Annotated in this window: 45 protein-coding genes and 2 riboswitches (1 of these 47 cut by a window edge); of the genes, 23 read left to right on the top strand and 22 right to left on the bottom strand. The window is 65.3% G+C overall.

Annotation, left to right across the window (positions count from 1 at the left end):
* Window positions 1-3: 3 nt before the first annotated feature.
* Window positions 4-195: a hypothetical protein gene (locus tag FM101_RS15755; RefSeq protein ID WP_086999360.1), complete on the bottom strand. Its 192-nt coding sequence runs from the start codon at window positions 193-195 to the stop codon at window positions 4-6.
* 379 nt (window positions 196-574) lie between these two features.
* Window positions 575-673, top strand: a riboswitch (SAM riboswitch).
* Between the two features lie 8 nt (window positions 674-681).
* On the opposite strand from FM101_RS15755, the gene FM101_RS10465 reads away from it, so the two are divergent.
* The 6 genes from FM101_RS10465 (at window position 682) to FM101_RS15980 (ending at window position 8,325) form a co-directional block, all read left to right on the top strand.
* A complete protein-coding gene (locus FM101_RS10465; RefSeq protein ID WP_086999357.1) occupies window positions 682-1,947 on the top strand; it encodes an acyl-CoA dehydrogenase family protein in 1,266 nt (421 codons plus the stop codon).
* Entirely contained in the window at window positions 1,944-3,353 is a 1,410-nt protein-coding gene (locus tag FM101_RS10460; protein ID WP_086999354.1) for an LLM class flavin-dependent oxidoreductase, read from the top strand. Before FM101_RS10465 ends, FM101_RS10460 begins: the two co-directional genes overlap by 4 nt.
* Before the next feature lie 16 nt (window positions 3,354-3,369).
* Window positions 3,370-3,459: riboswitch (SAM riboswitch) on the top strand.
* Between the two features lie 9 nt (window positions 3,460-3,468).
* Window positions 3,469-4,818 carry an MFS transporter gene (locus tag FM101_RS10455; RefSeq protein WP_086999351.1) on the top strand — a complete coding sequence of 450 codons (1,350 nt, stop codon included), beginning with the start codon at window positions 3,469-3,471 and terminating at the stop codon, window positions 4,816-4,818.
* 8 nt (window positions 4,819-4,826) lie between these two features.
* Window positions 4,827-6,095: an acyl-CoA dehydrogenase family protein gene (locus FM101_RS10450; protein WP_086999348.1), complete on the top strand. Its 1,269-nt coding sequence runs from the start codon at window positions 4,827-4,829 to the stop codon at window positions 6,093-6,095.
* The gene (locus FM101_RS10445; RefSeq protein ID WP_086999345.1) at window positions 6,092-7,504 is read left to right on the top strand and encodes an NtaA/DmoA family FMN-dependent monooxygenase; all 1,413 of its coding nucleotides are present in this window, start codon (window positions 6,092-6,094) and stop codon (window positions 7,502-7,504) included. The genes FM101_RS10450 and FM101_RS10445 overlap by 4 nt, the downstream gene beginning before the upstream one ends.
* A gap of 395 nt (window positions 7,505-7,899) precedes the next feature.
* Window positions 7,900-8,325, top strand: a complete 426-nt coding sequence (locus FM101_RS15980; protein ID WP_241895395.1) for a CoA-binding protein — start codon at window positions 7,900-7,902, stop codon at window positions 8,323-8,325.
* Here FM101_RS15980 and FM101_RS10435 read toward each other — a convergent pair.
* Together FM101_RS10435 and FM101_RS10430 are read right to left on the bottom strand one after the other, a co-directional pair.
* A complete protein-coding gene (locus FM101_RS10435; protein WP_086999340.1) occupies window positions 8,322-9,140 on the bottom strand; it encodes a DUF1206 domain-containing protein in 819 nt (272 codons plus the stop codon). The genes FM101_RS15980 and FM101_RS10435 overlap by 4 nt on opposite strands.
* A gap of 9 nt (window positions 9,141-9,149) precedes the next feature.
* Window positions 9,150-10,388, bottom strand: a complete 1,239-nt coding sequence (locus FM101_RS10430; RefSeq protein ID WP_245806683.1) for an MFS transporter — start codon at window positions 10,386-10,388, stop codon at window positions 9,150-9,152.
* Between the two features lie 112 nt (window positions 10,389-10,500).
* Here FM101_RS10430 and FM101_RS10425 point away from each other — a divergent pair, with 112 nt between their 5' ends.
* Entirely contained in the window at window positions 10,501-11,985 is a 1,485-nt protein-coding gene (locus FM101_RS10425) for a mannitol dehydrogenase family protein (RefSeq protein WP_086999336.1), read from the top strand.
* Between the two features lie 35 nt (window positions 11,986-12,020).
* Here FM101_RS10425 and FM101_RS10420 read toward each other — a convergent pair whose 3' ends face one another.
* Together FM101_RS10420 and FM101_RS10415 are read right to left on the bottom strand one after the other, a co-directional pair.
* Window positions 12,021-13,424 (bottom strand): FGGY family carbohydrate kinase, encoded by a 1,404-nt coding sequence (locus FM101_RS10420; protein ID WP_086999333.1) that lies wholly within the window; start codon window positions 13,422-13,424, stop codon window positions 12,021-12,023.
* A complete protein-coding gene (locus FM101_RS10415; RefSeq protein ID WP_158225932.1) occupies window positions 13,421-14,383 on the bottom strand; it encodes a sugar-binding transcriptional regulator in 963 nt (320 codons plus the stop codon). The genes FM101_RS10420 and FM101_RS10415 overlap by 4 nt, the downstream gene beginning before the upstream one ends.
* 158 nt (window positions 14,384-14,541) lie before the next feature.
* On the opposite strand from FM101_RS10415, the gene FM101_RS10410 reads away from it, so the two are divergent.
* The 5 genes from FM101_RS10410 to FM101_RS10390 all read left to right on the top strand — a co-directional run bounded on the left by FM101_RS10410 (window position 14,542) and on the right by FM101_RS10390 (window position 18,552).
* A complete protein-coding gene (locus FM101_RS10410) occupies window positions 14,542-15,909 on the top strand; it encodes an ABC transporter substrate-binding protein (protein ID WP_241895381.1) in 1,368 nt (455 codons plus the stop codon).
* Window positions 15,910-15,912: 3 nt separating this feature from the next.
* Window positions 15,913-16,869, top strand: coding sequence for a carbohydrate ABC transporter permease (locus FM101_RS10405; RefSeq protein ID WP_086999327.1), 957 nt, complete (start codon window positions 15,913-15,915; stop codon window positions 16,867-16,869).
* Window positions 16,866-17,753, top strand: a complete 888-nt coding sequence (locus FM101_RS10400; RefSeq protein WP_086999324.1) for a carbohydrate ABC transporter permease — start codon at window positions 16,866-16,868, stop codon at window positions 17,751-17,753. Before FM101_RS10405 ends, FM101_RS10400 begins: the two co-directional genes overlap by 4 nt.
* A gap of 76 nt (window positions 17,754-17,829) precedes the next feature.
* Complete coding sequence (locus FM101_RS10395; protein WP_086999322.1) at window positions 17,830-18,219, top strand: MmcQ/YjbR family DNA-binding protein; 390 nt, start codon at window positions 17,830-17,832, stop codon at window positions 18,217-18,219.
* A 9-nt stretch (window positions 18,220-18,228) separates the two neighbouring features.
* Window positions 18,229-18,552 (top strand): putative quinol monooxygenase, encoded by a 324-nt coding sequence (locus FM101_RS10390; RefSeq protein ID WP_086999319.1) that lies wholly within the window; start codon window positions 18,229-18,231, stop codon window positions 18,550-18,552.
* 27 nt (window positions 18,553-18,579) lie between these two features.
* Here the strand turns inward: FM101_RS10390 and FM101_RS10385 are convergent, their stop codons facing one another.
* Complete coding sequence (locus tag FM101_RS10385) at window positions 18,580-19,032, bottom strand: OsmC family protein (protein WP_086999316.1); 453 nt, start codon at window positions 19,030-19,032, stop codon at window positions 18,580-18,582.
* 81 nt (window positions 19,033-19,113) lie between these two features.
* On the opposite strand from FM101_RS10385, the gene FM101_RS10380 reads away from it, so the two are divergent.
* On the top strand, window positions 19,114-19,353 hold the full coding sequence (locus tag FM101_RS10380) for a hypothetical protein (RefSeq protein ID WP_086999313.1): 240 nt from the start codon (window positions 19,114-19,116) through the stop codon (window positions 19,351-19,353).
* Between the two features lie 34 nt (window positions 19,354-19,387).
* Here the strand turns inward: FM101_RS10380 and FM101_RS10375 are convergent, their stop codons facing one another.
* Both FM101_RS10375 and FM101_RS10370 read right to left on the bottom strand, forming a co-directional pair.
* The gene (locus FM101_RS10375; RefSeq protein WP_086999310.1) at window positions 19,388-20,827 is read right to left on the bottom strand and encodes a sodium/glutamate symporter; all 1,440 of its coding nucleotides are present in this window, start codon (window positions 20,825-20,827) and stop codon (window positions 19,388-19,390) included.
* Between the two features lie 239 nt (window positions 20,828-21,066).
* Window positions 21,067-21,429, bottom strand: coding sequence for a VOC family protein (locus FM101_RS10370; RefSeq protein ID WP_086999307.1), 363 nt, complete (start codon window positions 21,427-21,429; stop codon window positions 21,067-21,069).
* A 66-nt stretch (window positions 21,430-21,495) separates the two neighbouring features.
* Here FM101_RS10370 and FM101_RS10365 point away from each other — a divergent pair, with 66 nt between their 5' ends.
* Window positions 21,496-21,963 carry a MepB family protein gene (locus tag FM101_RS10365; RefSeq protein ID WP_086999304.1) on the top strand — a complete coding sequence of 156 codons (468 nt, stop codon included), beginning with the start codon at window positions 21,496-21,498 and terminating at the stop codon, window positions 21,961-21,963.
* Between the two features lie 36 nt (window positions 21,964-21,999).
* Entirely contained in the window at window positions 22,000-23,361 is a 1,362-nt protein-coding gene (locus FM101_RS10360) for an APC family permease (protein ID WP_086999301.1), read from the top strand.
* Between the two features lie 42 nt (window positions 23,362-23,403).
* Here FM101_RS10360 and FM101_RS10355 read toward each other — a convergent pair whose 3' ends face one another.
* Complete coding sequence (locus FM101_RS10355) at window positions 23,404-24,489, bottom strand: exonuclease domain-containing protein (protein WP_179204299.1); 1,086 nt, start codon at window positions 24,487-24,489, stop codon at window positions 23,404-23,406.
* A 177-nt stretch (window positions 24,490-24,666) separates the two neighbouring features.
* On the opposite strand from FM101_RS10355, the gene FM101_RS16125 reads away from it, so the two are divergent.
* Window positions 24,667-26,133, top strand: a complete 1,467-nt coding sequence (locus FM101_RS16125; protein WP_342744381.1) for a DUF1990 family protein — start codon at window positions 24,667-24,669, stop codon at window positions 26,131-26,133.
* Between the two features lie 30 nt (window positions 26,134-26,163).
* On the opposite strand, the gene FM101_RS10345 is transcribed toward FM101_RS16125, so the two are convergent.
* Entirely contained in the window at window positions 26,164-26,949 is a 786-nt protein-coding gene (locus tag FM101_RS10345) for an AmiS/UreI family transporter (RefSeq protein ID WP_086999295.1), read from the bottom strand.
* Window positions 26,950-27,140: 191 nt separating this feature from the next.
* On the opposite strand from FM101_RS10345, the gene FM101_RS10340 reads away from it, so the two are divergent.
* Genes FM101_RS10340 through FM101_RS10330 form a run of 3 tightly spaced genes read left to right on the top strand, consistent with a single transcriptional unit; the run spans window position 27,141 to window position 28,447 of the window.
* Window positions 27,141-27,611: a hypothetical protein gene (locus FM101_RS10340; protein ID WP_086999292.1), complete on the top strand. Its 471-nt coding sequence runs from the start codon at window positions 27,141-27,143 to the stop codon at window positions 27,609-27,611.
* Window positions 27,612-27,617: 6 nt separating this feature from the next.
* A complete protein-coding gene (locus FM101_RS10335; protein ID WP_086999289.1) occupies window positions 27,618-27,923 on the top strand; it encodes a transcriptional regulator in 306 nt (101 codons plus the stop codon).
* Window positions 27,920-28,447, top strand: a complete 528-nt coding sequence (locus FM101_RS10330) for a hypothetical protein (protein ID WP_086999286.1) — start codon at window positions 27,920-27,922, stop codon at window positions 28,445-28,447. The genes FM101_RS10335 and FM101_RS10330 overlap by 4 nt, the downstream gene beginning before the upstream one ends.
* 50 nt (window positions 28,448-28,497) lie before the next feature.
* Here FM101_RS10330 and FM101_RS10325 read toward each other — a convergent pair whose 3' ends face one another.
* The 5 genes from FM101_RS10325 to purS form a co-directional block, all read right to left on the bottom strand.
* Window positions 28,498-29,304, bottom strand: a complete 807-nt coding sequence (locus tag FM101_RS10325; RefSeq protein WP_086999283.1) for a MerR family transcriptional regulator — start codon at window positions 29,302-29,304, stop codon at window positions 28,498-28,500.
* A complete protein-coding gene (locus tag FM101_RS10320) occupies window positions 29,297-29,833 on the bottom strand; it encodes a glycosyltransferase (protein WP_086999279.1) in 537 nt (178 codons plus the stop codon). The genes FM101_RS10325 and FM101_RS10320 overlap by 8 nt, the downstream gene beginning before the upstream one ends.
* 107 nt (window positions 29,834-29,940) lie before the next feature.
* Window positions 29,941-32,241 (bottom strand): phosphoribosylformylglycinamidine synthase subunit PurL, encoded by a 2,301-nt coding sequence (purL, locus tag FM101_RS10315; RefSeq protein WP_086999276.1) that lies wholly within the window; start codon window positions 32,239-32,241, stop codon window positions 29,941-29,943.
* The gene (gene purQ / locus FM101_RS10310; protein WP_086999273.1) at window positions 32,238-33,008 is read right to left on the bottom strand and encodes a phosphoribosylformylglycinamidine synthase subunit PurQ; all 771 of its coding nucleotides are present in this window, start codon (window positions 33,006-33,008) and stop codon (window positions 32,238-32,240) included. Before purQ ends, purL begins: the two co-directional genes overlap by 4 nt.
* Window positions 33,005-33,259, bottom strand: coding sequence for a phosphoribosylformylglycinamidine synthase subunit PurS (gene purS, locus FM101_RS10305; protein WP_086999270.1), 255 nt, complete (start codon window positions 33,257-33,259; stop codon window positions 33,005-33,007). The genes purQ and purS overlap by 4 nt, the downstream gene beginning before the upstream one ends.
* Before the next feature lie 181 nt (window positions 33,260-33,440).
* Here purS and FM101_RS10300 point away from each other — a divergent pair, with 181 nt between their 5' ends.
* Window positions 33,441-33,875: a YchJ family protein gene (locus FM101_RS10300; RefSeq protein ID WP_086999268.1), complete on the top strand. Its 435-nt coding sequence runs from the start codon at window positions 33,441-33,443 to the stop codon at window positions 33,873-33,875.
* Here FM101_RS10300 and FM101_RS10295 read toward each other — a convergent pair.
* Together FM101_RS10295 and FM101_RS10290 are read right to left on the bottom strand one after the other, a co-directional pair.
* Window positions 33,872-35,443, bottom strand: a complete 1,572-nt coding sequence (locus FM101_RS10295) for a Na+/H+ antiporter (protein ID WP_086999265.1) — start codon at window positions 35,441-35,443, stop codon at window positions 33,872-33,874. The two genes, FM101_RS10300 and FM101_RS10295, sit on opposite strands and share 4 nt — an antisense overlap.
* 79 nt (window positions 35,444-35,522) lie before the next feature.
* Window positions 35,523-36,041, bottom strand: coding sequence for a hypothetical protein (locus FM101_RS10290; RefSeq protein ID WP_086999263.1), 519 nt, complete (start codon window positions 36,039-36,041; stop codon window positions 35,523-35,525).
* Between FM101_RS10290 and FM101_RS10285 the strand changes: the two genes are divergently transcribed.
* The gene (locus FM101_RS10285; protein ID WP_086999261.1) at window positions 36,040-36,627 is read left to right on the top strand and encodes an SOUL family heme-binding protein; all 588 of its coding nucleotides are present in this window, start codon (window positions 36,040-36,042) and stop codon (window positions 36,625-36,627) included. The genes FM101_RS10290 and FM101_RS10285 overlap by 2 nt on opposite strands.
* A gap of 14 nt (window positions 36,628-36,641) precedes the next feature.
* On the opposite strand, the gene FM101_RS10280 is transcribed toward FM101_RS10285, so the two are convergent.
* On the bottom strand, window positions 36,642-37,181 hold the full coding sequence (locus tag FM101_RS10280) for a hypothetical protein (protein WP_086999259.1): 540 nt from the start codon (window positions 37,179-37,181) through the stop codon (window positions 36,642-36,644).
* Window positions 37,182-37,271: 90 nt separating this feature from the next.
* On the bottom strand, window positions 37,272-38,183 hold the full coding sequence (locus tag FM101_RS10275) for a 3-methyladenine DNA glycosylase (RefSeq protein WP_086999385.1): 912 nt from the start codon (window positions 38,181-38,183) through the stop codon (window positions 37,272-37,274).
* Window positions 38,184-38,336: 153 nt separating this feature from the next.
* Here FM101_RS10275 and FM101_RS10270 point away from each other — a divergent pair, with 153 nt between their 5' ends.
* Both FM101_RS10270 and FM101_RS10265 read left to right on the top strand, forming a co-directional pair.
* The gene (locus FM101_RS10270) at window positions 38,337-38,573 is read left to right on the top strand and encodes a hypothetical protein (protein WP_086999256.1); all 237 of its coding nucleotides are present in this window, start codon (window positions 38,337-38,339) and stop codon (window positions 38,571-38,573) included.
* 90 nt (window positions 38,574-38,663) lie between these two features.
* Entirely contained in the window at window positions 38,664-39,350 is a 687-nt protein-coding gene (locus FM101_RS10265) for a GntR family transcriptional regulator (protein ID WP_086999253.1), read from the top strand.
* A gap of 66 nt (window positions 39,351-39,416) precedes the next feature.
* On the opposite strand, the gene FM101_RS10260 is transcribed toward FM101_RS10265, so the two are convergent.
* The 3 genes in view from FM101_RS10260 to FM101_RS10250 are tightly spaced (at most 28 nt apart) and all read right to left on the bottom strand, a layout consistent with a single transcriptional unit that may run on beyond the window.
* The gene (locus tag FM101_RS10260; RefSeq protein WP_245806682.1) at window positions 39,417-40,874 is read right to left on the bottom strand and encodes an MFS transporter; all 1,458 of its coding nucleotides are present in this window, start codon (window positions 40,872-40,874) and stop codon (window positions 39,417-39,419) included.
* Window positions 40,875-40,902: 28 nt separating this feature from the next.
* The gene (locus FM101_RS10255) at window positions 40,903-42,108 is read right to left on the bottom strand and encodes a M20 family metallopeptidase (RefSeq protein ID WP_086999249.1); all 1,206 of its coding nucleotides are present in this window, start codon (window positions 42,106-42,108) and stop codon (window positions 40,903-40,905) included.
* Window positions 42,109-43,275: the 3' portion of a PLP-dependent aminotransferase family protein gene (locus FM101_RS10250; RefSeq protein WP_086999246.1), read on the bottom strand. 96 nt of this gene lie beyond the right edge of the window; the window shows 1,167 of its 1,263 coding nt (coding positions 97-1,263); its start codon lies beyond the right edge, outside the window; its stop codon occupies window positions 42,109-42,111.

The raw sequence follows: 43,275 nt of genomic DNA, 5'->3' as shown, positions 1-43,275 counted from the left end.
TCACTACGAGGACTTCCACCCGCTGCCCGCGTACCCAACCTCAGTGGTCAATACAGCTAGCGGGTCCACGGGGGTGGCGCTGTGGACCGTATGCCAGGGGTCGGCCCAGTCCAGACGTGCCGCGGCATCGGCCCAAAAGTCCAGACGTTCGGATTCGGTGGCCGCCGTCGTGATGGGGTACGGGGCAATGCTCATGAAACCAGCTCCATCGTTCCTGGCGGAAGCACCTTCGTCGGTGACGGACTCCGCGGGGTTGCGGGACCTTATTCGGCGTGGTTGCTGCGGCGTCACGGAGCCAGATCTCTCGGCCGCTCGGGATGGGTACCTTTCCACTAAAGGCCACCGTTGGCTGATGAAGCAACTTCAGGAACGTGTTGCGTAATATTTCATCAACGATTCAAATGCTTGGCCTCAATAGAATTTTTATGTCAGAAAACCTTGAAAACACCGGGAATATTCGATGTTTTAGGGTCCTGAGTCATCTCGGTTTCGGGGTGTCATCGCGTCACATCAGATGTCGACGCCTCTTCCTCCAGTGGCGCTGAAGGTTCCGAATGTGGCCCAATGGAGGTAACAACCATCCAGAGCGGCCGAGAGATCTGGCTCGATGACGCCGCAGCAACCCCTTCCCGAATCATCGGGAGGAAGGTGCTCACGCCGGAACCGATGGAGTGATGTTTTGTGGCAGCCCTGACGATCGATGACGTGACACCGCGACACCTGATCAAACTGACCCCCGGTGTGCCCGCGGACGGGCACTACGACGAACTCGCAGCGGTCTTCCGCCCCGTCTTCGCGAGCATTGCCGACGGGGCAGCCGAACGCGATGCCCGCCGGATCTTGCCCTTCGAGCAGGTCGGCTGGCTCAACCGGGCCCGCTTCGGTGCCTTGCGGGTGCCCCGCGAGGCCGGCGGTTTCGGCGCCTCGCTGGTGGATTCCTTCCGACTGCTCATCGAATTGGGGGAGGCCGACTCGCAGATTGCCCAATTGCTACGTGCCCATATTGGCTTCGTCGAATCGGTGCTGCTGCTTCACGACGAGGAAGTCAAGACCCGCTGGTTCGCCCGCTTCGTGGCCGGGCAGATCGTCGGCAACGCCTACACCGAGCGCGGCGGCAACGACCTGGGCCAACTCAATACCGCCGTCGAACATTCCGAGGCCGGCTGGTTGCTCACGGGGGAGAAGTACTACTGCACCGGGACGATCTTCGCCGACTGGGTCGCCGTGACGGCCATGGCACCGGCGATCGAAGGGCGCCACATTGCGGTGGTGTCCACCCAGCATTCGGGGGTGGTCATCCACGACGATTGGGACGGGTTCGGTCAACAACTCACCGGAACAGGTTCCACCGGCTTCGCGCGGGTTCCGGTGGATACCTTATTGGACCCTGAGGTGCTGGATATTCATCCGGAATCTGCCATCTTCCAGTTGGTCCTGCTCGCCGTGCAGGCGGGTATTGCCCGGGCAGTGCTCGCCGACGTCCGTGCTCATACCCAACTGCGTGAGCGCGCCTTTACGACGGGAACCGGGCTGCCCTCCCGGCACGAACCGCAAATCCTGCAGGTCGTCGGAGAAATCTCGTCGACCGCCTTTGCCATCGACGCCATCTTGTTGGCCGCCGTCGCCGAACTCGAATCCGTGATCGGCCAACCGGGCCTGAGTGCCGCCGAGCAATACGCTGTCTGCGAGCTGGCCGCCAACCGCGCCCAGTCGGCCATCCAACCGCTGGTGCTCGAGGTGACCAGCCAGCTCTTCGACGGCCTCGGCGCCTCGGCGACCTCCGCCGCCTGCAACCTGGACCGCCACTGGCGTAATGCGCGCACCGTAGCGACCCACAACCCCGCCATGTACAAGTCCCGCATCGTCGGCGACTACGAGGTCAACGCCGCGGCGCCGCGCAAACTCGGCGCCGTCGGTGACCTCAAGACCCCTGAAGGAGAAAAATGAGCACCACACCAGCACGCCGTCGGATCCGCCTGAACGCCTTCGACATGAACTGCGTGGTCCACCAATCGCCGGGACTGTGGCGTCATCCGCAGGACCAGGCGTGGCGCTATAAGGAACTGGGCTACTGGACCGAGCTGGCCAAGACGCTGGAGAAGGGCCTGTTCGACGGGATCTTCATCGCGGACGTCTTGGGCACCTACGACGTCTACGGATCCACCAACTCCACTCCGCTCTCCGCCGGCGCCCAGGTCCCGGTCAACGACCCGTTCCTGCTGGTCTCCGCGATGGCTTCCGTCACCGAGAACCTGGGCTTCGGGGTCACCGCCGGAACCGCCTACGAACACCCCTACCCGTTCGCCCGCCGACTGGCGACCCTGGACCACCTGACCAACGGCCGCGTCGGCTGGAACGTCGTGACCGGTTACCTGCCCTCGGCGGCGAGGAACATGGGCCAAGAGGACCAGATGGAACACGACGAACGCTACGACCACGCCGATGAGTACCTCGAAGTCGTCTATAAGCTGCTCGAGGGCTCCTGGGAGGACGACGCCGTGCTCCGCGACCGTGAAACGGGGGTCTATACCGACCCGTCGAAGGTCCACGAAATCGGCCACGAGGGCAAGTACTTCAAGGTCCCCGGCATCGCCATCACCGAACCCTCGGTGCAGCGCACCCCGGTCATCTATCAGGCCGGCGCCTCGCCGCGCGGCCTGGAATTCGCGGGGGCGAACGCCGAATCGGTTTTCGTGAACAGTCCCACCAAAGAAATCCTCACCGACACCGTGCGGAGGATCCGGGACAACGTCGAGGCCGCCGGCCGCGACCGCTACGACGTGAAGATCTACACGATGCAGACGATCATCACCGCTGCCACGGACGAGGAGGCGCAGAACAAATACGCCGACTATGCCTCCTACGCCGACATCAACGGGTCGCTGGCCCTGCTCTCGGGCTGGACCGGAATCGACATGTCACAGTACGACCTTGACGACGTGATCGGTGAGGACGTGAAGTCCAATGCCATCCAGTCCTCGGTGGAGACGTTCAAGAAGGCCTCCGGGGATGACGGCAAACCGTGGACCATCCGCCAGTTGGCCGAATGGATCGGCGTCGGCGGTTTCGGCCCGGTCACCGTCGGTGACGGGGCCCAGGTCGCCGCGAAGCTCGTTGAGTGGGTCCAGGACACCGACGTGGACGGCTTCAATATTGCCTACGCCATCACCCCGGGAACCTTCGAGGACGTCGTCGAGTTCGTCATCCCCGAACTGCAGGCCCTGGGTGCCTACCCCACCGAATACGCGCCGGGGACCCTGCGCCAGAAGCTCTTCGGCGCCGGGGACCGGGTCAAGGACAGCCACCGGGCTGCCGACTACCGGCTCGCGGGAGCACAACTGGCCACCAGCTAGACCGCAGTACCGAAAACCACCATCCAGAGCGGACGAGAGACCTGGCTCGTTGACTCCGCAGCAACCACCCGTTTCGGGCAGGTGCTTCCGCCGGGACCGATGGAAAGGACCCCTCATGACTATCTCCACCCCCACCCCGCCAACCCGCAGGATGCGTTCTCGCGTCGCCGTCGCCAGTTTCATCGGCACCACGATCGAGGGCTACGACTTCGTGCTCTACGGGCTCGCTGCGGCGACCGTCTTCGGCCCGCTGTTCTTCGCCCCGGCAGATCCCCTGGTCGGGACGATGGCCGCCTTCGCGACCTACGCCGTCGGCTTCATCGCCCGCCCCATCGGTGGGCTGCTCGGAGGGCACTACGGGGACCGGATCGGACGCAAGACCGTGCTGGTTGCCTCCCTGCTGCTGACAGGAATCGCCACCACGGCGATCGGTTTGCTGCCCACCCACGACACCGCCGGATGGATTGCGCCGGCCCTCCTGCTGATCCTGCGGGTGGCCCAGGGCATCGGCTACGGGGCCGAATGGGCCGGAGCGGCCCTGATGACCGTCGAACACGCTGCCCCCGGGCGTCGCGGGCTGACCAGCAGCGCCACCCAGATCGGTCCGAGCGCGGGAATGCTGCTGGCCACCGCGGTGCTGTTGGGTCTGGAATCGGCTCTGCCGGATGCCGCCTATCTGGCCTGGGGGTGGAGGCTGCCGTTCCTGGCGAGCATCCTGCTGGTCGCCGTCGGGCTCGTGGTGCGGCTGAAGATCGAGGACAGCGCCTCCTTCAAGCAGGTCGTTCAAACGCAGCAGGTCTCCCGCCGCCCGGTGCTGGAATCGCTGCGCACCCATCCCCGCCAGGTCGCCCTGACCACCGGGCTGCGCATCGCCCAGAACGCGTTCTACTACGTCTACACGGTCTTCATCCTGACCTACCTGGCCCAGGGCGGAATCAGCCGCGAAACCGGGTTGCAGGCCATTCTCATCGCCTCCGCCCTCGGACTGGTCACCGTCCCGTTCTGGGGCTGGGTATCGGACAGGATCGGGCGCCGGCGCACCTACCTCTTCGGCGGGATATTCAGCATCCTGGTTGCCCTGATCGCCTTCCCGCTGCTCGATACCGGCAGCTTCGTGCTGATCGTGCTGACCGTCGTGCTGGGCATGAACATCGGCCACGATGCGATGTATGGGCCGCAGGCGGCGTTCTTCTCCGAGCTCTTCGACACCCGGGTCCGCTTTTCCGGGGTGTCCATCGGCTATCAGATCGGTTCAGTCCTGGGCGGTGGCCTGGCCCCGCTGGTGGCCACCGCGCTGCTGGCCGCCGGCGGCGGCAGCCCGTTCTGGGTCATCGCCTACTTCGTTGCCGTCGGCGCGCTCACCGTCGTCACCACCCTGCTTTCCCCCGAAACCAGTGCGCGGGATCTGGACGCACGCCAAGACGCCTGCCCCGTCTCCGAGCCCGAACATACCCTCGTCAGTTAGGAACGACCATGAGTGAAACCACCACCACCACCCCACCGGCCTTCGACACCCCCGTTCCGGAGGGCTCCGAAGCCCGCTATCTTGCCCTGGCCGCACGCTTCCGCCCCGTCTTCGATGCCATCGCCGTCGACGCCGTCGCCCGCGAACAGGACCATGTGCTTCCCTTCGAACAAGTCGGGTGGCTGCAGGAGGCCGGTTTCACCACCTTGCGGGTGCCGGCCGAATACGGCGGGGACCCGGTGAACCATGAACACCTGTTCCGGCTGCTGGTGGAATTGGCTGCCGCCGATTCCAACGTGGCCCATCTGCTGCGATCACATTTTTCCTTCGTCGAAACCATCGCCTTGCAGCCGCGGGACTTCCGCAACACCTGGTTCCCGCGGGTGCTGGCCGGGCAGATCTTCGGCAATGCGGCCACCGAACGCGGTGGCAACGCCCTGGGCACCACGGCAACGAAACTGAGCGAGCACGACGGCGGATGGGTCCTCAACGGTGCGAAGTACTACACCACCGGCAGCATCTTCGCCGACTGGGTGGTCGTGATGGCCAGCACCGAAGGTGTCGAAGGCCGGCAGTACGCCGTCGTTCCGGTCGGGGCCGACGGGGTGACCATCCACGATGACTGGGACGGCTTCGGCCAACCGTTGACCGGCACCGGAACCGCGATCTTCGACAACGTGGCCGTCGAGTCTGCAAACATCATTTCCCGCAAGGTCACCAGCACGCTGGAACCGGCGTTCTTCCAGCTCGTGCTGCTCGCCGTGCTGGCCGGGATTGGGCGGGCCGCGCTGCGCGACGCCTCCGAACTCGTCGCCGCCCGCACCCGGACGTTCAACACCGGATCCGGTGGACTCTTCCGCGATGACGCACAGATCCAGGAACATGTCGGCACCCTCGCCGCACGGGTCTATGCCGCCGAAGCAGTGGTTGCTGCAGCGGCCCGCGACCTGGACGCCGCCGTCGATCCGGCTGTGGCCCTGGACACGGAAGCGGCGTTCCTGCGCGCCGAAATCGCCGTGCAGAAAGCCCAGGTGACTGTCCCGCCGCTGGTCCTCGATGCCGCAGGGGCCCTTTTCGACGTGACCGGGGCCTCCGCCACCAGCCGCGGAAAATCCTTGGACCGGCACTGGCGCAACGCCCGCACGGTGGCCACCCACAACCCGGCGGCCTTCAAGGCCCGCTCCGTCGGTGACTTCCACATCAACGGCACCATCCCCATCGGCCTGAACAGCATCGGTGAAGCCACCACGACTCCGAAGGACACCACCCGAGCATGAGCACCAACCAACGCCCGCGTCTGCTGCTGAGCGCCTTTTTGATGAACACCCCGAGCCACATCCTGGGAGGCCAGTGGCGTCACCCCGAGGCCCAACAGCACCGCTATAACGAGCTCGGTCTGTGGGTGGATCTAGCCCGGCAACTCGAGGACGCAAAATTCGATGCCCTGTTCTTCGCCGACGTGGTGGGCCTCTACGGCGACCATGAGGGAGGGTGGGCCTCGCTGGTGGAGAAGGGGCTGCAGGTACCCTCCAATGACCCGCTGGTGCTGGCCTCCGCCCTGGCCGCGACCACCTCTCAGATCGGGTTGGCGCTGACCAGCTCAGTGGTGCAGTCCGACCCGTTCCAGATGGCCCGCCAGTTCTCCACCCTCGATCATCTCTCCGGAGGCCGGGTCGCCTGGAACATCGTGACCAGCGTGTTGGAGAACTCCCACCGCAACTTCGGGGCCACGGGTCTGGCCGCCCACGCAGACCGCTATGACTGGGCCGAGGAATACGTGTCCGCCGTCTATAAACTATGGGAAGGGTCCTGGGCGGATGGGGCTGTGCTGGCCGATAAGCAGACCGGTCGCTATGCCGACCCGGCCCTGGTGAACAAGATCCACCATGAAGGCCCCCGCTATTCCATCGAAGGCCCGCATTTGTCCTCGCCGAGCCCGCAGCGCACCCCGTTCCTCTTCCAAGCCGGCAGCTCACCGCGTGGTAAGGCCTTCGCCGCGGCCCATGCCGAGGCCACGTTCCTGTTCGCCCCGAACACCGATTACGTGCGCAAACAAGCAACGGCCATCCGGGCGGCCGAAGCCGCAGCGGGCAGGTCGCCGGGGGACGCGAAGATCTTCGCCGGGCTGTCCTTCGTCGTGGGCAGCACCGAGGCAGAGGTCAAGCGCAAGGAGACCGAATATGACCAGTACCTGGACCCCCACGCCCTGATCGCGCATATCGGCGGGGGCATCGGCGTGGACCTCGGGGGCCTGGACTTGGACACCCCGCTGGGCGATATCGAAACCGAAGGGGCACGCGGGGTCCTCGAGGCGGTCATCGCCTCGGTACCCGGCGGTAAGCCGACCGTCGGAGATCTGGCCCGCTCGCGGGCGAAAGCACAACAGATCGCCGGTACCCCGGAACAAATCGTCGACGAACTTGAGCGGTGGCAGGATGCCGGGATCAATGGGGTCAACATCATCAACCAGATCCTTCCCGGCTCCTATACCGACTTCATCGAGGGGGTCCTTCCAGAACTGCGGGCCCGCGGTCTGGCCCAAAGCGAGTACGCACCCGGGACCCTGCGGGAAAAGGTCTTCGGCAGGACGGCCACCCTGGAGGCCAACCACCCGGCCGCCGCCTACCGGGGAGCGTTCTCCAAGCACTCGGCAGCTGCCACCCAGCAGGCGGCCCCGGTGGGCTGACGGGCGCCGGTGGGCCTTGTAAGGTGGGGGCCATGACGGAACCAGCACCGCAGAACCCACCGTCCGATGCCGAGCTGGCAGGGATCCCCGATCTGGAGATCCCCGCAGCCGATATCCCGGAGGCCGATATTGCCGATGTCGACATCCCCGCGGCACCGGTCCGTCCGCCGTCCACCCCCGGGGAATCGGCACCGCCAGGTCTCGATCTTGCGGGGACCGGCCGTCGCGGAGCCGTCGTTGAACCGGAGGTTCCCGAGGTCGAAGGACCACCGTTGGGCACCACCGATCCGCAGCTGCGCACCACTGAGCCGGTCCTGAACGTGTCCGATCCGGTGCTTTCCGAACCGGTGCTGCGCGAGCCGGTACTCGGTGATGGCGGGACCGACGGTCCACAGCTGCGCCAGCACCACATCAACGATCCGGACACCATCCGGCGTCTGCTCACCACCCCGGCCCGTTGGGCCATCGTCGGTCTGTCCAATAATCCGATGCGAGCCGCCGTCGGGGTGGCGCGGATCGTGCGTGACGACCTGGGCATGGACATCGTCCCGGTCTCGCTGAAGGGGGACACCGTCCACGGGGAGCGGGGCTACACCCGGCTCGATGAGATCCCCGGGACCATCGACGTCGTGGACTGCTTCGTGAACTCGCAGAAGGTCGGCGCCATCGTCGACCAGGCCATCGACATCGGCGCGAAGGCCGTGTGGCTCCAGGTCGGGGTCATCGATGAAGCCGCAGCGGCCCGCGCCACGGCCGCCGGACTGGATGTGGTCATGGACGCCTGCCCGGCGATCGAGCGGCGCAACCTGATGCGCTCCTAGAGCCCGGCACCCTGTTTCATCTCGTCATAGCGCGAGCGCATGAACAAGAAGACCGCGTAGGCCATCAGGCCGACGGCGATCGCGATGAGGGCGAAGGAACCAAACGGCTGATCGCGCACTGCCTTGAGGGCACCATCGAGGCCGGTGGAATCCTCGGGGTCGTGTTGCGCCGTGGAGACGACGATCAGCAGTCCCAGCGCGGCCAGAGTCAGCCCCTTGGCCACGTAACCCGCGGTGCCTAGGATCATCAGGGTGCGCTGCACCGTGGCGCTGGAGGGCCGGCGCAGGCTCTTGGTGAACTTTCTGGCCACGCCGGAGTAGATGAAATAGATCCCGACGCCGATGACGACCAGGCCGGCGATGATCAGGGCGACGCTTCCGGCGGGTGAGGACATGAGGGTGGCCGAAATGGACGTGCTCTGTTGGGAGGAGTCCTTTCCGGCGCCGAGGGCGTAGCTGCCGAACGTGGTGCCGATGGCCGCGAAGACGACGCCGGTGCCCGCCTGTTTGACGATGAAACCGAGGCCCTTCTGGCTGGGAACGATGGCCTGGGCCAGGCTCCAGACCGCCAACAGGAGGCAGCCCAGGAAGCAGATCCAAATCAGGATCTCGCCACCGGGCTGTGCGGAGAGCGTCCTCATGGCGCCCGACTGGTCGGCATCCCCGCCACGCGCCAAGGCGACATTCAAGGTCAGGAAGCCCAGCATGGCATGCAGGATGCCGTTGGCCACGAAGCCAAGCCGTGCCGCGCGTTCGAACCATTCGCTGCGGACTGCCTTGCGGGCCTCGACGGCGGCCTTGTCGGTGTTCTTCATCCCCTGAGTTTAGGCCGAAGGAGCCGCGCGTTGGCGCATCAGCGCCAGCGGCAGAGTGGCCAGCGAGATTCCGGCGGCCACCAACAGGGCGATGGGGAAGGACAGCCCCGCGGCCAGGGCTCCCACGAGCACCGATCCCAGACCGGTTCCGGCATCAAAGCCCATGTTCCAGACGGCGCTCGCCGTCCCATACTGCGCTGGCCGTACTGCCGAAAGGGAGAGCAGCAAGGTGAGGTTCTGTAGACCGCCATAGGTGATGCCGATGATCGTCATGGCCACCAGGAGCAGGGGGACCCGGGTCGCGTCTTGATCCTTCACCGCGAGGGCTGCCAGCACGAGTCCGAGACAGGTGAGCAGCACCAGCGGCCAGAGGAAGGCTTTCGTCCCATGCCGATCGGCCAGGGCTCCCAGGCGCCACCGGCTGACGGCAGCGGTGGCGGTCAGCAGGGCCAGACCCCCGGTCGTTGCGGCGGGGGAGGAGCTCATTTGCGGGACGAAGGTGATCAGTGCGCCACCGGCGAGGGTCACGGCAAGGAGCAGGATCATCGGTTGGAAGAGTCCACCCGGAAGCCGGGGGAGCCGCCGCCCGGCTGTCGCCGTGGTGCCCTCGGCGGGCAGGTCGAGCTCTTGGGCCCGGCGGCGACGGGCCTGTTCGGCTTCGCGGACACGTAGGGCCTGGGCCAACCGGGGGGCTGCCGCGATGCCCAGCAGCGGCAGGGTTCCCAGGGCGAAAACCGCCCAGAAACCGATCGTGTCGGCCAGCCACGGACCGGCAGGTAACAGGAGCAGTTGGGGTACGGCGATCGCCGCGCCATAGGCCCCGATGGCTGCGCCATGCCTCGCCGGTGCCACCAGATGGGCGACCGCAGCGGAACCGGTGACCGTCAAGATTCCGAACCCCACCCCACGGATCAACGACAGCGCCAGGATCCAACCGAGCTGATCGGAGATGAGCATCAGGAGGGAGGGTCCGCCGAGGAGCAGCAGACCCGCGGCGAGAACTCGGCCCGTTCCCAGTCGTTGCAGCAGCCGCGGGACGAAACCCTGGGTGAGGACGGTGGCCAGCAGGAGGGCGCCATTAACGAGGCCGGAACCGGCCTCATCAGCTCCACCGTGGACTGCCCAGAGCGGGGCCATGGGCAGCAGGGCGGCGAATCCGGCGAAACCGGCGGCCGTCAGGGACAGTAGCGCCGGCATTCCGGGGGCGCGCCACACCGATTTCTGGCGGGAAGGATCAGAGCTGCTCACGAGGCCCCACCCTAGCAAGGGAGACCATCAGCATATCGCGCTCATTTGAGTCAACTGGTTTGCTCATATGTTATGCTCGGATTTGTTAGCTACATCACGATCGGAGCACATCATGACGCGTCTGCAGGCCGGGGCCCTAGCCGAACTCAACGACCTGGTCGCAGTGCCCGGGTATCCACTGGGGCAACGACGCATCGGCATCGTGCACTTTGGTGTCGGCGGCTTCCATCGGGCCCACCAGGCGATGTATCTCGACGCGTTGATGAACTCGGGTCAGGATCTGGACTGGGCCATCTGCGGCGTCGGGCTCATGCCCCACGACCAGCGCATGCGTGATGTCATGGCCGAGCAGGACGGCCTGTATACCTTGGTGTCCAAGGCCCCCGATGGAACGCGCGATGCCCGGGTCGTCGGTTCGATCGCCCGCTACCTTTATGCCCCGGACGGTCCCGAGCTGGTCCTGGCGCAGCTCACCGACCCGATGGTGCGGATCGTGTCGCTCACCGTGACCGAGGGGGGCTATAACTACAACCCCTCCACCGGGGAATTCGACGCCACTACCCCTGCGGTCGCCGCCGATCTGGCCGAGGATGCCGTACCAACCACCACGTTCGGGTTCGTCACCGAGGCGCTGCGTCGCCGCCGAGCCGCCGGAGTCGCGCCGTTCACGGTGATGAGTTGCGACAACATCCAAGGCAACGGCCACCTGGCCGCAAAGGTCTTCACCGCCTTCGCCCGGTTGAAGGATCCGGAGCTCGGAGCGTGGGTGGCCGAGCAGGTGCCCTTCCCGAACTCCATGGTCGATCGGATCACCCCGGTCACCACCGATGCCGACCGGGCTGACATTGCGGCCGAATACGGTGTGGAAGACGCCTGGCCGGTGGTCTGCGAGGACTTCATCCAATGGGTCCTGGAGGACAGATTCCCCGCCGGGCGCCCCGACTGGGGGTCGGTAGGAGTCCAGCTCGTCGACGACGTTGAACCCTATGAGCTGATGAAACTACGCCTGCTCAACTGCAGCCACCAGGGCATCGCCTACCTTGGCTACCTCGCCGGGTACCGCTTCGCCCACGAGGCCTGCTCCGACCCGCTGCTCGTCGAGTTCCTCCTCGCCTATATGGAACGCGAGGCCACCCCCACACTCAAGCCCGTGCCGGGGATCGACCTGGACGCCTACCGGCACGAGCTCATCGAACGTTTCGCCAACGAACAGGTCCAGGACACCCTGGCCCGGCTGGCCGCTGAATCCTCCGATCGGATCCCCACCTGGCTGGTCCCGGTCATCCGGGCGAACCTGTCCGACGGCGGAGCGGTGCGCCTGAGTGCCGCGATCGTCGCTTCCTGGGCCCGCTACGCCCGCGGGGTCGACGAGGCAGGGCAGCCCATCGAGGTCGTCGACCGGCTCCGGGATCGCGTCCTCGCCGCCGCGGCCGCCCAGGATGAGGACCCGTTGGCGTTCCTGCGCGACCGGGAACTCTTCGGCGATCTGGTCGACCACGAGGACTTCACCAAGCCCTATCTGCAGGCCTTGGCCATCCTGGACGACGGCGGGGCGCTGGCCCTGCTGCGCACCCTCCGTGAGGACGGCTGGAACTAGGACTCCGCCTCCCTGCGGCAGCCTCGAGAAGGGGCCTACACCCCATAGAGGCGGGTGCGTTCGGCGGCGTACAGGGTGCGCGATTCCCGCCCCCAGCCGTCGCCCGACGGACTGAGGCGGGCCTGGGCGTGCCGCTCGAAGACCGGCAATTCCCCGGTGGCCGCCCACGCGGCCTGCCGGGCGGCGCCCAGGGCCACGTATTCGCCGGCTTCCAGGACGTCCACGTTGATTCCCAGCAGTTCGGGGGCCACCGCCCGCAAGGATGCCGAGCGGGCGCCACCGCCGATCAGTAGTGCCCGTTGGGCCGGACGCGACACCTCGGAGAGGGCTTCGGCGGCATCGGCCAGCGAATTCATCACGGCCAGGACGGAGGATCGGGCCAGATTCTCCCGGGTCAACGAGGCCCGGCTCATACCGGTCAGGGACCCGGAGGCTCCCGGAAGATTGGGCGTGCGTTCGCCATCGAAATAGGGCATGAGGTTCAGTCCTCCGGCCAACGGGTCCCCGGAGGAGGCGAGCCGGTCGAATTCAGCCAGCCCAACGCCGAGCAGTTCGGCGGTGGTGGCCATCACCCGGGCCGAATTGATCACCGCGAGCAAGGGGAGGTAGCCGCCGGTGGCGTCGGCGAATCCGGCCACCGCCCCCGTGGGGTCCGCGGTGGGGCGATCCGGTACGGAGGCGAAAACGGTGCCCGAGGTGCCGATGGACACCGCAATTTCCCTGGATTGCAGGCCCAGGCCCAGGGCGGCTGCGGCATTGTCGCCGGCGCCCGCCGAGACAACCGCCCCGTCGGCCCCGAACTCGGGCAGGAGGTGGCCGCCGACGGCGTCCGGGGCGATCACCTCGGGTAGCTCGGGGGCGCGACCGAAATATTCGGTCAGCAGTTCGGGGAGGTATCCGGTAGCAGGGTGGTAATAGGCGGTGCCGCTGGTATCGGAGCGATCCGTGAACCAGCTGCCCGTGAGCACGTGGTTCAGATAATCGTGGGGCAGCACCACGCGGTGCACCCGTGCCGCGGCTTCGGGCTCGTTCCGGGCCAGCCAGGCCAGCTTCGTCAGGGTGAAGGAGGCCACCGGGACCGACCCCACCTCGCGGGCCCAGAAATCGGCCCCGTGGTCGGAGACCATGGCCGCGGCCTCGGGAGCGCTGCGGGTGTCGTTCCACAACAGCGCATCGAAGACCGGTTCCCCGGCCGCGTCCAGGGCGACCATGCCATGCTGTTGGGCGGCCAGCCCGACGCCGATGACTGTACCCGCCCCCGCCGGGTCTGCTTCTTTCCAGGCGCGGTGCAGGGCGGCGGCCCAGATCCGCGGATCGATGCTGGTCCCATCGGGATGGGCCACCTTGGCCGAGCGCAATTCGGCCCCGGTGGCGGCATCCAGGACCAGCACCTTGCAGGACTGGGTCGAGGAATCAATGCCGACGACGACGTCGCTCATGCCGGATCCTCCGTCGCGGTTGCTTCAATCAGGTCAAGCTCTGTGGCCAGGGCGTGGGCCAGTGACGGGCCGAGGACCAAGTGGTTCACGATTCCGGCGGCCACCGCAGCGCGGACCCCCGCGACACCGTCCGGGCTGGGGGCGACCATCACCACTTGCGGGGTGGCTTTCAGCTGGGCCAGTGAGACGGCGATGACACAATCATCGACCCCTGCCGCTGCCGCCGAACCGTCGGCGGCCAGCAGTCGGCCCGAACATTCGGCGACGGTGCCCGCCGCGGTGGCGGCCCGACGCTGGGTGGGGGAGAGGCGTTCATAGACGGTCGACTTCCCGGGGGCCCAATCGCCCAGGGCGACGACGGCGACATCGAGATCCTCCGCTGCCTTCAGGGCGTCGGAGATCTCCGGCTGGCGGCGCAGGCTCGCGGCCGTCTCGGCCGTTTCAAGGATGAGCGGGGCCGGCAGGGGCCAGGTCCGGCCACCGGCTGCTGCTCCGAGCCGATGGATCAGCGCCCCCGAACCGCTGCCGCCGGTGACGGTGATGGAGCCGGCGAGCTGGACGACGTCGCAACCGGGCAGTGTTGGCAGGTGTCCGGCCATGGCCTGCAAGGTGCGCGACCAGGAGACCCCCAGTCGGCATCCCTCGGTGACGACCCGGGCGACGACTCCTGCCGCGGCACGGGCCAGCCGGTCGCGTTCGTCGAGGGCCCCCGTCGGGGTCGGGGCGATGGTCACCGTCGTGATGCCGAGGGCGCGGGCCAGTTCCGCTTCTTCGACGGGTACGGCTGCGGGGCGACGGATGGTGATCTGCACGATTCCTTCGTGGCGTGCCTCATCAAGATAGCGGGCGACCTGGAAGCGGGAGATCCCGTGGGTCTTGGCGATCTCGACCTTGGAGGTGTTTTCGAGGTAATACTCGCTGGCGATCTGCGCCAACATTTCCTCGTGCCGTTCGGGCATGGGGTGGCTTCCTTCGTTTAGGCCGGCACTCCGTCGTGTCGGACTCATGTGAGTTGAATGTCTTGCTCAAATGATCTTATATGACTAGAGTCACATAACAAATGAGCAGTTGGTAGATATCACATGAGCGAAATGATCGCTCGGGCGAGGAGCACATCATGGCGATACGGGATTTCTCCCTCAGCCGCCGAGGATTCATGGGGGCAGGGCTCGGTGCCATGGCCGCTGCAGGGCTCAGTGCCTGTTCGGGACAGGCGACGGCGGGAGGGAAGACCAGCCTGATCGTCGCCATCGTCTCCAACCCGCAGATGACCGATGCGATCTCCTTGATGGATGACTTCCGGTCCAAGCACCCGGGGATCGATGTCCGTTTCGTCTCGCTTCCCGAAAACGAGGCCCGCGCGAAGATCACCGCCTCCGTAGCCACCGAAGGCGGGGAGTTCGATGTCGTGATGATCTCCAACTACGAGACGCCGATGTGGGCAGAAAACGGCTGGATCACCGATCTGAGTCCCTATATGGAACAGACCGAAGGCTACGATGCCAAAGATTTCATTCCGACCATCCGTGAGGCACTGACCCATCGGGGGGGCCAATACTCGGTGCCGTTCTACGGAGAGTCCTCGTTCGTGGTCTACCGCGAAGACCTCTTCGAGAAGGCGGGGCTGAGCATGCCCGAACAGCCGACCTGGGAACAGATCCGCGGATTCGCGCAGAAACTTCACGCGCCGGAGAAGGGTTTCTCGGGGATTTGCCTGCGCGGACTGGCCGGCTGGGGCGAAGTGATGGCACCGCTGGACACCGTCATCAACACCTACGGTGGCCGCTGGTTCGACGAGGACTGGAACGCCACCCTGGATAGCCCCGAGGTCCACGAGGCAGTCGCCGGCTATGTGGACCTGGTGCGCAGCTACGGTCAGCCCGGGGCAGCGACCTCGGGCTACGGCGACTGCATTACCCGCTTCTCCCAAGGAAATGCGGCCATGTGGTATGACGCCACGGCCATGGTCTCCTCCATTGAGGACCCGTCCTCATCGAAGGTCACCGGCAAGACCAACTATGCCCTGGCACCGGTCAAGGAGACCGATTCGGCCGGCTGGCTCTACACCTGGGCGCTGGCCATCCCCGAAACCAGCCGGAAGAAGCAGGCCGCCTGGGATTTCATCGCCTGGATGACCAATAAGGAATACCTGAAACTGGTCGGCAACTCCATCGGTTGGGAACGGCTGCCCCCGGGCAGCCGCACCTCCACCTATGAAATCCCCGAATATGCCGCGATCGCCAAGGACTATGCGACACCGACCTTGAAGGCCATGGGCAATGCCACCCAGGACAAGTCCATGGTCCATCCGGTGCCCTATACCGGACTGCAGTTCGTGGGAATCCCCGAATTTCAGGACCTCGGCACCCGGGTGGCGCAGCAGATCTCAGCCTCCATCGCCGGAAGCCAAAGCGTCGAAGAGGCGCTGCGCCAATCGCAGGACTTCGCGGCCACCGTGGCCCGGACCTACCAGAAGAAGGGCTAGGCCATGAGCACGTTGACCCAGCCGGACCGCCAGCAAGCGGCCGCCGGCTCCGAAACGCACGCAGCGCAACAGCGTCGCGCCCAGCGTCGGGAGGGGTGGAGCCGCCGGCTGCCGCTACTTCCCGCACTGATCTTCACGATCGTCGTCACCCAGCTGCCCTTCCTGCTGACCATCTGGTATTCGCTGCGTTCCTGGAACCTGTTGCGTCCTGACGGCAATATCTTCGTGGGACTGCAGAACTTCGTGGACATCTTCTCCGATTCCACGTTCCGGGTCGCCGCGGTGAACTCGGTGGTGATCACCTTGGGCTGTGTTGCCGTGGCCCTGGTCCTGGGCACGTTCTTCGCGATTCTCCTGGACCGGGAATTCTTGGGCCGGGGGATCGTGCGGACCCTGCTGATCACCCCGTTCCTGATCATGCCGGTGGCCTCCTCGCTGCTGTGGAGCGTTTCGATGCTCAACCCCAGTTACGGGATGGTCAACTGGGTGCTCGGACTCGTCGGGATCGGACCGATCGACTTCACCTCATCCGCACCGCTGCTGTCGGTGGTGATCGCCCTGGTGTGGCAGTGGACCCCCTTCATGATGCTGCTGGTCCTAGCCGGGCTGCAGGCCCAATCCAAGGACGTCCTGGAAGCCGCTTCGCTGGATGGCGCCGGCTGGTGGAAGACCTTCACCTGGGTGACCATGCCGCAACTGCGCAGGTATATGGAACTGGCCGTGTTGCTGGGTTCGATCTACGTGGTCAACACTTTCGACCAGATCTACCTGATGACCGCCGGCGGGCCCGGCACGGCTAGCGCGAACCTGCCGTTCTACATCTACCAACGTGCCTTCCTCGGTTTCGATATCGGCCAGGCGGCCGCCATGGGCGTCGTGGTCGTCATCGCGACGATCCTCATCGCCACCTTTGCGCTGCGCTTGATCTTCCGCAGCTTCGACGACAAGGAGCTGTCATGAGCACCACGACCCAACAAGCCGCAGGGCCCGGCACCCGGGCCGAGAATCCTGAAGTCTATAAACCGCGCCGGAAGGGGGTGATCAGCGGGAGTCTGCTGACCACGTTCACCTGGATCGCCGCACTGGTGTTCTTCGCCCCGATCGCGTGGATGGTGATGACCTCCTTCAAACAGGAGAACGTGGCCGCTTCGAGTCCGCCCAGCTTCTTCTTCGAACCCACGCTGGATCAGTACAAGGCGGTTCTGGGCTCGGATGCCGCCCCCTACTTCCTGAACTCGCTTATTGCCACCGGTGTTTCGACGCTGTTGGTGATCCTCCTGGCCATTCCGGCGTCCTACGCGTTGAGTATCCGGCCGGTGAAGAAGACCAATGACGTGTTGTTCTTCTTCATCTCCACCAAGATGCTCCCGATCGTCGCGGTGATCATGCCGATCTATGTGATCTCCGGTCAGTTGCGGGCCCTGGACAGCATCTGGACGTTGGTCATCCTCTACACGGCCATGAACCTGCCGATCGCCGTGTGGATGATGCGTTCCTTCTTCCAGGAGGTCCCCGGGGAGGTGCTGGAAGCCGCATCGGTGGACGGTGCCGGGCTGATCAAGACGTTGCGCTCCGTGTTGATCCCGATGGTCACCCCGGGTATCGCGGCGACCGCGCTGATTTGTGTGATCTTCTCCTGGAACGAGTTCTTCTTTGCCCTGAACCTCACCGCCGCGAAGGCGGCGACGGTCCCGGTGTTCCTGATATCGCAGATGACCAGTGAGGGGCTGTTCCTCGCCCAGCTGTCGGCGGCCTCGGTGTTGGCCTCGCTGCCGGTGGTCCTGGCCGGTTGGTTGGCGCAAAAGCAGCTGGTCCGTGGTCTGTCGATGGGTGCGGTGAAATAAACAACAGCCACTTCTTCCTGCGGCACGACGCCGGCGCCCCTCGGGTGCCGGCGTCGTGCCGCGTAGGATGCCGGGTATGGACGACTCAGCCTTCCGTGACTACTGCCTCGGGTTGCCGGGTGCCTTCGAGGACCACCCGTTCGGTCCCGGTGCGACCGTTTTCAAGGTGGCAGGATCGCCTGAAGGACGGGTGAAGATGTTCGCCCTGCTCTGGGACGGATCGGACCCGGCGCGGGCGAACCTGAAATGCGAGCCGATCCTGGCCGACCAGCTGCGTGCTGCGCACCCGGAAATCACTCCCGGATACCATATGAGCAAAAAACACTGGAACACCGTGGCCTGCGCCGGATCCCTTGACGATGCCACGGTGCGCGACCTGATCGAGGACTCCTACGACCTGGTCGTTGAATCACTGCCGAAGGCCGAGCGCGAACGTCTGGGGTGGAAGGGGCTGACTCGGGGATAGGCTGGTCGCATGATTTTCATTGTCGTGAAATACAAGGTCAAGCCCGAATTCGTCGACTCGTTCCTCGAGATCACCCGACCCTTCACCGAGGCCACGCGCGCCGAGGAAGGCAACCTCTGGTTCGAGTGGTCGCGCAGCGTTGAAACGGAAAACGAGTTCGTACTCGTCGAGGCTTTCCAGGACGGGGCCGGTGAGGCCCACGTCCGCAGCCAGCACTTCGCCGACGGTCTGGAGGCCATGCGGCCGACCTTGGCCGAGACCCCGCAGATCGTCAGCCGTCAGGTCGAAGGCGAAGGCTGGGAGCAGATGGGCGAACTCCAGGTCGACGCCTGAAGCACGCACCCTACGAGGTGCCCGGATTTAAACCGATTCGCCCGTCGAGACCTCAACGTCGAAACCGACAGGGGTTCCCTGTTCAACGGTGCGTGAGACCGTGCAGTGCTTATCGTGGGAGAGCTTGACGAGGCGTTCGACCATGCTGGCCGCCTTCTGGCCGGCGGCGTCATCGCCGAAGGCCAGCTTGAAAGCCAGATTCAGGTTCTCCATCCGGCTGGCACCGCCCTCGTCGGCGACCTTGTCGCCCGAGGCGGCGACCTCAAATCTGGTCGGTTCAGCGCTGCGTGAGGTGGCGACGTCCACGTCGATGGCGGAGCAGCCGGCGATGGCTGCCAAGAGGAGTTCCACGGGGGAGAGCAATCCCTCTCCCTGGCCGAATTCGACCTCGGCTCCTGCCGCATTCCGTGCGGTGTAGTGGCCCGTTTTATTACGGGATAACTCGATGGAACGGGTGTTGGAATCCTGGGTTTCACTCATGCAACCATCATGCCATCGGCGGGTGGGTCCCGACGGCGGCGGGATACGCTGGCGCTGTCGTCGTCTTCTAGGAGGAACCCCATGAATCGCCCGCACTCGGTCGCCGGGATGTTCGTTGCCACCCTTGTGCTGTGGTTGGTATCCATCGGCTGTGGAATTGCCGCCGGACTCACGCTGAACTGGAGCGCAGATCAGGGGCAGCAAATGCAGCCGCTGGTCATCATCGGGGCTGTGGCCGCGGCGGGGTCGGCCATTTTTGCCTTGTGGACCGGCTGGCGGGCTGGTCGGGCGCTGGATTATCTGGTGGCCAACGCCCGATAGGGCGTTGGCCACCGCATCATCCCATCGCCCAGGGTCAACCCTGTGCCGGGGAGGTCTCCGCAACCGAGGTGCGTCTCATCCGCCTGCCGTTGATCAGGCCGATGGACACCGAGGCGACCAGCAGGACGCCCATGCCGATCAGCAAAGGGTAGGGCCCAAACTGGTAGATCAGGGGCATTGCGGCTGCGGTGATCAGGCCGCCGCCAAAGAACGGTTCAAAGACCAATTGCTTATATCCGAAGGCCTCGTAGGCGGGGCTCTTTCCCTCGGGGTCGGCGATCCGCATGAGAATCAGGCCCGTCGCCGTGACACCCATGGACTGCCCGAAGTCGCCGATCCCGCGTTCAAACCAGTACTTCGGGATGTAGCGCCGAGCCAGGAAGAATAGTACGACGACGTTCCACACGATGCCCACACCGGCCAGGAGCAGGAAGGGGCCAATGTTGGCGGCGATCGCCTTCAACGACAAGGATGCCAGGGCGCTGACGATGAGCAGGTCCAGGGCCAGGCCTTGGATGCGCATCATGGAGCCACGGTCGATGAGATGGAGCTTCCCGGTCTTGTCCAGCACGAGCTGGATGATGACCCCACCGAGCATCGCCAACGGGAAGAGTGGAACGTATTCGAACACCTTGACGGAGTCGGCCCAGGTGACGCTCTCGACCCACTGAAGCGCTGAGAGCAGTAGCTGGCCGACGAGGATGGCCAGCGCGATGAACGCCACATGCAAGGTCATGCTTTCCACCGAGGAGGAACGCACGGTCAATTGGCCAGCCGAGGGCTGATTGTCCTTGGAGTAGAGGCCCTTGAGCTCGTCGTCCGGAAGTTTGGTCGAAGCGGAGATGACCTCGGTCCTGCCCGTGCGTACCGCCCAGTTGATGGCAGCAATACCGATGACGATGCCGCTGACAATCCCGATGGTGGCCATGCCCAGTGCCAGATCCGGGCCTTCGGTAAAGCCCAGTTCGTTCATGACGGGGGCCATGCCAGCTGCCGTGCCGTGGCCGCCCTCGAAGCCGATCTCGATTAGCGCCCCGGCCATGGGGGTCATCCCGAAGATGGGGACCAAGACCAGGACGGCCAAGGCCAGGCCGAAGACGTATTGCCCGGAAGCGAAGGTGACCCCGAGGCTCAGCTGCGGCCCCAGGAGTCGTGCCGCCCGTTTGGGTGAGGGGATCGATTCACCCATGAACAGCGCCGCGAAAACCACGCTGATGAGCAGGCCGGGCAAGGTGCCCCAGACTTCAAGGATCTGGGTTCCGAAGAGGCCACCTTCGGCGAACCTGTCGGTACCGGCTAGTGATGCCAGATTGCCGAACACGTAGGGGCCCAGCAGCAACGCCAGGAATCCTCCGAGGATCGAGGCCGGCAGGAACAACTTTTGTGCGATCTTGCTACGTACCCGGATCAGCTTGCCGAGAAGGACGATGAGTCCCAACAGGACAAGAGCCAGGCCCACGACGTCTGCCGACATGGTTCTCCGATTCTTGGTGGGCGGACGCTGTCACAGCAGCGGCGCGGTGGTCGATCGGCAATTATTGCGTGATGCAGGCCTCGCGGTCCACTTGAATGGTCGGCCCTGAGAGCTGGTTCCGCGCCGCTGCGTGACATATAGCCGCAATGCGTGAACAAGATCACAGGATTTTCGTTGAATCTGAGTGAATTCTGTGCATGGCTCGTGGACTCTTGGTTGGATCGCAGCGGGGGAATGACTTACTTCTGGTGGATCTGCACGCGGTGCCCGTCGGGGCCCTCGACGAAAGCGAAAGAGCCCCACGACTGGATATCGGGGTCGGTAACCGTGGCACCACGCTCGCGGAGCCAGGCGACGGTCGCCTCGATGTCGTCGCATGCATACGTCAGGTAGGCGCCCTCTCCGACCTGTTTGCTGGCCTGACCAGCGTCGAGCAGTGCCATCGTGGTCGCTCCCTCCGCTGGCGCCAGCTCAAGCCAGCGGGCGCCGTGGCCCATGTCCTGATCGGTGACGACCGAGAACCCCAGCAGGTCGCGGTAGAACCTCAGGGATGCTTCTTGATCCGAGACGTACAACATGGCGGTGCCGATGTGGGTGATCATGCGGTCACGGTACTCGGAAGGGGTCTGCCGGCCAATAGGTCGGGAGGGTCCCGCTAGAGTCACGGGATGCGATTTTCTGCTTTCGACTGGTATGTCGAGCACGTCTTGGGTCCACGGACAGACCTTGCTTCCGTTGAGCCGGAGGAACAAAACGGCGACTACGAATCAGGCCTCGTGGTGCTTTCCGGGCAGCGCTGGCGGTTGCGTGCCGCACGGCTCACCCCGACGAAGCCGGGAGCCTTCGTGGCCGTATGGCGTCGATCCGCGCAGGGCGAGACCGAGCCCTTTCCGGCAGATGATGCGGTAGCGGGGCTCGCAGTGTTCGTCTTGGGGGAGGACCAGCGCCGTGGAGTCTTCTGGTTCACCGCCGAACACTTGCGCGAGCTGGGCATCACCAGTTCGGGTAGACACCCCGGCAAACGCGGGTTCCGTGTCTATCCTGCCTGGTGCACCGGCCTGAATCGGCAGGCGTCGAGAACCCAGGCTGCGCAGTCCGCCGCGTTTGTCCAACTCTGGCCAGCTTCGGGGCCCTGACCCCTGTCCGGGCGGAAATTGCGACAGAATGGCAGCATGGACGCCAACGCATCGGAAACCGCTCCGGCCCAGGGATCCCTCAAGCGCAGCCTGACGCTGGGCCAACTGGTCTTCTACGGTCTGGTCTTCATCGGCCCGGCGGCTGCCGTCGGGATTTATGGCACCCTCGACGCCAAGTCCGGGGGAGCTGTGGCGTCGGTCTACGTCATCGCTACCCTGGTCATGGCCTTTACCGCCTCCAGCTACATGCGCATGTCCCGGGAGATTCCCCGGGCCGGCTCCGTCTTCGCTTATGCCGGGGCGGGGATCGGGCCCCGCGCCGGGTATGTCTCGGGGTGGATGATCCTGCTGGACTACCTGCTCATCCCCTCGGTCGCCTACATGTTCACCGGCATCGCACTGAACTCGTTGTTCCCGTCCGTGCCCATCTGGGTTTTCGTGGCCGTCGCCGTGGTGGGGACCACGGCGCTGAACCTCGCCGGGGTACGGGTCGCCTCCAAGGTGATCACCGCCGTCGTCCTCCTGGAGGTCCTGGTCCTGCTCATCGTGTTGGTCTGCGGAGCCTACGTGTTGGCGACGGCCGGCCCGGAGCGGCCCTGGTTCAGCCCGTTCACCGGGATCGGAGGGTTCTCGCTGGTGGCTGTCCTGGCTGCCGTCTCCGTCGCTGTGCTTTCCTTCCTGGGGTTCGACGCATTGGCCACCTTCGCCGAAGAGACCAAGGGCACCGTCCGGCTCGTTGGCCGGGCGACGCTGATCTGCCTGGTGGTCGCTGGACTGCTCTTCGTGGCCCAAACCTATGTCGGAGCCTTGCTCTCCAGCACGACACCGGCGCAGCTGGCCGCTGACCCGAGCCTGGAAGGTGCTGCCTACTATGTGGCTGTCGAGGAGAGTATCGGTGAATGGCTGCACTGGCTGCTGGCCCTGTCCAAGGCGGCGGGCGCGGCCTTCGCTGCGATGGTCGGGCAAGGCGCCGGTAGCCGAATCATCATGGACATGGCCCGGGAGCGGCGTCTACCCCACGCCCTGGCGCGTGTCTCGGAGCGGACCGGGGTGCCGGTACGAAGCATCCTGATCACCGCAGCCGGGAACATTGTCGTCGCCGTCTGGGCGGCCACCCGGGCCGATGGGCTCGATATTCTCAGCTCCATTGTGAACGTCGGGGCGCTGACGGCGTTCATCCTGCTGCACGTCTCGGTCATCGGCTACTACCTGGTCCGCCAAAAGGCCGCCGTGCGCGGGACCTGGTTCATGCATGGGGTCATTCCCGCCGTTGGGGCCGTGCTGCTGGTCATTGTCCTGGCTTCGGCCACCCATCTGGCGCTGGTGATCGGTCTGGTGTGGTTCGTGATCGGCCTGCTGGTTGCCCTGATCTCCCACCGGCGACCGGCCGTCTCCTGACTGAAGCTGTCCCCATCTCGCTGAACGAGCCCTTGAAGCCGGCTACTTCTTGCTCCCCCGGTCCTGACCTCGCTGGAATGCACTGGTAATGAAGCGGGCCAAGCGTCGGAGAGGGCCCTGGCTACTGTTCGAGTCCTGCAACGTGGGTTCTGGCTTGGGCTCTGCCCTGACGGGCCCGACAACCCGAGTGCTTGGTGGACGTGTGCGCTGCGTGGACGGGGACTTGCGACCAACAAGTTCCATAAATTGTTGCTCGGTGAGGACCTGAATCTCCTGTCCCAGCTCGATGTAACGTGCTGCCTTTCGTTCTTTTGTTGTTCCGTTGGCCAAATCGACGATTGCGCCTGCCGAGGATCCGCCGACGACGAGGTATCTCGTCTTCTTCGTCACGCCCTGCCCATTCGTGCCCCCATGATGGGCGACCAACCCCATGGCGTCCCAACGATCACACGTTTGGAGCTCGCCGGTGAATATGACCTGATGCCCGTGGAATGGGTGGTCGGGTGAAGCTGCGGGGTTCGGCTGAGGCAACTCGTCGATGCGAGACCGCTTGTCCTTGGACCAGTAATCGGAAGTTCGAACAGGTGACTTCTTGGGTGGGAACCATAGCTCAGGCACGTTTCGGGCCCCTTCCCGTTCGGCCAACGAAAGGACTATCTGCGCACAGGCCGTCGCATCGGCTCCAGCTCGGTGGTGATCGAAGGGATCCAGGCCGAGTTCTGCGGCGACGGTGGAGAGCTTGTATCCGTCGAGCGCTAGGAGGCGACGTGAGAGAGCAAGTGCGCAGTGAAATTCGTTAGCCGGGGCCTCCAAGCCCGAAAACTGGCTGGCTTGAAGGATTGCGCTGCGGTCAAAAGGCGCGTTGTAGGCGACCAATGGAAAATCCTCAGCGAGAGAGGTGATGGCTTGCAATGAAGTCGCCCAAGAATCCGCGGACCGGACCATCTCAGCAGTGATGCCGTGGATAGCCACGTTTCGCGGACTAAACGCACCTAAACCCGTTGCGGGCTTAACGCGCCATTCAACGGTCTGGACGATCCGCCCATTTCGGACTGCCGTGACGCCGACCGCGCACACAGAACCCCGATTCCCGTTGGCGGTTTCGACGTCGACTGCGGTGAAATTCATTCCATTCATGATGTGTCCCCCATATAGCCCTCGCCGGTCTCTGCCAACGGGGTCGATTTCCTGGTGCAACAATATATGCGTACTGCGACACTTCGCGGGTGTTCTGAATACTCCGGAGGCCATTTCGTTGTTGCCCGCGCACGGCGGAAGATCAGCGTCGCGGAGTAGTCTCGGGGCATGGACCTGTTGGCACCGTTGAGAACCCGCCTGCGGATGACCTTCGCCGGCCAAAGCGAAAGTGTTCCCGCTTGGGAAGACGCGTTGGAGAACGGTGAGGATGCCGGATATTTCGACGTCGGTTCCGCCGTCTGGCAGGTCAACGGGGGAACGACGCCGATTGCCGCCGGAATCCGTGCCCTCCTGATCCAGGCCCTGCATCCCGGCGCGCTCGCCGGCGTCGCCGAGCATTCGAATTACCGCGAGGATCCGTTGGGCCGCCTCGCGGGAACCATCCGCTGGATCTTCACACTCACCTACGGAGATACGGTCGCCGCCCACGAAGCCTGCCGGTATGTGCGCAAGCTCCACGTTCCGGTCCGCGGAGAATATGTGGACGCGCTGGGTACCGACCGTCGCTACTCGGCGAACGACCCCGGCCTCTCCGAATGGGTCCACCTGGCTTTCACCGAGGCGTTCCTGCGCTCCTACGAAATCTTCCGCGGCCCCGTCCCCGCACGGCTCGGCGGGGCTGACGGCTATGTCGGTCAATGGGCAAAGGCCGGCGAGCTCATGGGGGTCATCAACCCGCCGCGCACCGATGCCGCGCTGCGGGAGCGCCTGCAGGCATACGACGACGAAGGCCTGTTGGCCGGAGGGCCCCGCGTGGACGAGGTGGTCTCCTTCCTGAAGAATCCTCCACTGGATCCGATGCTGCTGCCGGGCTACCGCCTGCTTTTCGCCACCGTCGTCGATTCCCTCCCCGACCGTTACCGCGACCTGCTCGGACTGCAGGCCCCCGTGGTGAAGCTGCCCGGCGGGCGGCAGCTCCACGTGCCGGTACGCCCAGCGGCGAAGGCGTCGTTGGCCGTCATCGGTGCCGCCTTGGGTAAACAGGGGCCCAGCGAGCTGGCGGCCCTGCGCCGGCTCGCCCGGATCGGCCGCCCCGGGGACCTCACCTATGCCGACTACGGGTTGACCGAGCAGGGCCACGCCCCGGCGGGATACCGCACCGTCAGGCGGCGGTTGCGCGTCGGGAACGGCGAGGCCGCCTACCGGCGGCTGGCCGACGGGATCCTGGATTGGGACCTGCATCGCGGGGCGGGGCTGACCGTACCGAAAGACACTCCGCGGGCGACCCCGGGGGTCAGGGTCGTCTCCGGCATGGGGATCGGACCGCTCCGGGTGCCGGCTCCCTGCCGGGTGCTCTGGAGCAGCGAACCCGATAGCGCAACGACCCCGGACGCGGGGGAGCGCAGGGCCGGCTTCGGCTACGGGACCCTGAAGGGCCACCCCGTCGCGGGGGAGGAGTCGTTCACCGCGGTTCTCGACCGCGAGGGCACCGTCTGGTTCGAGGTCCTGGCCTATTCGAGGCCGGCCAACTGGCTGATGCGCGCCGCAACGCCGGTGACGCAACGAACCCAGGAACTGGTCACCCGCGCCTACTTCAGAGCGGCACGGGAACTGGCCACCTCCAGTCGCACCTGAGCTTGGAGCGCGCTCGTACCAACAGGATGCTCAGGAGCGGGGCACTCGGCGCCGTAGAGGACTGTTGACCACGCGGCGGGAAGACCTGGACACCGGGGGACTCGAAATGACGATCTGGGATCCCTGGTCGCTGCGCCCGGTCCTGGCGATCAGCTCCGGCAGGGTGGGCGCTTCAGCGCCGTCGACTTCGTCCCGGAGCTGAGGCAACGGTGGTGACTGTGGCCTGCCCACCCCCTGGCGTCCCAGCGCCAACGAGATGAGCAGGGCGAGTGCTCCCGCCACCGCCAGCACGCCCGCCCAGAGCCCGGTGCTTTGGAACGCGCCGGAAAGTAGCAGCAGGGCCGGGATAGTGGCGGAGAGATGGGCGATGATCACGGTGAACCAGCCGGTGGCTGCCGTCAGTGATTCCATGCCCAGGGCGAGCACCAGGTAGAACATGAGCCAGAGGATCGCCCACAACAGCCAGATCACCCCGAAGACCGGGTCCCCGACCAAGGTGAACTGCAGATAGGACATCACGACGGCGACTCCGGAGACGAACAGCGAAAACCAGCCGACCCCTTCGCCATCGAGCCCGAAGGTGATGTTGAAGGCGATGTAGAGGTAGGTGAACCCGAACAGGTACAGGCCCGAGGCGGAAAGCGTCATGGCCGGGTCGCCGCCGGACTGGGCGATGATGATGGTGGGGAAGATGACCTGCATGGCCCCGACGAAGTAGTTCATCGGGGCGGCAGCGCGTCCGGGGACGAAACCCAGCAGCATCAGGCCGTTGATGAAGAGCACGGCGCCGACATACAGCAGTCCTACGTTTCCCATGGGGAGCTCCTTGTGAAGTCGTGTTGACCGGTGGAGGTCCCCGAAAGGTGGGCCAGCATTTGGTGGCGCACGCGAGGGTGGTCGATGAGGCCCATCATAGTCGTGAAACAGGGCCCGACCAACGCGAAGCCGGTATCGCTGAAGGATAAAAATGTCTTTCCTGTATGGCAAGACAAATGTAGTCTGGCCGCATGGATTCCGATGACACCCCCAATGCGGCCCAGGCCGGGGAGTCGCTTGAAGCCCTCGGCGCCGTCGGTGAACTGAATGCCGAACGCCTGCAACGCCCACCACGCTATTGGTTCCTGGTGGGCTTCATCCTTGCCGTCCTGGCACTGGTGCCACTGGTCACCGATCTGCTGTCGATGCCGGCGGCCCTGCTGGTGCTGCCGGGAGCGATCGTGGTGGTCTTCCTCTTCGCCTCGTGGAAGCAGCCCAGTGCGGTGCGCCATATCCGCCTGCACGGTTCCATGTGGTTGCCCTTTCTGGGCGGCGTGCTGGTGGTGGGGTTCATCGGAGGAATCAACTCCGCCCTCTACGACACCCATGGTTGGTGGTGGATTCCGGTCATTGCCGCCGTGGTGTTGTTCTCGCTGGGCACGATCGGCGGACCGGCGCTTGACCGGTATTGGGTCCGTCGCGTCCGGAACCCACGGGACTGAGCCGTCATGAGCCAGGACGGGTTCGACCCGGTGATCCACCCCCTTCCACGGCTGCGGATCTGTGCCCTGCTGGAGCCGGTCCGTGGCGAAACCTTCGGGAGGGTCCGTGGCCTGCTGGGGTTCACCGACGCGACGTTGAGCAAGCACGTCCGGGTGCTGATCGATGCCGGCTATCTCGAGCCGACGAACGCGGGGAGAGCGGGGCGCCGTCCCGTCACCTTGCGCCTGACCCGCGCGGGCCGGGTGTCCTTCCATCGCCATATCGATGCACTGAACCAGCTGACCGGAACCACGAAGGAGCCCCACCCATGACAGAAACCACCACAGCCACCCCTGCCCGTCGCACCCCTGCCGGATTACTCGCTCGTGCCGGCGCCAGCGGAGCCGCTGTCGCGCTCTGGTATGCGCTGCCCGACTATATGCACCGTCGCAGCTCGCGTGTTCTGGCCAAGCTGGCGATCCTCGCGGCGGCGGGCGCCTTCTTCGCCCGCCGACAGGATCCGGATTCACTGCCGACTGCGCCGTTGGCAGAGGGAACGACGCCGGGGCGCGGCTCGGGGCATCTGGATGCCGCCGGCCAGGGGCACTCCGCCGACACAACGGCAGGAACCAGGGCCCGCCTCAAGAACCTGGACCCCGGGCTGCTGATCGGACTGGGTGCCACGATCCTGATAGTGGGCATCGGTGCGAACATCGCCACCGAACGCCGGATCCACCGGTTCGGCGAACGCCTCAAGGCCAATGGGTCCAGCCGCCCCCATACGGCCATCGGTTTGATAGCCGGGAGTCTGGCCGCCCTGGCGAGCCTGGATGAACTCCCGTCTCCACGGGAATGAGGAAAGTGATGATCTCACTCTTCTAGGATCATCACTTTCCATAACGGGGCCTAGTGCCAGCTTGCGGTGTCGGGGTCGATGCCGTGGTTGCGGGCGTTGGCGTCGATGCTTTGACGGAACCACTCTGCAAGGCCGGTACGGACGCCGTCGTAGTGAGCAGTGAACGCCGGATCAGACTCATACATACGACCGAGACAGACCTGCATCTGTCGGGTGAGGGAAAAGTATGAGGCCGTGAACACTGCGCGGTGACGTTCCACGAGTAGCTGTGCTTCCGGGCTGCCAGGTGTGAAACCGGCCTGCATGGACTCCCCGAGGGAACGGTCGAGGTCGGCCATGGTATCGGCGATGGATTGCCATTCCGCCGGACTACGGGTGGCTGATTGCTCGGCATACTGCTGCCATTGGGGCGTGCCTTCGTAGCGTTGGCGGGCTTGGGCCGACCAGTCAGGGTTCCACCGTGGGCCGAAGATGGCCGTCTGTTCCTGGACGGTCAGCAGCAGGCCGTGCTCATGGGCGTCGATCATTCGATCCAGTCCGGCATCGAGCTGCTGGAGATGCTCGATCCTGTCGGCGACGTGCTGGCGTTGGGTGCGCAGGGCGGCCGGTACGTCCGTCGCTGAGTCGTCGAGGATGGCACGGATTCTTTCCAATCCGAGGCCGAGCTCGCGGTAGACGACGATTCTGTGGAGGCGTTCCAAATCAGCGGCGGTGTAGAGCCGGTATCCGGTAGGCGTGCTCAGCGAGGAGCGCGCCAGGCCAATCTCATCCCAGTGGTGTAGCGCGCGGATGGTTACGCCCAGTCGCGTCGCGGCCTGACCGACGGTCAGACCATCGGCAGAAGTTGCCTCAGGCATGCTCCTGATTCTCCCCTGGACGGCCCTCCGAAGGGGTGATCCCGATATCTTCAAGATTCCGCGCCTCTTGGCTGGCCGGGTCAAAGGGCTTGGCCGCGGTGAAGACGACCCGGGCGTTCTCTGGGGTGATCACCTCGACATCACGAGTGTTCCACGGGGTATCTCGGGGTCCCGCGACCGAGCCAGGGCGCAAGGCGCGGCAGGCTTCAACCAAGGCATCGATCTGGCTCAGGACGCCCGCGAAACTGAAGCCGATGGCCGGGGGCTGGTCTGGAATGCTTCGCGCCTGGACGAGAAGCACGTCCTGGAAGGCCCATCGGCGCAGATGTACCAGCGTGCCGGGGATGCTGAAGAGTTCGAAGAACCCGAGTCCACGAATCCAGAAGTCCACGGATTCCTCCAAATCGCAAGACGGAATCGTGACGAAGGCGGGCATCCCATAGATGCCGCGGAAGGGTTCCGGCGGCACCGCATCCAGCGTGGGTACGGGTACGGGGCTGATGTCGAATGCGTTGTAGTAGTCGCTCATGTACCCCAGCCTCCGGCCTCACGCTACGTGAGGGTCAAGCCGTCGCGCCAAAACACCCGTGGCCCGGCGGAAGACCGCCGGGCCACGAATGCGTATGAGCTAACCGATCAGAAGTACTTCGGCAGTGTGCCCTCGTGGGCGGTGCGCAGTTCCTCCAGGGTGGCACTGAACTGGCCCTGGACCTCCAAGGAGTCCGAGGACGCGTCGACGATGCCCAGACGGACCACCGGGAAAGCCCGGGCGGTGGTCATGTCCTTGAAACGGACTTCTTCGGAGCGCGGGACGGCCACGATGGCGCGGGCCTGGGACTCGGAGAACAACGCGGTGAACGCGTCGACGCCGTCCCGGTCGCACAGATCCTGCAGGGCCACCCGGGCGCCGACGCCGTAGCGCAGCGACATCTCCACCAGCCCTGCCGCGAGGCCGCCTTCGGAGAGGTCGTGGGCCGCGTCGATCATGCCATCACGTGAGGCATTGACCAGCAGGTCTCCGAGTAGCTTCTCGGCGGCCAGATCCACCTTCGGCGGCAGGCCGCCCAGATGCCCGCGCAGGTTCGCGAACTCCGAACCATCCAGCTCATCCGCCGTCGTACCCATCAGGTAGATGGCCTGCCCGTCGGCGCTGGAGTGCCAGCCCGAGGGGGTGCGGCGGGCGACGTCGTCGAACTTGCCCAAGACGGCGACCACCGGGGAGGGGTGGATCGGGGTGGTGCCGGTCTGGTTATAGAGCGAGACGTTGCCGCCGGTGACCGGGATGCCCAATTCCATGCAGGCGTCGGAGAGCCCGCGAATGGACTCGGCCAACTGCCACATCACGTCAGTGTCCTCGGGGGAACCGAAGTTCAGGCAGTCCGAAACGGCCAGCGGCACGGCACCGGTGGTGGCCACGTTGCGGAACGCCTCCGCCAGGGCCAGCTGCGAGCCGTGGTACGGGTCCAGGTAGGCGTACCGGCCGTTGGCATCGGTGGCCAGGGCGACGCCCATTCCGGTTTCCTCGTCCACGCGGACCACGCCGGCGTCATCGGGGGAAGCCAGGGCTGTGTTGCCGCCGACGTAGCGGTCGAACTGGTTGGTGATCCAGGACTTATCGCACATATTCGGTGAGGCGACCAGTTCCAGGACTGCGTCCTTGAGCTCCTCGCCCAGGCTCGGCAGGGTGACCCCCGCCGGGGAGGCCTTGAACGTATCGGCCTGCAGGGCATCCTGCCAGTCGGGGCGGGCATAGGGGCGATCATAGACCGGGCCGTCGTGGGCGACGGTGCGCGGATCCACGTCGACGATGACCTCGTCGTCCCAGGTGATGACCAGCCGTTCGGTGTCGGTGACCTCGCCGAGCCAGGAGTATTCCACGGCCCATTTATCCATGACCGCTTCGAAGGCCTCGAGGTTTTGCGGGGAGACCACGGCCATCATGCGTTCCTGGGACTCGGACATCAGGATCTCGCCCGGGGTCAGCGTCGGATCACGCAGCAGCACGTTGGTCAGTTCGACCCGCATGCCGCCGTCGCCGTTGGAGGCCAGCTCACTGGTGGCGCAGGAAATGCCCGCAGCGCCCAGATCCTGGATGCCCTCGACGAGGGAGGCCTTGAACAGTTCAAGACAGCATTCGATGAGCACCTTTTCGGCGAAGGGGTCACCGACCTGGACCGCGGGGCGCTTGGAGGGTTTGGTCGCATCGAAGGACTCGGAGGCCAGCACCGAGGCGCCGCCGATACCGTCGCCACCGGTGCGGGCGCCGAACAGGACGACCTTATTGCCCTTCCCGGAGGCGTTGGCCAGACGGATGTCCTCGTGGCGCATGACCCCTACTGCCAGCGCGTTCACCAGCGGGTTGCCCTGGTATACCGGGTCGAAGACCATTTCGCCGCCGATGTTCGGCAGCCCCAGCGAGTTGCCGTAGCCGCCGATCCCGGCCACGGCGCCGTGCATGACGCGGGCGGTATCTGGGTGGTCGATGGCCCCGAAGCGCAGCGGGTCCATGACCGCCACCGGGCGGGCGCCCATGGAGATGATGTCGCGGACGATCCCGCCGATGCCGGTTGCCGCCCCCTGGTAGGGCTCCACGAAGGAGGGGGAATTATGCGATTCGATCTTGAAGGTGACGGCCCAGCCATCACCGAGGTTCGTGACCCCGGCGTTCTCGCCGATACCCACGAGCAGGTCCTTCTTCATCTCCTCGGTCACCTTCTCGCCGAATTGGCGCAGGTGGTTCTTGGAGGACTTATACGAGCAGTGCTCGGACCACATGACCGAGTACATGGCCAGTTCAGCACCGGTGGGGCGCCGGCCCAAAACCTTCACGACGTCGTCGTACTCGTTCTGCTTCAGGCCCAGTTCGGCCCAGGGCAGCTCGGTTTCGGGGGTCGCCGCGGCGTTCTCGACGGTGTCGATGTTGAATTGTTGGCTCATTTGGTGCCTCCCACCAGGGTGCTCAGGACGGAGGAGAAGAAGCCCAGCCCGTCGGTTCCGGTGTGTGCGCCGGCGGCGGTCGTGGGGCCGAAGCCTGCCTCGACCGCATGTTCGGGGTGTGGCATGAGTCCGACGACGTTGCCTGCGGCATTGGTGATGCCGGCGATATCGCGGCGTGAGCCGTTGGGGTTCCAGCCGACGTAGCGCAGTGCGACGCGGCCCTCGGCCTCCAGGGCGTCCAGGGTTTTTTCGTCGGCGACGTACTGGCCGTCCTGGTTCTTCAGGACCACGGTGATCTCCTCGCCGATGCCGTACTGGTTGGTCCACGCGGTGTTGTTGTTCTCCACGCGCAGGACCTGGTCCCGGCAGAGGAACTTCAGGTGATCGTTCTTGATCATCGACCCGGGCAGCAGATGCGATTCGGTGAGGATCTGGAAGCCGTTGCAGATGCCCAGTACGGGCAGTTTGGCTTCCGAGTTCGCGGCGTCGATGATGCGGGACATCATCGGTGCGAAACGGGCGATGGCCCCGGCGCGCAGGTAGTCGCCGTAGGAGAAGCCGCCCGGGATGATGACGGCGTCGACATTCTCCAGGGAGTCGTCTCCGTGCCAGAGTGCCACGGCTTCGGCTCCGGCCAGATGCACGGCACGGGCGGCATCGCGGTCATCGAGGGTGCCGGGGAAGGAAACGACGCCGATGCGCGCGCCGTTCAGTGCGGTGTCCGGCGTGCTGTAGTCGCCGATCAGGGGAAGTGAATCGTTGCTCATGCTTCGGCGACGACCTCGACGTTGACCACGTCTTCAATGACCGGGTTGGAGAGCAGGGTCTCGGCTGCGGTGCGGGCCTGGGCCAGGATCTGATCGGTCACCTCGCCGTCGACGGTCAGTTCGAAACGTTTGCCCTGACGGACTGACGAAAAAGCGTCGAAGCCCAAACGGGGCAGTGCGCCCACGATGGCCTTGCCCTGGGGGTCGAGGATCTCTGGTTTGGGCATGACGTCAACAACGATGCGGGGCATCCGGGGTCTCCTGTGCGCGAGGTGGATTGAGTACGCCTGCGGAGGTGCCGTCTCACGCCGGGCTGGAGGCGCTCCGCGAGCTTGCCCGATTAGTCTACCGGGTTCGACGGGGCCCGCGGCCCGGCGTGACGCACCCCACGATTCTGTCTCTGCGCTCACGGTTTCCGCCTAGGCTGGGCCCATGGATGAGCAGCGAAACAACGGTGGGAATTTCCCCGACTACGACGCCGCTGCGCGCTGCCCCTGCCTGTCGGGGGAGGTCTTCGGCGCCTGCTGCGGACCGGTGCACGCCGACCGCAGGGCAGGGGGCCCCGGGGCGGCGACGGCCGAGGCGCTGATGCGTTCTCGCTACAGCGCCTTCGTCACCGGGGATCGTGCCTACCTGTTGGCCAGTTGGCATCCTTCGACCCGGCCGGCCAGCCTGATATTAGACCCGTCAATGATCTGGCGGCGGCTGGACATCGTGGACACGGTCGCCGGAGGGCCTTTCGATGACACGGGGATTGTCGAGTTCGCCGCGCATTACCGGCAGGACGGCGAACGGGGGGTCCAACGGGAACGAAGCACCTTCCACCGCGAGGGCGGGCGCTGGTTCTACACAGCCGCCGTGTCCTAGCGGTCCAAGGTGACCGTACGCAGGTCCAGCCGACGCAGTACCCGATCCACAGCTTCAGGATCCGCCCCGGGTTCGCGGCGCATCGCCAGCACCTCGCGCCGAGCTGCGCCGAGGGCCTCGCGTTGGACTTGGTCCATGGCTGCGAGGGTCTTTTTGACGATGCGCGCCTTCTCCGGGTCGTCACCAAAATCGTGTTCGAGGATCTGGTGCAGGGAGGACATGCGGCGGGCCAGCTTCTCGCGCCGTTCGGGGGAGAGCTTCTGGGCCGCAGCCGACTGCCTCACGGTTTCCATGGCGACCTCCTCGGCCCGGACGGCAACGGCCCGTTCGGCGCGTTCGGCCTTGGCCCGGTCGTCGGGCAGTTTCAGATGCCGCATCAGGGTGGGCAGGGTCAGCCCCGGGCCCACCAGGGTGACCAGCAGGACGGCGCAGGCGCAGGTGATGATGAAGTTGCGCCCCGGGAAGGGGTCGCCGTTGTCCATCTCCAGGGGAAGCGCCAAGGCAAGTGCCAGGGTGGCCAGACCGCGCATGCCGCACCAACTGACCACGAGGACTTCCTTGAGCGAGCCGGGGACACTATTGCGTTTTTCCGTGCCACCGACCTTATACATCAGCATCATCCAGCCGAAACGCACCAGCAGCACCGCGGCGCAAACGACCAGGATTCCGGGGATGAAGGCGATAATGCCTGCACCTTCGTCCTCGAACACATAGCGCATCTCGATGCCCAGCAGACCGAAGGCGACACCGGTGGTCAGCATCTCCACCACGTCCCAGAAAGAGTTGCGGGTCAGGCGTTCCGCGGAATCCTGGGGGCGGGCCCTCCGGCCCAGTTCCAGGGCGGTGACCACGACGGCGACGACGCCCGAGCAGTGGATCTCCTCGGCCAAGATGTAGACGGCAAAGGGGGCCACCAGGGTGGCAGCGGAGCGGGCGACCAGATCGGGGACGAAACGGTTCAGCGTTCCCACTACCCACGCCATGGCCAAACCCAGCAGGACAGCGCCGGCGGCGCCGAGGAGGAAACGTGGGATCACATCCCAGCCGACGTCCTGGCCACTGGCGGCTGCGGCCACTGCGGTTTGGAAGATCACGATGGCTGTGGCGTCGTTGAAGAGCCCCTCGGTCTGCAGCACGGTGGTCAGCCGGCGGGGCATGCTGACCTTGGCCGCAACGGCCTCGACGGCTACGGGGTCCGGCGGGGCGACGATGGCGCCCAGCGCAATGGCTGCGGGCAAGCCCATGGAGGGGATCAACAGCCAGGTGGCACCGGCAACGATGGCCACGGTCACGGCGATGAGCAGTACCGCCAGCAGCACCAGTGAACGCCAGCGCAGTCGGAAGACGGCCCAGGAACTGCGTTGGGCCACCGCGTAGAGCAAGGGAGGGAGGAATAGCGGAAGGATCATCTCCGCGTTGATATGGATTTCCGGGATGAACGGCAGGTAGGCGACCAGCGCCGAGAAGACGAGCATCAGCACCGGGTAGGGCAATCTGATCCGCTCCCCGAGCCCGGCAACGAGCACCGTTCCGAACAGCAGGCCAACGAGCAGGATCAAGAATTCCATGGGTGAGTTCCTCCGGGAGCTATTCTTTCACGCCGTAGACCGGTCGGGTGCCTCGTCCTGTCGAGCGCTAGCACGGTGACTACCCGGGGGATGAGGGCCGCCAGCGGATCCCCTGGTCCTCACAACCTGTGAGATCGGTGTTGTCCTCCTCGAGGTAGGAGGCGTCCACGATAGCCCGGTGGCCCACGGGTTCGCTCAAGTTGATCGTGGTTGGTGCCGGGCTCACCCCCAGGCAGGTGGAGTTCCCGTCCGGCAGGTCGGAGAGCAGACCGCGGATGAGGATGCGCTCGGGTTCATAGGCGACGTGTGGTCTTTCGACGGTGCCGGTAGTCCCTCCGGAGCATTCGAGTCGATAAACGTCCACGTCCAGGCTGGTGGAATCGGGGGTGACCTTCTGTGGGGTGCGCAGATCCCAGGCTGCGGTGACCGAACCGGACGGCGCCGGTGCTGAACATCCGGCGAGCAGCAACGTTGCTGCGAGGAAAGCTGCCGCCATCCGTACCGGCCGCAGCGCTGTGCACCTCATGTATTTCCCGTCGTGGTTTGATCGTGCGGTTTCATGGCCGGGGTCCAGCTGCCGGGAGTAGGTTGGTTCCATGACCGAGCAGCAGCCCTACGAGGTGATCCGTGGCTACGAGCATTTTGAGTTACGCCACTACCCTGAACATCTTCTGGCAGAGGTCTCCGTTGAGGGCTCCTTCGAGGCAGCCGGAAACCAGGCCTTCCGTCACCTCTTTGCCTATATCAGCGGTGAAAATCGTTCGAATCAAGCGGTATCGATGACGGCGCCCGTCGTGCAGTCCGAGGGTTCTCAACGCATCGCGATGACTGCACCGGTGGTGCAGGAACCCGTGGGGGCTCCGGAGCCGGGGCAGCAGGCGGGGACCCATCGCGTCGCCTTCGTGCTGCCGGAGGACTTCACGCTGGAATCGGCGCCTCAGCCCACCGACCCGGTGGTGACCCTGCGTGTGGTGGCCGAACGTGAGGCAGCGGTCATCCGATTCAGCGGGCGGTGGAGCCAGACTCGTTACCTGCGGCAGCTGGAACATTTGCGTTCGGCCTTGCCCGTAGCAGGACTTCTTGAAACGGGAGGGCCACGATTCGCCCGTTTCGACCCGCCGTACCGGCCCTGGTTCCTGCGGCGCAACGAGATCCTGGTGGATGTTTCCCGCGCGAGTGACTGAGGGAATCGGCATGATTACTGGTCGCCACTAGCGGTTCCACGCCCCAGCAACGCCTCAGCAGATTTCCATGCCGAGATCTTGCAGCCGTTCCCCAGGGCGAAAGCGCGTTGGACCGATGCCTCGTTCAAGGTGCCCTGCACGATGGCCGTCTGCGGTCCCGCCGATTCCTGCGTGCAGTCGGCGTCCTTCTTCGTCTTCTCGGTCAACACGATCTTGCCGGGGCCGTCGAGGAAGGTGCAGGCTTCTTCGGCCTGGGGGTGGTCGGTCCCCTTTCCGGGGACCCCTCCGACGCAGACCAGCCGGTACCGGTGGGCAACCTCCTCACCATCGGAGGTGATCGTGATGGACAGATCGGCGTCCGTGCCCTCGGCGGGACCTGCCGGCTGTTCGGTGGGTTTTGGTGCCGAGGAGGGGCTGGAGACGGTACTGTCCGTCGGTTCGGCGTCGGGAGTTTCGGCTGCGCAGCCGGCGAGCAGCAGCAGCCCCACGGCAGCAGTTGCGACACGTGAGACGGTTCGTGTGGTCCAGCGGTTGGCGTGGTTCGTTTCCATCATGCACCCCCGGTAGCGGTTGGTCGGGCAATGGCCCTCACTGGTGAATCTGCCACTCCCGGCCGCCGGTGTCCACCGTTTGACGCTGCCGATTCATCTGCCGTTGCTGGGTGCGGGGTCCATTTCCGCTGCGGCGAAGAGGTCGTCGGCGATGTCCAACAGGCGCAGACGGAGTTCATTGGCCTGCTCGGCAAAGCCTTGTTGCAACCTCACATATTCGGCTTTCCCGGCGGTGGTTTCGATGCGGATCGGGGTGTAACCCCAGTCGCCCAGATCGTAGGGCGAAGCCCGCATATCCATGGTCCTGATGTCCCACGCCAGTTCGAAGGTGGCCAAGAGTAGTTCCCCGGGGACGGCTGCCGAGAGCTTATACGCCCATTTATAGAGGTCCATGTTGGCGTGTAGGCAGCCGGGCTGGTCCAAGGACGGCTGGTTCTCCCGTGTGGGCTGCTCTTCGTTCAGGGGCACCGCCTGCGGGGAATAGAAACGAAAAGCGTCAATATGGGTGCACCGAATGCGGTGGCCTTCGACGACCTGGTCGGTGCCGGCGGCGCCCAGACGCAGGGGCAGCTGGTCGTGACGTACCCCGTTCTGCTCCGATTGATAGACCATCGCCCATTCATGGAGGCCGAAGCAGGAGAAGCGGGCGGGGTTGGACGCGGCCCCGGCCAGGATCGAACGGGCGTGGGCAACGGTCCGGTGCCGGTCGGTCATGAACGCCGCAGCATCGAAGGTGACGCCTGCGCCGTGGGGGCGGTGGTACTTCCAGTGAAGCCGTTCGGCGGCAGCTTCGCCCCAGAGGACGACGCCGGTGCCGGGGTTCCAGCGTTGCAGCCGGCCGGGCTTCTCCGTGTAGTAGGTGAAGAGGAAGTCCTCCACCGGGTGTTTACGCTGGGTGGAACGCCGCTGCAGGAACGGGGCGGCGAAGTGGTGGACCCGGTCCCGGTGTGCCCGGGCGCGGGGGAGCCAGAGGTCCTCGGTCAGGTGGGAAAGTTCGGCTGGCATGTTCCCATTATCGGGCCCAACATCCCGCGGGGCCGCATCGGCGGCGGAACCGCGGAGGGAATAGTTGGATAGGATGGCCTGTCCAGGGATTCCGGCGCCCCGGGCGCATCCGCGCTCGGCACGAGGCAGGGAACCCGAGCCTGAGAGGGACAGATGGACCATAAGCGGTTGCCCATTGTGAAGGACACCACCGGTTTGGGGATGGGATACAAAATCGGTTGGTGGTTGCAATTCTTCGGCTACTTCTTCTTCGGCCCCGCAGATCAGCTGCCCCACCTGGATCCCCGGGAACGGTTGAAGCGCGAACGGGCGCGGCGGGTCTTACGGGCGCACCGCAAACACGGCACTGAAGCTCCACACGAAGTCATGCTGGTCGCCGGCTCCGACTGAACCAGCTGAGGGATCGGGGAGGAAAAGCCTGCGAGGCAAGGTTGTAGGATTGTCTGCATCCGACAAAATCGACCCCAGTGAGGAACCCCCATGCCCGCCTCGAGCCTCGAGCCGTTGCAACAGGAGTCCACTCCCTCGATCATCGCGCGCAAGATCCGCACCGCCATCGGCAACGGAGAATTCGAGCCCGGGTCGCAACTGGGCGAAGCTGATCTGGCCGGCCGGCTGGGCGTCAGCAGGGGCCCGCTCCGTGAAGCGATGCAGCGACTGACCCAGGAGGGTCTGCTGATCAGCATTCGCAACCGGGGGCTCTTCGTCGTGGAACCGACGCGTGAGGATATCGCCGATATCTACCTCACCCGCACCGCGGTCGAACGCGGCGCGGCACTGAAGATCATCGAAGTGGACCGGACGGGACATGAAGCGGGCGCCGAACTGTTGGCCATCGTCGAGAAAATGGCTGCCCTGGGTCCCGGAAGCGATCCTGCCGAACTGAGTTTAATGGATATCTCCTTCCATGAGGCCATGGTTCGCCGGGCGTGCAGCAAACGGCTGACCCGGATCCACCGCACCCTGGTCACCGAAACACGGATGTGTCTGGCAGCGCTGGAACAGGCAGAGTATTCACTCCATGACCGGGTCGAGGAGCACCGGCATATCGCCGAGGCGATCCTGCAGGCAGATGTCCCGGCCCTGCACCGCGCACTGGCCGAACATATGGACAGTGCCATCGCCCAACTGCTCGAACCGCTGAGCGACGAGACCACAGACACCTGAGGCGGCGGCCCCAAAAAGGGAGGGTGCGCGCCGCGGCGCACACCCTCCCTCTGCCGATCTGACGTCCTACCGGGCCATGGCCTTGCCGGCGTCGGCCTTGGTCCGGTTGGTCTGCACCCATTTCTTGGATGGCCAGCCGACCGAGGCGGGGTCGCCGGGCAGCTCCTCGCCACGCAGTGACGCCTGGGAGGTCTCACGCATGCACAGGATGGCGATGAAGCCGATGACGCCGGCCAGCGACATGTAGATCCCCGGCACCAACACGTTTCCGGTGATATCAATCAACTCGTTGGTCAGCGTCTGCGAGGGGCCCGCAATGAACGCCACGGAGAAGTTGTAGCCGATCGCGAAACCGGTATAGCGCACGTTGGTGGGGAACAGCGCCGGCAGGGTGGAGGACACCGAGGCGACCAGGATGACCAACAGGGCACCCAAGACGGCCAGACCGATGAATTGCAGGAAGAGGTTGTCGATGCCCAGCAACACCATCGCCGGAACGGCCAAGAGAATATAGCCGCCGGCAGCGGTCAGGAGCAGGGGCTTGCGTCCGACCCGGTCCGAGAGGCTGCCCATGAACGGGATCACCACCAGCATGACGACCATGATCGCCACCAACATCCAGTTGCCCTGAGCGGTGCTGTGCCCCAACTGTTCGGACATATAGGTGGGCATGTAGCCGAGGATCAAGTAGAAGGCGACGTTGAGCAGGACGACGAATCCGCCCAGGATGAGCACTTCGCGCCACTGGGTGCGCAGGGTGTGGCGGATCGGGGTCTTGGAGGTTTCCTGGCTATCCGAGGCTTCGGAGAAGACTGCCGCTTCGCCCAGCTTCGTCCGGATGTACAGGGCGGTCAGCCCCAGGGGGATGGTCATCAGGAACGGCAGACGCCACCAGCCGGCGAGCATCCCGTCGTCACCGACGATCGTGATCAGCGCGGTGCAGACCGTGGCCGAGAGGATGAAGCCCACCATCGTGCCGAACTCCAGGAACGAGCCCAGGAAACCGCGGCGCTGGTCGGGAGCACATTCGGCCATGTAGACGGCGGCGCCACCATATTCGCCGCCGGCCGAGAAGCCCTGGACCATGCGGCAAAGCAACAGCAGCAGCGGAGCCGCCAAGCCGATCGTCTGAATGGTGGGCAGCAGGCCGATGACGCCGGTGGCAGTGGTCATCATCAACACCGTCAGGACCATGACCTTCTGCCGGCCGAATTTATCGCCCAGCGGGCCCAGGATCAGGCCGCCCAAGGGGCGGACCAGGAAGGACATCGCCAAGGTGGCCAGGGCGAGGGTGACGCCGAGTCCGCCGTCGCCCTCCTCGGAGCCGAAGAAGTTCACTGCCATGTAAATGGTGAGGTAACCGTAGACGCCGTAGTCGAACCACTCGACCGCGTTGCCGAGGGCCGAACCCAAGATGGAGCGGTGCAGGCTGTCCTTGGCTTCTTGCGTCTGGGGTTCGGCGCCCGGGGCGTTCGGATCCTCCATCGTGATTGCTCCGGATGATCCCTGGGGTTGTTCGCTCATGATCGTTCGCCTTTCGGCCGTCGGTGGGCTAGGCGCCGGATGCGCCGTAATCGGGGTTCAGCAAGGTGGATATCAGCATGCCATATGCGCGGGTTGCTGCGATAACTTCGGATACGCGAACCGATTCGTTCGGTTGGTGCGCCTCCTCGTTGAGCTCGCCGGGCCCCAGCACGATGCTCGGGATCCCCAGGTCGCGGGAAATGAATCCGCCGTCACAGGAAGCGGTCCAGCCCGAGACGCGGGTCTGCACGCCGGCCTCGGCCAGTGCGGCGAGGGCCGCGGTGACCAGGGGGTGGTCGGGCTCGGTGCGGAACCCCGGCATTTCCATGGTGGTGCGCAGCTGAACGGAAATCCCGTCCCCGGTGATGCCTGCGGCATCGATGCGGGAGAGCAGGTCTTCGCGGATGGAGGTGGTGTCCTCACCGGGCATGAGTCGACGGTCAAACCATAGATGGGCTTCGGGGGCGACCATCGAGGTGCCGCGGCCGCCGGAAACCATTCCGGTGTTCCAGGTGGCATACCCCAGCAGCGGATCGTTCTCCGCCCGCAGGCGCTCCTGGTCTGCGGTCACCAGGTTGCAGATCCGTACCGCCGCGTCGATCGCGTTACGTCCGTCGCTCGGGCGGCCCGAATGGGCGGCCTGCCCCGTCACCTCGACCTCCAGATAGGAATCCCCGCGGCAGGCGATGACCGTTTCCAGATCGGTCGGTTCGGCGACCACACAGCCCAGATATGGGTGGTCCAGCCCGTCGGCCACCAGAGCCCGGATCCCCGCCCCGGTCTCCTCTTCGTCGACCAGGCAGGCCAAGGTGACCGGTCCCGAAAGCTGGGTTCCGGCGTCGTGCAGCATGGTCATGGAGGTCAGGATGGCCGCCAGTCCGCCCTTCATGTCGGTGGCACCACGACCGAAGAGACGGCCGTCGGCCACATAGGCGTCGAAGGGATCACGGTCCCATCCGTCGCCGACGGGGACGACGTCGGAATGCCCCAGAAAGAGCAGCCCGGGCCCCTGCCCGCCGGGCAGGGTGATGAACACATTGGGTCGACCGGGTTCGACCTCACGGGTGGTGACCTGAAGTCCTCGTCGCCGCGCTTCGGCGACGAGGACGTCCACGGTGGCCTGTTCGGTTCCCCCCGGGTTGACCCCGCCGGCGTTGACCAGCTCGATCGTCAGGGCAGTGAGAACCGAGGTGTCGACCTGCCACGCGGTGGCGCCGGTCGCCGTCTCTGCCATTCAGCCACGTCCCGGGGCGGACGTGGAACCGGCGGCCGAGGCCTCGGGTTGCCGTGTCTCTTCCAGGGCCAGGTCCAGGGCGGTGACCAGGCGTTGGACGCCGGCATCGGTGCGCTCCGGTCCGGTGGAGGCGAAGCAGAGCCGGAACGCCGAGGCGAAGCGACCCCCGGCTGACAGGGCAGGGCCGGGGATGAAGGCCACGCCTTCGGCCAGGGCGATCTCGAACAGCCGGCGGGTATCCACTGCAGCATCCTCCCCGGTCAGCGTGACCCAGAGGAAGAAGCCGCCATCCGGATGGGTGGTGCGGATCCGCCCGCCCAAATGCTTCTCCAGGCTGGCCTGCATGGCGTCACGCCGGGCATGGTATTCCCCGCGCAGGAACGTCAAATGCTCATCGAGGATCCCGCGGACCAGGTATTCGGCCACCACATGTTGGGCCGGCACGTTGGTGCAGGTGTCCATCGCCTGTTTGGCGTTGATGATGAGGTGCTGCAGTGACGGGTCGGCGTCGATCCAGCCCACCCGCAGGCCCGGAGCCAGGATCTTGGAGAAGGTCCTGACAGAGAACACCAGCGGATCATTCTCGCTGAGCTCGCGGAACCCGGGCAGGTCCTCACCGGCGAAACGCAGCAGCCCGTAGGGGTCGTCGTCGATGATGACCGCACCCCATCGGCGGGCCAGGGCGATGAGACGTTCACGGCGTTCCAGCGACAGCGTGGTGCCCGAGGGGTTCTGGAAGTTCGGGATCGTGTAAATCGCCTTGGGGGTGCGGCCCGCGGCGTCGACGAGGCGTTCGAGTTCATCGACATCCATCCCGTCCTGATCCATTGGCACCTCGAGCAGTTCGGCGCCGTAGCTCAGGGCGGTAGCCGAACCGTTGGTGTAGGTCGGAGATTCGACGATGACCAGATCGCCCGGGTCGACAAAGAGTTTGCAGGCGATATCCAGGCCCTGCATGCCTCCCGAGGTGATGCTGATCCTTTCGGCGCTGGTCGGCTCCGCAGTGGTGGCCAGATAGTCCACGAGCGCCGTGATCAAACGGGGTTCGCCCTCGGAGGCGCCGTAGGTGAAGGAGGAGGCGTCGTGGACGCTGGAGGCGATCTCGGTGAACGTCTCCACCGGGACGAACTCGTCGGCCGGGGCGCCCATGGCGAACCGGATGACGTC

Origin of the sequence: Arthrobacter rhombi (assembly GCF_900163545.1) — a bacterium.
Lineage (GTDB): Bacteria > Actinomycetota > Actinomycetes > Actinomycetales > Micrococcaceae > Arthrobacter_H > Arthrobacter_H rhombi_A.
The sequence above is the reverse complement of the archived record's forward strand: the minus strand, read 5'-3'. Positions and strand labels throughout refer to the sequence as shown.

What these genes read in the sequence shown, in the direction of transcription:
- FM101_RS15755 (WP_086999360.1), bottom strand. Translation starts at nt 195, where the DNA reads ATGAGCATTGCCCCGTACCCCATCACGACGGCGGCCACCGAATCCGAA.
- FM101_RS10460 (WP_086999354.1), top strand. Translation starts at nt 1,944, where the DNA reads ATGAGCACCACACCAGCACGCCGTCGGATCCGCCTGAACGCCTTCGAC.
- FM101_RS10455 (WP_086999351.1), top strand. Translation starts at nt 3,469, where the DNA reads ATGACTATCTCCACCCCCACCCCGCCAACCCGCAGGATGCGTTCTCGC.
- FM101_RS10450 (WP_086999348.1), top strand. Translation starts at nt 4,827, where the DNA reads ATGAGTGAAACCACCACCACCACCCCACCGGCCTTCGACACCCCCGTT.
- FM101_RS10445 (WP_086999345.1), top strand. Translation starts at nt 6,092, where the DNA reads ATGAGCACCAACCAACGCCCGCGTCTGCTGCTGAGCGCCTTTTTGATG.
- FM101_RS10435 (WP_086999340.1), bottom strand. Translation starts at nt 9,140, where the DNA reads ATGAAGAACACCGACAAGGCCGCCGTCGAGGCCCGCAAGGCAGTCCGC.
- FM101_RS10425 (WP_086999336.1), top strand. Translation starts at nt 10,501, where the DNA reads ATGACGCGTCTGCAGGCCGGGGCCCTAGCCGAACTCAACGACCTGGTC.
- FM101_RS10420 (WP_086999333.1), bottom strand. Translation starts at nt 13,424, where the DNA reads ATGAGCGACGTCGTCGTCGGCATTGATTCCTCGACCCAGTCCTGCAAG.
- FM101_RS10415 (WP_158225932.1), bottom strand. Translation starts at nt 14,383, where the DNA reads ATGCCCGAACGGCACGAGGAAATGTTGGCGCAGATCGCCAGCGAGTAT.
- FM101_RS10410 (WP_241895381.1), top strand. Translation starts at nt 14,542, where the DNA reads ATGGCGATACGGGATTTCTCCCTCAGCCGCCGAGGATTCATGGGGGCA.
- FM101_RS10405 (WP_086999327.1), top strand. Translation starts at nt 15,913, where the DNA reads ATGAGCACGTTGACCCAGCCGGACCGCCAGCAAGCGGCCGCCGGCTCC.
- FM101_RS10400 (WP_086999324.1), top strand. Translation starts at nt 16,866, where the DNA reads ATGAGCACCACGACCCAACAAGCCGCAGGGCCCGGCACCCGGGCCGAG.
- FM101_RS10395 (WP_086999322.1), top strand. Translation starts at nt 17,830, where the DNA reads ATGGACGACTCAGCCTTCCGTGACTACTGCCTCGGGTTGCCGGGTGCC.
- FM101_RS10390 (WP_086999319.1), top strand. Translation starts at nt 18,229, where the DNA reads ATGATTTTCATTGTCGTGAAATACAAGGTCAAGCCCGAATTCGTCGAC.
- FM101_RS10385 (WP_086999316.1), bottom strand. Translation starts at nt 19,032, where the DNA reads ATGAGTGAAACCCAGGATTCCAACACCCGTTCCATCGAGTTATCCCGT.
- FM101_RS10380 (WP_086999313.1), top strand. Translation starts at nt 19,114, where the DNA reads ATGAATCGCCCGCACTCGGTCGCCGGGATGTTCGTTGCCACCCTTGTG.
- FM101_RS10375 (WP_086999310.1), bottom strand. Translation starts at nt 20,827, where the DNA reads ATGTCGGCAGACGTCGTGGGCCTGGCTCTTGTCCTGTTGGGACTCATC.
- FM101_RS10370 (WP_086999307.1), bottom strand. Translation starts at nt 21,429, where the DNA reads ATGATCACCCACATCGGCACCGCCATGTTGTACGTCTCGGATCAAGAA.
- FM101_RS10365 (WP_086999304.1), top strand. Translation starts at nt 21,496, where the DNA reads ATGCGATTTTCTGCTTTCGACTGGTATGTCGAGCACGTCTTGGGTCCA.
- FM101_RS10360 (WP_086999301.1), top strand. Translation starts at nt 22,000, where the DNA reads ATGGACGCCAACGCATCGGAAACCGCTCCGGCCCAGGGATCCCTCAAG.
- FM101_RS10355 (WP_179204299.1), bottom strand. Translation starts at nt 24,489, where the DNA reads ATGAATTTCACCGCAGTCGACGTCGAAACCGCCAACGGGAATCGGGGT.
- FM101_RS16125 (WP_342744381.1), top strand. Translation starts at nt 24,667, where the DNA reads ATGGACCTGTTGGCACCGTTGAGAACCCGCCTGCGGATGACCTTCGCC.
- FM101_RS10345 (WP_086999295.1), bottom strand. Translation starts at nt 26,949, where the DNA reads ATGGGAAACGTAGGACTGCTGTATGTCGGCGCCGTGCTCTTCATCAAC.
- FM101_RS10340 (WP_086999292.1), top strand. Translation starts at nt 27,141, where the DNA reads ATGGATTCCGATGACACCCCCAATGCGGCCCAGGCCGGGGAGTCGCTT.
- FM101_RS10335 (WP_086999289.1), top strand. Translation starts at nt 27,618, where the DNA reads ATGAGCCAGGACGGGTTCGACCCGGTGATCCACCCCCTTCCACGGCTG.
- FM101_RS10330 (WP_086999286.1), top strand. Translation starts at nt 27,920, where the DNA reads ATGACAGAAACCACCACAGCCACCCCTGCCCGTCGCACCCCTGCCGGA.
- FM101_RS10325 (WP_086999283.1), bottom strand. Translation starts at nt 29,304, where the DNA reads ATGCCTGAGGCAACTTCTGCCGATGGTCTGACCGTCGGTCAGGCCGCG.
- FM101_RS10320 (WP_086999279.1), bottom strand. Translation starts at nt 29,833, where the DNA reads ATGAGCGACTACTACAACGCATTCGACATCAGCCCCGTACCCGTACCC.
- purL (WP_086999276.1), bottom strand. Translation starts at nt 32,241, where the DNA reads ATGAGCCAACAATTCAACATCGACACCGTCGAGAACGCCGCGGCGACC.
- purQ (WP_086999273.1), bottom strand. Translation starts at nt 33,008, where the DNA reads ATGAGCAACGATTCACTTCCCCTGATCGGCGACTACAGCACGCCGGAC.
- purS (WP_086999270.1), bottom strand. Translation starts at nt 33,259, where the DNA reads ATGCCCCGCATCGTTGTTGACGTCATGCCCAAACCAGAGATCCTCGAC.
- FM101_RS10300 (WP_086999268.1), top strand. Translation starts at nt 33,441, where the DNA reads ATGGATGAGCAGCGAAACAACGGTGGGAATTTCCCCGACTACGACGCC.
- FM101_RS10295 (WP_086999265.1), bottom strand. Translation starts at nt 35,443, where the DNA reads ATGGAATTCTTGATCCTGCTCGTTGGCCTGCTGTTCGGAACGGTGCTC.
- FM101_RS10285 (WP_086999261.1), top strand. Translation starts at nt 36,040, where the DNA reads ATGACCGAGCAGCAGCCCTACGAGGTGATCCGTGGCTACGAGCATTTT.
- FM101_RS10290 (WP_086999263.1), bottom strand. Translation starts at nt 36,041, where the DNA reads ATGGAACCAACCTACTCCCGGCAGCTGGACCCCGGCCATGAAACCGCA.
- FM101_RS10280 (WP_086999259.1), bottom strand. Translation starts at nt 37,181, where the DNA reads ATGATGGAAACGAACCACGCCAACCGCTGGACCACACGAACCGTCTCA.
- FM101_RS10275 (WP_086999385.1), bottom strand. Translation starts at nt 38,183, where the DNA reads ATGCCAGCCGAACTTTCCCACCTGACCGAGGACCTCTGGCTCCCCCGC.
- FM101_RS10270 (WP_086999256.1), top strand. Translation starts at nt 38,337, where the DNA reads ATGGACCATAAGCGGTTGCCCATTGTGAAGGACACCACCGGTTTGGGG.
- FM101_RS10265 (WP_086999253.1), top strand. Translation starts at nt 38,664, where the DNA reads ATGCCCGCCTCGAGCCTCGAGCCGTTGCAACAGGAGTCCACTCCCTCG.
- FM101_RS10260 (WP_245806682.1), bottom strand. Translation starts at nt 40,874, where the DNA reads ATGAGCGAACAACCCCAGGGATCATCCGGAGCAATCACGATGGAGGAT.
- FM101_RS10255 (WP_086999249.1), bottom strand. Translation starts at nt 42,108, where the DNA reads ATGGCAGAGACGGCGACCGGCGCCACCGCGTGGCAGGTCGACACCTCG.